The sequence below is a fragment of the Novosphingobium album (ex Liu et al. 2023) genome, assembly GCF_029076845.1.
In the GTDB taxonomy this organism is placed as follows: domain Bacteria; phylum Pseudomonadota; class Alphaproteobacteria; order Sphingomonadales; family Sphingomonadaceae; genus Novosphingobium.
This window is the reverse complement of the sequence record NZ_JARESE010000020.1, coordinates 55,133-112,803: the sequence shown is the minus strand read 5'-3', so window position 1 is coordinate 112,803 and position 57,671 is coordinate 55,133. Positions and strand designations below refer to the sequence as shown.

The 57,671-nt window shown below is 68.8% G+C and carries 38 protein-coding genes (2 of these 38 running past the window's edge); 23 read left to right on the top strand and 15 right to left on the bottom strand.

All coding sequences use genetic code 11. From position 1 onward, the window contains the following. Together PYV00_RS08160 and PYV00_RS08155 are read right to left on the bottom strand one after the other, a co-directional pair. Positions 1 to 1,297 carry the 5' portion of a DUF5935 domain-containing protein gene (locus tag PYV00_RS08160; RefSeq protein ID WP_275227789.1) on the bottom strand. It extends 74 nt beyond the left edge of the window, so 1,297 of the gene's 1,371 nt are visible here — the first part of the coding sequence; its start codon is at positions 1,295 to 1,297; the stop codon falls past the left edge of the window. Beyond that, positions 1,290 to 1,490 (bottom strand): hypothetical protein, encoded by a 201-nt coding sequence (locus PYV00_RS08155; RefSeq protein WP_275227788.1) that lies wholly within the window; start codon positions 1,488 to 1,490, stop codon positions 1,290 to 1,292. The genes PYV00_RS08160 and PYV00_RS08155 overlap by 8 nt, the downstream gene beginning before the upstream one ends. A gap of 53 nt (positions 1,491 to 1,543) precedes the next feature. Between PYV00_RS08155 and PYV00_RS08150 the strand changes: the two genes are divergently transcribed. From PYV00_RS08150 to PYV00_RS08125, 6 genes are all read left to right on the top strand, one after another. Beyond that, positions 1,544 to 2,785: a TIGR04063 family PEP-CTERM/XrtA system glycosyltransferase gene (locus PYV00_RS08150; RefSeq protein ID WP_275227787.1), complete on the top strand. Its 1,242-nt coding sequence runs from the start codon at positions 1,544 to 1,546 to the stop codon at positions 2,783 to 2,785. A 42-nt stretch (positions 2,786 to 2,827) separates the two neighbouring features. Next, positions 2,828 to 4,708 carry a hypothetical protein gene (locus PYV00_RS08145; RefSeq protein ID WP_275227786.1) on the top strand — a complete coding sequence of 627 codons (1,881 nt, stop codon included), beginning with the start codon at positions 2,828 to 2,830 and terminating at the stop codon, positions 4,706 to 4,708. A 289-nt stretch (positions 4,709 to 4,997) separates the two neighbouring features. Next, positions 4,998 to 9,635, top strand: coding sequence for a glutamate synthase large subunit (gene gltB / locus PYV00_RS08140; protein ID WP_275227785.1), 4,638 nt, complete (start codon positions 4,998 to 5,000; stop codon positions 9,633 to 9,635). Between the two features lie 12 nt (positions 9,636 to 9,647). Next, a complete protein-coding gene (locus tag PYV00_RS08135; protein ID WP_275227784.1) occupies positions 9,648 to 11,078 on the top strand; it encodes a glutamate synthase subunit beta in 1,431 nt (476 codons plus the stop codon). A gap of 203 nt (positions 11,079 to 11,281) precedes the next feature. Continuing rightward, on the top strand, positions 11,282 to 13,078 hold the full coding sequence (locus PYV00_RS08130) for a methyl-accepting chemotaxis protein (protein ID WP_275227783.1): 1,797 nt from the start codon (positions 11,282 to 11,284) through the stop codon (positions 13,076 to 13,078). A gap of 120 nt (positions 13,079 to 13,198) precedes the next feature. Continuing rightward, positions 13,199 to 13,507 (top strand): putative quinol monooxygenase, encoded by a 309-nt coding sequence (locus PYV00_RS08125; RefSeq protein WP_275227782.1) that lies wholly within the window; start codon positions 13,199 to 13,201, stop codon positions 13,505 to 13,507. A gap of 72 nt (positions 13,508 to 13,579) precedes the next feature. Here the strand turns inward: PYV00_RS08125 and ung are convergent, their stop codons facing one another. Continuing rightward, positions 13,580 to 14,275 carry a uracil-DNA glycosylase gene (gene ung, locus PYV00_RS08120; RefSeq protein ID WP_275227781.1) on the bottom strand — a complete coding sequence of 232 codons (696 nt, stop codon included), beginning with the start codon at positions 14,273 to 14,275 and terminating at the stop codon, positions 13,580 to 13,582. A gap of 52 nt (positions 14,276 to 14,327) precedes the next feature. Here ung and PYV00_RS08115 point away from each other — a divergent pair, with 52 nt between their 5' ends. Genes PYV00_RS08115 through lptA form a run of 3 tightly spaced genes read left to right on the top strand, consistent with a single transcriptional unit; the run spans position 14,328 to position 16,103 of the window. Continuing rightward, positions 14,328 to 14,951, top strand: a complete 624-nt coding sequence (locus PYV00_RS08115) for a ribonuclease D (protein WP_275227780.1) — start codon at positions 14,328 to 14,330, stop codon at positions 14,949 to 14,951. A 7-nt stretch (positions 14,952 to 14,958) separates the two neighbouring features. Continuing rightward, the gene (gene lptC, locus PYV00_RS08110) at positions 14,959 to 15,606 is read left to right on the top strand and encodes an LPS export ABC transporter periplasmic protein LptC (RefSeq protein WP_275227779.1); all 648 of its coding nucleotides are present in this window, start codon (positions 14,959 to 14,961) and stop codon (positions 15,604 to 15,606) included. Further along, entirely contained in the window at positions 15,603 to 16,103 is a 501-nt protein-coding gene (gene lptA / locus PYV00_RS08105; protein ID WP_275227778.1) for a lipopolysaccharide transport periplasmic protein LptA, read from the top strand. The genes lptC and lptA overlap by 4 nt, the downstream gene beginning before the upstream one ends. A 44-nt stretch (positions 16,104 to 16,147) precedes the next feature. Here lptA and PYV00_RS08100 read toward each other — a convergent pair whose 3' ends face one another. From PYV00_RS08100 to PYV00_RS08080, 5 genes are all read right to left on the bottom strand, one after another. Further along, positions 16,148 to 17,548, bottom strand: a complete 1,401-nt coding sequence (locus PYV00_RS08100; RefSeq protein WP_275227777.1) for a sugar transferase — start codon at positions 17,546 to 17,548, stop codon at positions 16,148 to 16,150. Positions 17,549 to 17,725: 177 nt separating this feature from the next. Beyond that, positions 17,726 to 18,781, bottom strand: a complete 1,056-nt coding sequence (gene holA, locus PYV00_RS08095; protein WP_275227776.1) for a DNA polymerase III subunit delta — start codon at positions 18,779 to 18,781, stop codon at positions 17,726 to 17,728. Continuing rightward, positions 18,778 to 19,281: an LPS assembly lipoprotein LptE gene (lptE, locus tag PYV00_RS08090; RefSeq protein ID WP_275227775.1), complete on the bottom strand. Its 504-nt coding sequence runs from the start codon at positions 19,279 to 19,281 to the stop codon at positions 18,778 to 18,780. The genes holA and lptE overlap by 4 nt, the downstream gene beginning before the upstream one ends. Further along, positions 19,278 to 21,800 (bottom strand): leucine--tRNA ligase, encoded by a 2,523-nt coding sequence (leuS, locus tag PYV00_RS08085; RefSeq protein ID WP_275227774.1) that lies wholly within the window; start codon positions 21,798 to 21,800, stop codon positions 19,278 to 19,280. Before leuS ends, lptE begins: the two co-directional genes overlap by 4 nt. A 26-nt stretch (positions 21,801 to 21,826) precedes the next feature. After that, positions 21,827 to 22,291 carry a DUF3576 domain-containing protein gene (locus PYV00_RS08080; protein WP_275227773.1) on the bottom strand — a complete coding sequence of 155 codons (465 nt, stop codon included), beginning with the start codon at positions 22,289 to 22,291 and terminating at the stop codon, positions 21,827 to 21,829. 318 nt (positions 22,292 to 22,609) lie between these two features. Between PYV00_RS08080 and PYV00_RS08075 the strand changes: the two genes are divergently transcribed. Next, positions 22,610 to 23,359: a hypothetical protein gene (locus tag PYV00_RS08075; protein WP_275227923.1), complete on the top strand. Its 750-nt coding sequence runs from the start codon at positions 22,610 to 22,612 to the stop codon at positions 23,357 to 23,359. A 202-nt stretch (positions 23,360 to 23,561) separates the two neighbouring features. Beyond that, positions 23,562 to 24,284: an acetoacetyl-CoA reductase gene (gene phbB, locus PYV00_RS08070; RefSeq protein WP_275227772.1), complete on the top strand. Its 723-nt coding sequence runs from the start codon at positions 23,562 to 23,564 to the stop codon at positions 24,282 to 24,284. Positions 24,285 to 24,333: 49 nt separating this feature from the next. Here phbB and PYV00_RS08065 read toward each other — a convergent pair whose 3' ends face one another. Then, positions 24,334 to 24,888: a DNA-3-methyladenine glycosylase I gene (locus tag PYV00_RS08065; protein ID WP_275227922.1), complete on the bottom strand. Its 555-nt coding sequence runs from the start codon at positions 24,886 to 24,888 to the stop codon at positions 24,334 to 24,336. 59 nt (positions 24,889 to 24,947) lie between these two features. Between PYV00_RS08065 and PYV00_RS08060 the strand changes: the two genes are divergently transcribed. Then, complete coding sequence (locus PYV00_RS08060; protein ID WP_275227771.1) at positions 24,948 to 25,172, top strand: ribbon-helix-helix domain-containing protein; 225 nt, start codon at positions 24,948 to 24,950, stop codon at positions 25,170 to 25,172. Positions 25,173 to 25,240: 68 nt separating this feature from the next. Here the strand turns inward: PYV00_RS08060 and PYV00_RS08055 are convergent, their stop codons facing one another. Both PYV00_RS08055 and murA read right to left on the bottom strand, forming a co-directional pair. Continuing rightward, complete coding sequence (locus tag PYV00_RS08055; RefSeq protein WP_275227770.1) at positions 25,241 to 25,468, bottom strand: hypothetical protein; 228 nt, start codon at positions 25,466 to 25,468, stop codon at positions 25,241 to 25,243. 81 nt (positions 25,469 to 25,549) lie between these two features. Then, positions 25,550 to 26,830 (bottom strand): UDP-N-acetylglucosamine 1-carboxyvinyltransferase, encoded by a 1,281-nt coding sequence (murA, locus tag PYV00_RS08050; protein WP_275227769.1) that lies wholly within the window; start codon positions 26,828 to 26,830, stop codon positions 25,550 to 25,552. A gap of 128 nt (positions 26,831 to 26,958) precedes the next feature. Between murA and PYV00_RS08045 the strand changes: the two genes are divergently transcribed. The 11 genes from PYV00_RS08045 (at position 26,959) to PYV00_RS07995 (ending at position 53,025) form a co-directional block, all read left to right on the top strand. Next, complete coding sequence (locus tag PYV00_RS08045; RefSeq protein ID WP_275227768.1) at positions 26,959 to 27,864, top strand: UTP--glucose-1-phosphate uridylyltransferase; 906 nt, start codon at positions 26,959 to 26,961, stop codon at positions 27,862 to 27,864. 327 nt (positions 27,865 to 28,191) lie between these two features. Beyond that, a complete protein-coding gene (locus tag PYV00_RS08040; RefSeq protein ID WP_275227767.1) occupies positions 28,192 to 30,420 on the top strand; it encodes a CHASE2 domain-containing protein in 2,229 nt (742 codons plus the stop codon). 144 nt (positions 30,421 to 30,564) lie between these two features. Further along, on the top strand, positions 30,565 to 33,687 hold the full coding sequence (locus PYV00_RS08035; RefSeq protein WP_275227766.1) for a CHAT domain-containing protein: 3,123 nt from the start codon (positions 30,565 to 30,567) through the stop codon (positions 33,685 to 33,687). 7 nt (positions 33,688 to 33,694) lie between these two features. After that, positions 33,695 to 35,734, top strand: a complete 2,040-nt coding sequence (locus PYV00_RS08030) for an adenylate/guanylate cyclase domain-containing protein (protein ID WP_275227765.1) — start codon at positions 33,695 to 33,697, stop codon at positions 35,732 to 35,734. Further along, on the top strand, positions 35,709 to 36,464 hold the full coding sequence (locus PYV00_RS08025; RefSeq protein ID WP_275227764.1) for a hypothetical protein: 756 nt from the start codon (positions 35,709 to 35,711) through the stop codon (positions 36,462 to 36,464). Before PYV00_RS08030 ends, PYV00_RS08025 begins: the two co-directional genes overlap by 26 nt. Before the next feature lie 228 nt (positions 36,465 to 36,692). Continuing rightward, the gene (locus tag PYV00_RS08020; RefSeq protein ID WP_275227763.1) at positions 36,693 to 38,420 is read left to right on the top strand and encodes a ShlB/FhaC/HecB family hemolysin secretion/activation protein; all 1,728 of its coding nucleotides are present in this window, start codon (positions 36,693 to 36,695) and stop codon (positions 38,418 to 38,420) included. An 8-nt stretch (positions 38,421 to 38,428) separates the two neighbouring features. After that, entirely contained in the window at positions 38,429 to 43,621 is a 5,193-nt protein-coding gene (locus PYV00_RS08015) for a beta strand repeat-containing protein (RefSeq protein ID WP_275227762.1), read from the top strand. Between the two features lie 44 nt (positions 43,622 to 43,665). Beyond that, on the top strand, positions 43,666 to 44,994 hold the full coding sequence (locus PYV00_RS08010) for a multiheme c-type cytochrome (RefSeq protein WP_428981620.1): 1,329 nt from the start codon (positions 43,666 to 43,668) through the stop codon (positions 44,992 to 44,994). Next, complete coding sequence (locus tag PYV00_RS08005; RefSeq protein ID WP_275227761.1) at positions 44,994 to 46,982, top strand: heme-binding protein; 1,989 nt, start codon at positions 44,994 to 44,996, stop codon at positions 46,980 to 46,982. The genes PYV00_RS08010 and PYV00_RS08005 overlap by 1 nt, the downstream gene beginning before the upstream one ends. Next, positions 46,982 to 48,910: a hypothetical protein gene (locus tag PYV00_RS08000; RefSeq protein WP_275227760.1), complete on the top strand. Its 1,929-nt coding sequence runs from the start codon at positions 46,982 to 46,984 to the stop codon at positions 48,908 to 48,910. Before PYV00_RS08005 ends, PYV00_RS08000 begins: the two co-directional genes overlap by 1 nt. Continuing rightward, complete coding sequence (locus PYV00_RS07995) at positions 48,910 to 53,025, top strand: LVIVD repeat-containing protein (protein WP_275227759.1); 4,116 nt, start codon at positions 48,910 to 48,912, stop codon at positions 53,023 to 53,025. Before PYV00_RS08000 ends, PYV00_RS07995 begins: the two co-directional genes overlap by 1 nt. Positions 53,026 to 53,049: 24 nt before the next feature. Here PYV00_RS07995 and PYV00_RS07990 read toward each other — a convergent pair whose 3' ends face one another. The 4 genes in view from PYV00_RS07990 to PYV00_RS07975 are tightly spaced (at most 9 nt apart) and all read right to left on the bottom strand, a layout consistent with a single transcriptional unit that may run on beyond the window. Further along, positions 53,050 to 53,997, bottom strand: coding sequence for a metallophosphoesterase (locus tag PYV00_RS07990; protein WP_342803801.1), 948 nt, complete (start codon positions 53,995 to 53,997; stop codon positions 53,050 to 53,052). Continuing rightward, on the bottom strand, positions 53,939 to 55,654 hold the full coding sequence (locus PYV00_RS07985; RefSeq protein ID WP_275227758.1) for a cytochrome c3 family protein: 1,716 nt from the start codon (positions 55,652 to 55,654) through the stop codon (positions 53,939 to 53,941). Before PYV00_RS07985 ends, PYV00_RS07990 begins: the two co-directional genes overlap by 59 nt. Before the next feature lie 9 nt (positions 55,655 to 55,663). Next, positions 55,664 to 56,533, bottom strand: a complete 870-nt coding sequence (locus PYV00_RS07980; protein ID WP_275227757.1) for a hypothetical protein — start codon at positions 56,531 to 56,533, stop codon at positions 55,664 to 55,666. Then, positions 56,533 to 57,671, bottom strand: the 3' portion of a protein-coding gene (locus PYV00_RS07975) for a cyclic nucleotide-binding domain-containing protein (protein WP_275227756.1). Its footprint extends 1,306 nt past the window's final position; the window shows 1,139 of its 2,445 coding nt (coding positions 1,307-2,445); its start codon lies beyond the right edge, outside the window — the gene reads right to left on this strand; the stop codon is at positions 56,533 to 56,535. The genes PYV00_RS07980 and PYV00_RS07975 overlap by 1 nt, the downstream gene beginning before the upstream one ends.

The following is a 57,671-nucleotide window of genomic DNA, read 5'->3' as shown; positions in this document are numbered from 1 at the left end:
TGCGTTTCAGATAGCTCCACAGGCCGCATTGCAGGCCGATCAGCATGAGGATGAACGGCTGGAAGGCGATGCCGACGAACAGCGAGCCGGCCAGATAGACCAGGTGCGCCTGCTGCAAGGCGATGGCGAGCGGCCCTTGCCATTGCTCGTCGGGCCCGGTGCGCGCTTTGTAGCGCCGCCGGATCAGCTCCATCTGCCACAGCCCGGAAACCTGCAGCAGCACCCACATCGCGAAGCCGGGAATACCCTGTTCGCCCAGCATTTCGAAATAGCTGGAATGGAACGCGCGGCCGGCATCCTCCACCACCTTGGTTTCGACCAGCGTGGTGCTGCCGGCGGTCTGGCTGTCCACCGTCTCGAAGCGCAGCTTGTTGCCCAGATAGATCTCGAAGCCGCCGCCGAACGGATGATCCTTCACATAGCCCAGTGTCCATTTCCACACGGCAAGGCGGGTGCCGGCGGATTCGTCGCCCTGGTGGTTCTCGATCGTGCTCATCCGCGCGGTGAAGCTTTGCGGCAGGAACGGCATGGCCAGCGCGAGGGCGGCCGCCATGCCGATCAGGATCAGGACGCGGTGCTTGGCCGTGCGCAGATAGAGCGCGCAGACAAGCCCCAGGCAGATCAGCCCGGTGCGCGCCTGCGTTCCCACCGGGATCAGCGCGCAGGCGAAGATGAGCGCGGCGGAAAAGGTCCACACCCGCCAGTCCGGCGGATAGATCGTGCCGTGCTTGCAGAACCACAGGATGATCGGGATGATCGCGATGGCGATGCACGAAATGATCGAGCCTTCGTAAAGCCCGGTGTTGTTCTCGACGAAGAAGCGCAGCGTGCCATAGCCGCTGCCGCCCAGCGCGGTCTTGATGCCGCCGTCGATGATCAGCGCGCTGGCCGTCAGCACCATGACCAGCGCGACCGCCTCGATCCTGAGGCGGGTGCGCAGGGTCAGCGGCAGGAAGATCGCGAAGACCATCGCTTTCCAAACCCAGGCCCATTTCTCCGCCGCCTCGGCCGCGAAAGTGGCGGTCAGCGTGGTATAGGCGCAATAGGCGAGCAAGGCCGCCATCAGCCCCTGCCGCCAGGTGAAGCGCGTGCCTTCCTTGCGATCGAACAGCAGCCAGCCGCCGAACGCGGCGAGGAAGGCGATCTGCGAGACCGGCAGCGCGGCCAGGATGCGATAGGAAATGATCTGCGGCGACAGGATATCGACGTAGAGGTAGCACAGAATCCAGATGAACGGCCGCTTCAGGCCCATCGCCAGCAGCAGGGCGAAGAAGCCGGCCAGCGCGAGATCAAGCATCGCCGCCGGGCTCCTGCCGCAAGCCCGGCCGCTGGCCCGCCGCCGGCTGCCGATCGCGCCCCGCTTCCTGCTCGCGCTGCTCGCGCCCCGGTTCCTGATCCAGATCGTCGCGCCACAGCAGGCGCCAGCAGGCGAGCGCCAGCAGGCCATGCGACAGGGCAAGGGCGAAATAGTCGAGCACGGGCCTTGTCATAGGCGCCGCGAGTTGACGGCGCGTTAAGCCTTGCCGGGCTAAGGAATCCGCCCATGACGCGCATACTCCACATCCTTGATCACTCGCTGCCGATGCACAGCGGCTACACCTTCCGCACGCGCGCGATCATGAAAGCGCAGACCGCGCTGGGCCTTGAAGTGCGCGGGCTTACCGGGCCGCGCCACACCCAGGATGGGCCGCCGGTGGAGGAAGCCGACGGCTTGCTGTTCCATCGCACCACCGGCCGGGCCACGGGCGTGGCGGGGCTGCGCGAATGGCGCGAGATCGGCCGGATGGCGCAGGCGATCGACGATCTGGTTGCCGATTGGCGCCCCGATATCCTGCACGCCCATTCGCCGGCGCTGTGCGGCCAGGCGGCGCTGCGCGTGGCGCGGCGGCGCGGGCTGCCCATGGTCTATGAGATCCGCGCCTTCTGGGAAGACGCCGCCGTCGGCAACGGCACCAGCCGCGACAGCTCGCTCAAATACCGGCTGACGCGGCAGCTCGAAAGCCACGTCGTCGCCCAGGCCGACGCGGTGGTGACGATCTGCGAGGGGCTGCGCGCCGATCTGATCGCGCGCGGCAACGCTCCGGCGCGGATCACCGTGATGCCCAACGGGGTGGATCTGGCACTGTTCGGCCAGCCGCTGCCGCGCGACGGCGCGCTCGCGCGCGAGCTGGGCTTCGAGGCGGATGGCGCGGCTTGCCCGGTGATCGGCTTCATCGGCAGCTTCTATGACTATGAAGGCATCGACATCCTGATCGCGGCGATGGAACTGCTGGTGCGCTATCACCCGAACGCGCGGCTGCTGCTGGTGGGCGGCGGGCCTTGCGAGGCGGCGTTGCGCGAACAGGCCGCCCGCTCGCCGGCGGCTTCCGCGATCCGCTTCATCGGGCGGGTGCCGCACCATGAGGTCGATCGCTATTACGCGCTGGCCGATATCATGGCCTATCCGCGCAAGAAAAGCCGGCTGACCGATCTGGTCACGCCGCTCAAGCCGCTGGAAGCCATGGCGCAAGGCAAGCTGGTCGCCGCTTCCGATGTCGGCGGGCACCGCGAGCTCATGACCGACGGCGTGACCGGCAAGCTGTTCGCGCCGGACAGTGCCGAGGCTTGCGCCGGCGCGCTCGCCTCGCTGCTGGCGCATCGCGAGCATTGGGCGGACTGGCGCGCAGCCGGGCGCCACCATGTCGAGACAAGCCATGACTGGGCGGTCAACGCGCGGCGTTATCTCGGCGTTTACCAAAGCCTGTTAGTGCCCGGGGCTCGCATTGAGGTGGGAGCCGCCGCGTAAGCTGACCGGCCGACCCGCCATCCGCAGACGGGGTGAAAGATCTTGGCCGAGCAAAACCGCAGGAAATCGGCAGCGAAGCAACCGATCAGCCGGCATCCGCTGTTCCCGGTCATCGTCGCGCTGTGGTTCGGCGCGCTGTTCGGGCTGGGCAGCATGATGATCCGCCCCGTGGCGATCGAACGCATCGTCCTGACGCTCGGCATCGATCGGGTGATCCCGATGGCCGCGCCGCCGCTGGGCGGCACGTTCCGCATCCTGATGGCAGTGGCCATGGCCGGCCTTGGCGCGCTGATCGGCGCCGTGCTCGCACGCCGGATCGCCCGCCCCGCCGCGCAGCCGCATGAGCGCCGCCGGAGTGCCGCCCCCGCGCGCGAGGTGCCGGACGATCTCTCCTCGCGCCTCGCGCCCGCCCCGGAGGCGGAACCCGCCGTCCACGGCCGCCGGCGCGCGCTGGCGATCGACGACAAGGCGGGCTTGCTCGACGATCTTGACGATCGCGCGCCTTTGCCCGGTTCCCCGCAGATTCTCCACGTGGCCGAATTCGATCTCGATGGATTCGAGCAAGCCCCCACGCCTGCGGTGGTCGCGGATGACGCCGCCGCCGTCGCGGCCGATCCGTTCGATACCGGCAATCCCTTCGCCGAGCCGCCGGAGTCGGTGGAAGTCGATGATGCAAGCGGGGAAGCCGTCTGGGCGGAGCCGGGCGAGCCTGTGCCGTTCGGCGTGGCGCGGCGTTTCGAGCCGAGGCCCGAGGATGCCCAGGTCTTCCTGCCGCTGGACGACGACGAGTTGCGCGATGAAGCGACCGATGGCGCGCTCTCGCCGCCGTTCGCCTCGCCGCGCGCGGCTGGCCCCGTGACGGGCGAGGGTGATGCCGCGCCCGCCGCCGCCATCGCCGACGACACCGGGGAAAGCACCGCTCCGCTCAACAACCGGCTGTTCGCCGCCTATTCGCGCGAGATCGCCGCGCGGTCCAGCGCGCCCGCGCCCGGCTTCACCCTGCTGCCGCGCCTGGGCGAGAGCGGGTGGGAAGAGGACGAGGATGACGCCAGCGGCCTCGCCGTCGCCGGCCCGGCCGCGCCGCTGTTCCCGGCGACCGCCGCCACCCATGAGGCGCGCCCGGCCGCCGTCGGCGAGGGCCGCGAGACGCCGCCGCGCGAGCGCACCGCCGCCGAGCGTATCGCCGGTGTCGATCTGAGCGAACTGTCGCATGTCGAACTGCTCGAACGCCTCGCGCTGTCGCTCGAACGCCGCCGCGCGCGGATGTGCGAACTGGCCGAAGCGCGCGCCGCGCAGGCCGCCGCCGTGGAAGCGGTGACGGTCGATGCGCTGGTGGATGGGCCCGTGGCCGTCGGCGACGCAGCGGACGGGATCGGCGAGCCCGATGCCATCGTCGCCGAACCCGTCGCTGCCCAAGCGCCCGCGCCCGAGGATATCGCGCCCGAGGATCACGACGACATCGTGGCATCGCCCGTGCCGGCCGCGCTGCGCCCGGTCGCGCTCGATCCGATCGATGACGAGGCCGATGCGCTGCCCGGCTTCGTGCCGCCGCGCCATATCGCCTTGCCTTCGGCGTTGGCGAACGGGCTGGACGAGGACAGTCTGGAAGACGAAAACCGCGTGCTGGAGGAAGGCTATTCCTCGCTGCTCGATCTCTCGCGCGGCTCCGCGAGCCGCCAGCAGTTCGTGCCCGGCGCCGATCCCGCCGGGGAGGATGACGCCCAGCCGGCGGCCAGTTCCGCCGAGGACGCGGCCCATCCCGCGCCTTTCGCGCGCCCCGATGCCGCGCCGCAGGCCAATGATCGCCCGGTCGATGCGCCCGAAACCGCCGGCCAGCCGGTTTCGCCGGGCGACGCGCGCGAGACCGAACGCGCCCTGCGCGCCGCGCTCGCCACCTTGCAGCGGATGAGCGGCGCCGCCTGACCGCGCGCCGCGCGTCCCCGGTTCGGGCCGATCGCGGCCCCCGGCCAGGACCGCCCGCGCGTTTCGTCCCGGAATGCCTGAGCGGGCTTGCGGGCAATAATACTTCCCATTACCGAAACTTTCCGAGCGCATTCGTACACCGGGCAATCCTTCGCGGTTGCAAAAACGGTGTCCAATCGTCATGGAAAACGTTCGGGCAGTTTCACCGCATATCGCGGCAGTGCGAGTCGTGTTCGCGGGCACGATCGCCGGGGCGGGGTCCGGCAAATAACAGGATGGGTTTTTATCGATGGGATTTCCTAAGCCCCAAGGCCTTTACGATGCGCGCAACGAACACGATTCCTGCGGCGTGGGCTTTGTTGCCCACATCAAGGGACAGAAAAGCCACGCAATCGTCGCCCAGGCGCTGGAGATCCTGAAAAACCTGGACCATCGCGGCGCGGTGGGCGCCGATCCGCTGATGGGCGACGGCGCCGGCATCCTGATCCAGATGCCCGACGCATTGTTTCGCAAGTGGGCGGCCGAAACCGGGCATGACTTGCCCCAGCCGGGCGATTACGCCGTGGCCATGTGCTTCCTGCCGCAGGACGAGGCGAGCCGGAACCTGGTCATCGAAACCTTCGAGAAGTTCATCCTCAAGGAAGGCCAGACGCTGATCGGCTGGCGCGACGTTCCGGTCTCGCTCGACGGGCTGGGCAAGGCGGTGATCGAATCCATGCCGGTGATCCGCCAGTGCTTCGTCGCGCGCGGGCCGGGCTGCGCGGATCAGGACGCGTTCGAGCGCAAGCTGCTGGCGATCCGCAAGCAGACGCAGAACCCGCTGGCGCAGATGGCCGAAAAGCACGGGCTGCCCGGACTGAACGAGCTTTACATGCCCAGCTTCTCCAGCCGCACCATGGTCTACAAGGGCCTGCTGCTGGCGACGCAGGTGGGCAGCTTCTATCAGGATCTGCGCGATCCCGAATGCGTGTCCGCGCTCGGCCTGGTGCACCAGCGCTTTTCCACCAACACTTTCCCGAGCTGGAAGCTGGCGCACCCTTATCGCTACATGGCGCACAATGGCGAGATCAACACGGTTCGCGGCAACGTGAACTGGATGAACGCCCGCCGCCGCACCATGGAATCGGAGCTGCTGGGCTCCGATCTCGACAAGATGTGGCCGCTGATCCCGCACGGCCAGTCCGACACCGCCTGCCTCGACAATGCGTTCGAGCTGCTGGTCGCGGGCGGCTACACGCTGGCCCACGCGATGATGATGCTGATCCCCGAGGCCTGGGCGGGCAACCCGCTGATGAGCCCGGAGCGCCGCGCGTTCTACGAATACCACGCCGCGCTGATGGAGCCGTGGGACGGCCCGGCCGCCGTCGCCTTCACCGATGGCCGCCAGATCGGCGCGACGCTGGACCGCAACGGCCTGCGCCCGGCGCGCTTCCTCGTCACCGATGACGACTTGTGCGTCATGGCTTCCGAAAGCGGCGTGCTGCCGATCAAGGAAGACAACATCGTGCGCAAGTGGCGCCTCCAGCCGGGCCGGATGCTGCTGATCGATTTCGAGCAGGGCCGGATCATCGAGGACGAGGAGCTGAAGACCCAGCTCGCCGGCGCGGAGCCTTATCAGGAGTGGCTCCACAAGGCGCAGTACATGCTCAAGGATCTCGACGTGATCGAGCCCGAACTGGCGCAGCTGCCCGTGGCCACCACCACGCTGCTCGATCGCCAGCAGGCCTTCGGCTATACGCAGGAAGACATCTCGCGCTTCCTGGAGCCGATGGCGCTGAACGCCGACGATCCGATCGGGTCGATGGGCACCGACACGCCGATCCCGGTGCTGTCGAGGAAGTCGCGCCTGCTCTACGACTATTTCAAGCAGAACTTCGCGCAAGTCACCAACCCGCCGATCGACCCGATCCGCGAGGAGCTGGTGATGAGCCTGGTCTCGATGATCGGCCCGCGCCCCAACCTGCTGGGGCATGACGCGGGCGCGCACAAGCGCCTGGAAGTCAGCCAGCCGATCCTCACCGACGAGGATATCGCCAAGATCCGCTCGGTCGAGGCGGCGCTGGATGGCGCGTTCCGCACCGAGACGATCGACATCACCTGGGATGCCGAAACCGGCGCCGCCGGGCTGGGCATGGCGATCAAGGAAATGTGCTGGGCCGCGACCGAGGCGGTGCTGGCCGACAAGAACATCCTGATCCTGTCCGATCGCGCGCAAGGGCCCGAACGCATTCCGATGCCGGCGCTGCTGGCCACTTCGGCTGTGCACCACCACCTGGTCCGCCAGGGCCTGCGGATGCAGACCGGGCTGGTCGTCGAAACCGGCGAAGCGCGTGAGGTGCAGCATTTCTGCGCGCTGGCCGGCTATGGCGCGGAAGCGATCAATCCCTACGTCGCCTTCGAGACGATCGAGGATATCCGCACCCGCAAGAACCTGCCAGTTTCGGCCAGGGACGCGGAAAAGAACTATATCTACGCCATCGGCAAGGGCATCCGCAAGGTCATGTCCAAGATGGGCATCTCCACCTATCAGTCCTATTGCGGCGCGCAGATCTTCGATGCGGTGGGCCTGTCCACCCGCTTCGTCGAAACCTATTTCAGCGGCACCGCGACGACGATCGAAGGCGCCGGCCTGGCCGAGATCGCCGAGGAGACGGTGCGCCGCCACGCCGCGGCCTATGGCGACAACCCGATCTATGCGCACATGCTCGATGTCGGCGGCATGTATGGTCTGCGCCTGCGCGGCGAGGAGCACGCCTGGACTTCGCAGAACATCGGCGCGCTGCAGCACGCGGTGCGCGGCAACCTGCCCGAGAAGTACCGCGAGTTCGCCCGGTCGATCAACGACCAGTCGGAACGCCTGCTGACGATCCGGGGCCTCATGGAATTCGTTCCGGGCAAGCCGGTGCCGCTCGACGAGGTCGAGCCGGCGAGCGAGATCGTCAAGCGTTTCGCCACCGGCGCGATGAGCTTCGGCTCGATCAGCCGCGAGGCGCATACCACGCTGGCCATGGCGATGAACCGCATCGGCGGCAAGTCGAACACCGGCGAGGGCGGCGAGGAAGTCGATCGCTTCACCCCGCTGCCCAATGGCGATTCGATGCGCTCGGCGATCAAGCAAGTGGCCAGCGGCCGGTTCGGCGTCACCACCGAATACCTGGTCAACGCCGATGACATCCAGATCAAGATGGCGCAGGGCGCGAAGCCTGGCGAAGGCGGCCAGCTTCCGGGCGACAAGGTGGACAAGACCATCGGCAAGGTGCGCCATTCGACGCCGGGCGTCGGCCTGATCAGCCCGCCGCCGCACCACGACATCTATTCGATCGAGGATCTGGCGCAGCTCATCCACGATCTCAAGAACGTGAACCCGGTGGCGCGCATCTCGGTCAAGCTGGTGTCCGAAGTCGGCGTCGGCACGGTCGCGGCCGGCGTTTCCAAGGCGCGGGCCGATCATGTGACGATCTCCGGCTACGAAGGCGGCACGGGTGCCTCGCCGCTGACCAGCCTGACGCACGCGGGTTCGCCCTGGGAGATCGGCCTGGCCGAGACCCAGCAGACGCTGCTGCTCAACAACTTGCGCAGCCGCATCGCGGTGCAGGCCGACGGCGGCATCCGCACCGGGCGCGACGTGGCCATCGCGCTGCTGCTCGGCGCCGACGAGATCGGCTTCGCCACCGCGCCGCTGATCGCGGCGGGCTGCATCATGATGCGCAAGTGCCACCTCAACACCTGCCCGGTCGGCGTCGCGACGCAGGACCCGGTGCTGCGCGCGCGCTTCACCGGCCAGCCCGAGCACGTGGTCAACTACTTCTTCTTCGTCGCCGAGGAACTGCGCGCGATCATGGCCGAGCTGGGCTTCCGCACTGTGGCCGAGATGGTCGGCCGGGTCGACCGGCTCGACATGAAGAAGGCGATCACCCACTGGAAGGCCAGGGGGATCGACCTCAGCCGCATCCTGCACCAGGTCGACAAGGGCGGCAGCCCGACGCTCAACTGGTCGGAAACGCAGGACCACGGCCTCGAAAACGCGCTCGACAACGAGCTGATCGCCGCTTCGGCCGAGGCGCTGGAAAGCCGCCAGCCGGTGCGCATCGAACGCAGCGTGATCAACGTCAACCGCACGGTCGGCGCGATGCTTTCGGGCGAAGTCGCCAAGCGTTACGGCCACACCGGCCTGCCCGACAACACGATCAACGTGAAGCTGACGGGCGTTGCCGGCCAGAGCTTCGGCGCGTGGCTGGCCCACGGCGTCACGCTGGACCTGACGGGCGACGGCAACGACTATGTCGGCAAGGGTCTTTCGGGCGGCCGGGTGATCGTGCGCCAGCCCACCCATGTCGATCGCGATCCGCTCAGCAACATCATCGTCGGCAACACCGTGCTCTATGGCGCGATCGCGGGCGAGGCGTTCTTCAACGGCGTTGCCGGCGAGCGCTTCGCGGTGCGCAATTCGGGCGCGGTCGCGGTGGTCGAGGGCTGCGGCGATCATGGCTGCGAATACATGACCGGCGGCGTCGTCGCGGTGCTCGGCAAGACCGGGCGCAACTTCGCGGCGGGCATGTCGGGCGGCGTCGCCTATGTCTATGACGAGGACGGCGTGTTCGAGAAGCTGTGCAACCTCTCGATGGTCGATCTGGTCGCGATCGCGGCCGGGCCCGACGAGGAGGACGGCGCCGGCCGGCCGCAGCAGCGGACCAACGGAGTCAACGATACCGGCATGGGCGACATGCTGCGCCACGATGCCGAGCGCCTGCGCGTTCTGCTCGAACGCCACCACCTGCACACCGGCAGCAAGCGCGCCCGCGACCTGCTCGACAACTGGGAGACTGCACTGGGCAAGTTCGTCAAGGTGATGCCGCGCGACTATGCGAAGGCGCTCAGGCAACTCGAGGCCGAGCGGCGGGAAGCCGCTTCGGTGGCCGCGGAATAAGGGGGCGCGACGATGGGCAAGGAAACCGGCTTTCTCGAGATCGACCGCCACGATCGCACATACGCGGACCCGAAGGAGCGCCTGCACCACTACAAGGAGTTCACCGTCCCGCTGTCGGCGGATGAACTGCGCGCGCAGGCTTCGCGCTGCATGAACTGCGGCGTGCCGCATTGCCACACGGGCTGCCCGGTCAACAACATCATCCCGGACTGGAACCACCTAGTCTACGAGGATGACTTCCGCAACGCGCTGGAAGTGCTGCATTCGACCAACAATTTCCCCGAATTCACCGGCCGGGTCTGCCCTGCGCCGTGCGAGGCGGCCTGCACGCTCAACATCATCGACCAGCCGGTGACGATCAAGTCGATCGAATGCGCCATTGTCGATCGCGGCTGGCAGCGCGGCTGGATCACGCCGCAAGTGCCCGCGCAGCGCAGCGGCAAGTCGGTCGCGGTGGTCGGCTCGGGGCCCGCCGGCATGGCCTGCGCGCAGCAGCTCGCGCGTGCCGGCCATCTCGTCACCGTGTTCGAGAAGAACGATCGGGTCGGTGGCCTGCTGCGCTACGGCATTCCCGACTTCAAGATGGAAAAGCACCTGATCAACCGCCGCGCGGTGCAGATGGAGGCCGAAGGCGTCGAATTCCGCACCTCGGTCGAGGTGGGCGTGTCGATCTCGGTGAACTCGCTCAAGGAGAATTTCGACGCGATCGTCTTCGCCGGCGGTGCCGAGGAAGCGCGGCGGCTGGAAATTCCGGGTGCCGAGCTGCCCAGCGTGCGGCTGGCGATGGAATTCCTGATGCAGCAGAACAAGCGCAATGCCGGCGATGACGAACTGCGCGCCGCGCCGCGCGGTTCGATCACCGCCACGGGCAAGCATGTCATCGTCATCGGCGGCGGCGATACCGGGTCTGACTGCGTCGGCACGTCGAACCGCCAGGGCGCGGCTTCGGTCACGCAGCTTGAGATCATGCCCAGGCCGCCGGAAAAGGAAAACAAGGCGCTGTCCTGGCCGAACTGGCCGCTCAAGCTGCGCACCTCGACCAGCCATGAGGAAGGCGTGACGCGCGACTGGGCGGTACTGACCAAGCGCGTGGTCGGCGAGAACGACGTCAAGGGTCTGGAATGCGTCCGCGTCGAATGGCAGGACGGCAAGATGCAGGAAGTGCCGGGCAGCGAATTCACGCTCAAGGCCGATCTCATCCTGCTGGCCATGGGCTTCGTCAGCCCGCGCAAGGGCCTGCTCGAACAGGCCGGCGTCGAGCTGGACCCGCGCGGCAACGTCAAGGCGGACACCGACAAGTACCAGTCGAGCGACGAGCAGATCTTCGCGTGCGGCGATATGCGCCGGGGGCAGAGCCTGGTCGTCTGGGCGATCCGCGAAGGTCGCCAGTGCGCCCGCGCGGTGGACGAAGCGCTGATGGGCGTCAGCGAACTGCCGCGCTGAGCCTTCGGACCACATAGGGATGAACCAGGGGGCGTTGCCGCAAGGCGCGCCCCTTTCCCGTTGGGCGCGGCGCGATCGGTTCCACGGGGGTGAATGCCCGGCTACTGGAACCCCCGTGGCTCCATCCTGCGCCGATCTTCATCAATCGGCGGCTAAAGCGGCATTCCTTCGGAACTCGCCCCGCGAAAGGATGCCGTGCCGCGATGATCAAGGACCAGACCCGAACCGGCGGCCGCGTGCTGGGCGCGCTTGTCATCATGGCGGTCGTGCTGACGGGCTTCGTCATTTCCCAGATCCGCTTCGGCGGCCCGATCCAGCGCAAGCACGCGCTGCAGGACGAGATGCTGGCCGATATCCTGCCGCCGCCCGCTTTCGTGGTCGAACCCTACCTGCACGCGACGCTGATCGCCGATGATCCCGCCTCCGCGGGCGAGGAGCTGCGCGCGCTGGATGCCTTGCATCAGGAATTTCGCGATCGGCAGGCCTATTGGCGGCAAACGCCGATGCCGCCGCAAGTGCAGGCCCGGCTCGATCGGGTGCTGGGCAAGGCGGACGCATTCTGGCGCGCGGTCGACACCCGCTTCACGCCCGCGGTCCGCGCGGGCGATGGCGCGGCGATCCGCGACATTCATCGTCGCATCCTGACGCCGCTTTACCACCAGCAGCATGATGAAGTGGTCAAGCTGGTGGAGATGTCGCGTGCCTATAGCGAGGCCGAACTGGCCAGCGACCGGCGCGTGGTGTTCCTGTGCCTGGCCGCCAGCGGGGCGATCGCGCTGCTGCTGGTCGCGGCCCTGCAACTGGCCGCCTGGCTGATCCAGCGCCGGATCGTGGCGCCGCTGGGGGTGGCATCGGATGCCATCGGCAGCCTGGCCAGCGGCGATTACGCGATCGCCATCGCGGGCCTCGATCGCGAGGACGAACTGGGCAGGATGGCGCGATCGATGGACGTGTTCCGCCGGGCCGGCCTGGCCCAGCGCGATTTCGAACAGGCGCAGCGCGAGGTGGTCGAGGCGCTGTCGGTGGGGCTGGGCAAGCTTGCCGCCAAGGATCTCGAATTCCGGCTCGATCAGCCCTTTCCCGAAAGCTATGAGGCGGTACGGGCGAATTTCAATCAGGCGCTCGACGCGCTGATGCAGGCGCTGGGCACGGTGCGTGTCGGCGCGGCCGGCGTGATGGCCAGCGTGGTCGAGATCCGCGCCGCGTCCGATGATCTGGCGATCCGCAACGAGCAGCAGGCCGCCAACCTTGAGGAGACGGCCGCCGCCATGGAAATGGTGACGGGGCGCGTCGATGCCGCATCGGGCAGCGCGGACGAGGCGCAGGAGGCGATCGCGCAGGCCCACCGCCAGGCGACCGAGGGCGGCGAAGTGGTGCACCGCGCGATCGAGGCGATGGCCGCGATCGAACAATCCGCGCAGGAAATCTCAAAGATCATCAACGTGATCGACGGCATCGCGTTCCAGACCAACCTGCTGGCGCTGAACGCCGGGGTGGAAGCGGCGCGCGCGGGCGATGCCGGCAAGGGCTTTGCCGTCGTCGCCAATGAAGTGCGCGCGCTGGCCCAGCGCTCGGCCGACGCGGCGCAGGACATCAAGGCGCTGATCCTCAACAGCTCCACCCAGGTCGGGGCCGGTGTCGAACTGGTCGGCCAGACGGGCGAGAAGCTGACCGCGATCGTCGCGCAAGTGGGCGCGGTGCACGCGCTCGTCGCCAGCATGGCCGCTTCGACCGACGATCAGGCGCAGAACCTCAACCAGGTCAATTCCGCCGTCCGCGAAATGGACCTTACCACCCAGCGCAACGCGGCCATGGTCGAGCAGACCACGGCGGCCACGCGCCGGCTGGAGCAAGAGGCGATGGGCCTGTCGCAACTGGTTTCCACCTTCCGCACGCGCGAGCGCGATACCCGGCCCGACGGGCCGAACGCGCGCGCCTTGCGCCGGCAGACCGCCGTGGGCGCCGAGCCCGCCCCGGCCTCGTTCAGCGCGGCTGCCTGAACCGGCCCACCGCGGGAGCGATTACCCGGCATCGCGCCGCCCGGCCGGGCGTGCCGCCGCTTGACGCAGGCGGGCCCAGCCGCGAGACAGGCACGGTTCCGCGATCAGGGAGAGCGTGCGATGCTGCTGGAAATTGCCGAGATCGAAGTGCGCCCCGGCGCGGAAGAGGAATTCGCCAGGGCCATGCGCGAAACCGGCCTTGCCCATCTGGCCACTTGCGAAGGCGTGGTTTCGGTCAGCTTCGGGCGCGGCGTGGAGAACCCCGGCAAGTTCACGTTCAACGTGGTGTGGACATCGATGGACGCGCACATGGCCGCCCGCGCGCTGGACGCTTTCGGCCAGTTCCGCGCCGCGTTCGGCGATCTCACCGTGGGTGGCGGGATGAGCCATTACGAGATGGATGCGCCGATCGCCGGGCCTTCGGCCTAGAGCGACCCGCCGTTTCGCATCGCGGCGCATCAACCCAAGACGATCACGCTCCAAGCGGCGCGCTGGCCGGCTTCACGGCTGCCAGTCGATCGGCTGGCGCCCGTGGGCTTCGAGGAAGCGGTTGGCCTGGCTGAAATGCCGGCAGCCGAAGAAGCCCGAATGGGCCGAAAGCGGGCTGGGGTGCGGCGCGGTGAGGACGAGGTGGTGTTCGGCATGGAGGCCGGGCACGCGCTCCGCCTTGCGGCGCGCATGGCTGCCCCACAGCATGAACACGCAGGCTTGCGGCCCGGCCGCGACAGCGGCGACGGCGGCATCGGTGATCGCTTCCCAGCCCAGGTTCTGGTGCGATCCGGCTTGCCCGGCCTCCACTGTCAGCGCGTTGTTGAGCAGCAGCACGCCTTGCCGGGCCCAATGTTCCAGATTGCCGTGCGTCGGGCGGGTGATGCCGCAATCGCTTTCCAGCTCCTTGTAGATGTTGAGCAGCGAGGGCGGGATTTTCACGCCGTCCGGCACGGAAAACGCCAGGCCATGCGCCTGTCCGGGCCCGTGATAGGGGTCTTGCCCGAGGATCACGACCTTCACCGTGTCGAGCGGGGTCAGCTCCAGCGCGCGCAGGCGGGCGCCGCGCGGGGGATAGATCTGCTTGCCGGCCGCTTCCTGCGCCTTGAGAAAGCCGCCCAGCTTGCGTGCCTCGCGCCCGTCGAGCACCGGGTGCAGTGCCGGCTGCCAGCTTGGCGGTACCGGGCTTGCGTTCGCAGTTTCGTTCATCGCCTGCCGCCCATTGCGAAATCCTGGCCCAGTCCCTAAGCATTTCGGCAGCATGGCTGTCTATCTCCACGAAGAAGATCTCCCCGAAGGCGTGCTTGCGCCGGGGCCCGTCGCGGTTGATACCGAGACGATGGGGCTTATCACCCCGCGTGACCGGCTCTGCCTGGTGCAGATCTCCGACGGAAAGGGCGATGAGCATCTCGTCCGCTTCGCGCCGGGCAGCGCGTTCGCCGCGCCGAATCTCAAGGCGGTGCTGGCCGATCCCGCGCGGATCAAGCTCTATCACTTCGCCCGATTCGATCTGGCGGCGATCGAACATTACCTGGGCGTCACCGCCGCGCCGGTGTTCTGCACCAAGATCGCCAGCAAGCTGGTGCGCACTTACACCGATCGGCATGGCCTGAAGGACCTGGTGCGCGAGCTGCTGGGCAAGGAAATCTCCAAGCAGCAGCAATCGAGCGACTGGGGCGCGGCCGAGCTTTCCGAGCCGCAGCGTGAATATGCCGCGTCCGACGTGCGCTATCTCCACGCGATGCACGCGATCCTGGTGGAGCGGCTGGCGCGCGAAGGACGCACCGAACTGGCGCAGGCCTGCTTCGATTTCCTGCCCGCGCGGGCGCGGCTGGATCTGGCCGGCTGGCCCGAGCACGATATCTTCAGCCACGAATCCGCCTGAGCCGGCGATGTCGCTCGAAGCCACGCAGATCCGCAACCGGCGCCGGCACTTTGCCGCGCCTGGCGGATCGCACGATCGGCTGGTGGGCTTTCTCGCCCGGGCGCTGCCCGCCGGCATCGGGCTGATCGCGGCGGTGATGATCCTTTCACCGCTCAGCCCGCGTGGCGAGATCAGCTTCCTGCTCGATCGCAACAAGGTGGCCGTGACCAATGAACGGATCAAGGTGGATAGCGCGGCCTATCGCGGGCAGGACGCCAAGGGGCGCCCATTCGTCGTCACCGCCGGCAGCGCGGTGCAGCAGACGGCCAGCGTGCCGGTCGTGACGATGAACGATCTTGTCGCGCAGATGAAGCTGAACGACGGGCCGGGCGAGATTCGCGCGCCGCAAGGCGCCTACAACATCGATACAGACAGGCTGGCGGTATCCGGCCCGGTCAATTTCACCGCGCCCGATGGCTACCGCATGGTGACGCAAAACGTGGATATCGATCTCAAGAACCGTTCGGCGGTGGGCTCGGGCGGGGTTTCGGGCACGGTGCAGACCGGCACTTTCCGCGCCGACCGGATCGCCGTCGATCTGGAAACGCGCACCATCAGCCTTGAAGGCAACGCCCGGCTGCGCATGACGCCGGGCAAGCTGAGGATACCGCAATGACCCCTCGCCGCCTGCGGCTCGCGCTTGTCGCGCCCTTCGTCGCCGCCGCCGCATTCGCGGGATGGCAGCAGCTGGGCGCGCAGACTTTCTCAGGCCATGACAGCGACGCCCCGGTCGACTTCGGAGCCGATCGCATCGAATTGCAGGACCGGCAGGATCGCGTTGTCCTGTCGGGCAATGTCGATATCCGGCAGGGCGAGCTGCGGCTGCGCGCGCAGCGCACGATCGTCGCGCTGTCGAGCGCCGGCTCGCAGGATATCGAGCGCGTCACCGCGACGGGCGGCGTGGTCGTCACGCGCAACGACCAGCGGGCGACGGGCGATGTCGCGATCTACGATTTCAACAAGCGGATCATCACCATGGTCGGCAACGCGACGCTGACGCGCGGGGGCGACACGCTGCGCGGCAATCGCTTCGTGATCGATCTCAACAGCGGGGTCTCCGCCGCCGAAGGCCGCGTTTCGGGCACGTTCAACGTTCCCAAGAAGAAGAACTGAGCGCTTCCGTCGGGGGGGGGCTTTCGCCAGCCGGCGACGGCCGGTCAGAACGCGCGGTGATGCACCAGCACGCGCATCGTCAGCAGCACGATCTTGATATCGCGCAGGATCGTCCAGCCTTCCAGGTATTCCAGATCGGATTGCAGCCGGCTGATCAGATCCGATTCGCTGTCGGTCGCGCCGCGAAAGCCGCGGATCTGGGCCAGCCCGCTCAGCCCCGGTTTCAGGCAATGGCGCTGCCAGTAGCGCAAGTCCACTTCCCAGAAGAGCTTGGAGCCGGCCTGCGAGCCGATCGCGTGCGGGCGCGGGCCCACCAGGCTCATGTCGCCGATCAGCACGTTGAACAGCTGCGGCAGCTCGTCGATGCTGGTCGAACGGATGAACCGGCCGACCCGCGTGACGCGCTGATCGCCCTTCGAGGCGGAGACATTGCCGTCGCTGTCCGCCTGGGCGACCGTCATGCTGCGAAACTTGTACATGTCGAAAAAGCGGTTGCCCCGGCCCATGCGGCGCTGGACGAAGAACACCGGGCCGCCATCGCCAAGCTTCACCGCCAGCGCGGTCAGCAGCAGCAGCGGCGAAAGCGCCACGATCGCGCAGCCGGCGAACGTCACGTCGAACAGGCGCTTGATCGCGCGGTCGCGCAGGCCAAGCGGGCCGGCGGAGATCAGCAGCAGGCCGTGGCCACCGGCGACGCGCGCGCCCTGCGCGCCCAGCCGCGCCACTTCATCGTCCAGCACTTCGCCATCGACGTTCGCGCCCTTGAGCATCAGTGCCCAGTCGGCGCGGCGATCGTGCGGGCAACTGACGATCACCCGGTCGATATTGCGCAGCACCAGCCCCAGCCGGTCGAGCGCGTGGGGATCGTTGACATTGGGCTTGAGGCCCATGGCCGCGGCGGACACGCGGATCACGCCCTTGATCTCGATCCTGGGGCCGCCATCGTCGATCACCAGTTCGTTGGTCACGTTCTCGCCGCAGCGCCAGCGCACCACCGCGCGCATCTGCAGCCGCGCCCAGAGCAGCAGGAAGCTGGTGGCGATCGCGCCGCTGGCGAAGCTGGCGCGCGAGAACTCGTCGGCCGACTTGGTGAAGAAGGCGACGAAGATCACCGCCGCGAACGAGAGCACCAGGGCAAGCTGCACGCGCATGATGCCGATCCAGCTCTCGCGCAGCGCCGCGGTGGAGTAGGAACCGTTGTAGAGCGCGACGGTGAGGAAGATCGGCAGCAGCACCTGGCCGCGCGTCAGCGCATCGAACCAGCCTTCGTAGCCGCGATAGAGATAGCCGGCGGTGCCGAAGCCGCACAGCATGGCGACCATGTCGCCCAGCATCAGCGCCAGATAGCATTGCAGGCGCCTGCGCTCCAGCGACGGCGCCACCAGCAATTCATCCGAAACGGCCCTGATCCGTAAGGAGGATCGGACCGCGAAGGGCGCATTCACCTCATTCGTGCTCCCTGCCACCGTGACGATGCCGCCAGCATCCACCCCAAAGCTGTTCTCGACACAGCCACGCAATGTGGCCCCGTTCGCACGCAAAATTTAATCCAAATCGGATGTTGCAATGCGATAGGGGCTATTCCCTAACGCAAATTGCCGCCGGACCAAAGGCAAAATCCGTCAAGCGGTGGCGCTCGTGCGGCGTTTGGCGGGCTGCTGCTGGATCCGTGCGATCTCCGCCAGCCCTTGCGCCAGCAGCAACTCCGCGTCCTGGCTGTTCGCCAGCAGGATCTGGTGGAGTTCCACCAGCCGCTCGGCCAGCCGCTCCAGCCGGCGGCCGCGCCATTTGCGCAACTGCGCCGAAAGCGCTGCCTGATCGCGCCAGAAGATGCGCCGCGCGCCCGCCTCGGCCTTGAGGAACCCGTCGATATCGCCGCCAGGCCCCAGCCGCGCGGCCAGCGCCGCGAGTTGCGCCGCGCGCCGCTCGAACGCGAGCAGCAGGCCGACCGGGTTGAGCCCGAGATCGCGCATCCGCTTGAACTCGGGCGCGATCGATTCGCGCGGGCCGCCCAGCACCGCATCGACCAGCGAGGCGAAATCGTCATCCTCGGCCTGCGCCCCGATCGCATCGAGATCGCGCGCGGTGACCGGGCGCGGGCTTTCCGGGCCGGCATCGAGATAGAGCGCCAGCTTCTCGATCTCCGATCGCGCGATCCGCGTGTCCAGCGCCGATGCGGCGGCGATGCGCTCGGCGATCTCGCTGCCCATGCGCAGCCCGGCCTGCCCGGCCATGGTGCGCACGGCGGCGGTCACGGCGCTGAGGTCGGGCGGCCAGAACATGGCGACGAGCGAATCGGGCCGCGTGGCCAGCAGCTTGGCGGTGCGTGACTTGTCGGTCGCCCCGGTGGCGAGGATCAGCACCGGGCAGGGCTCCACGTCGCTGTCGATCAGGTTGGCCACGGCATCGTGCGCCTCGTCGCCTTGCGCGCGCACCCAGATGTGCCGCGTGCCGCCGAACAGCGAATTCGATCGCGCCTCGTCGCCCAGCCGCACGGGATCCTTGCGCAAGTCCGCGCCGGCCAGCTCGATCCGCTCACCGGGATCGGCAAGCAGCGCGGCGAGCTTCGTCGCCGCGTCCTGGATGCCGGCATCGTCCGGGCCGCAGAAGAAGAAGATGCGCGCGTCGCGGGCGGCACGCGGCGCCAGCCCCGCGAAATCCTTCTGCGTGGCCTTCACCGGCTCCCGCTCTCGCCCGCCCGCAATTGCAGCGAGACGCTGGTGACGATGCGGTCGGCGACGTCGCGCGACAGGTTTTCCAGCGCGGTCTGTTCGGCCGCGATCGTGGCGTAGTCGGACGAGACGACGTCGATGCCCGCGTCCGATCCGGCCGTGGCATCGAGCACGATCGCGCCGCTGGCGACGTCGACCAGCTGGTAGCGTGCGCGCAAGGTCCGGCGTTCCCGCCCGATCGTGTCGTCGGAGAGCAGCGCGAACCCTTCGAGATTGTCATCCAGCCGCACGTCCAGGCGATAGCGCGGCGCCTCGTTCCCGCCGCCCGCCTGCAGGCGATCGACCAGCGCGTTGCGCACCAGCCAGCCGGCGCGGCCCTCGATCGCGGAAACCTGGATCGTCGCAAGCCCGCGCGCCACCGCGCCGTTGCCGCCACCCGCGTACATCGGCTGGAGGCCGCAGGCCCCCAGCATCAGCGCGCCGGCCAAGGCGGCGAGCCGTTTCACGCGACGAGATTGACCAGACGGTCGGGCACGACGATCACTTTCCTCACTTCCGCCCCGTCCAGCGCACGCTGCACCTTGTCGCTGGCGAGCGCAAGCGCCTCCAGTTCCTCGCGCGCGGTGCCCTTGGCGACAGTCAGCGTGTCGCGCAGCTTGCCCTTGACCTGCACGGCGATGGTCACTTCGTCATCGACCAGCAGCGCCGGATCGACCGGGGGCCAGGCCGCCTCGGCGATCAGGCCCTCGCCGATCCGCGCCCAGGCCTCTTCGGCCAGGTGCGGCATCATCGGCGCGACGAGCAGCAGGATCGCGCGGATCGCGGCCGAGCGGCTGGCGGAAGGCCCGGCCTTGTCGATGGCGGAAGCCAGTTCGTAGATCCGCGCCACCGCCTTGTTGAACGACAGTGCCTCGATGTCCTCGGCCACGGCGGCGACGGTCTGGTCGCGCTTGCGGTCAAGCGGCTTGTCCTCGCCCGTGGCGGCCGCGTCGTACTGGCCGAACAGGCGCCAGAGGCGCTGGACGAAGCGGGCGCAGCCTTCGATCCCGGCTTCGGACCATGGCAAGTCACGCTCGGGCGGGCTGTCGGACAGCATGAACCAGCGGATCGCGTCGGCGCCGTACGTCGCGACGATCTCGTCGGGATCGACGACGTTCTTCTTCGACTTCGACATCTTGATGACCCGGCCGATCTCGACCGGCGCGCCATCGGCTTTCAGCACCGCGCTTTCGGCCCCGCGCTCGATCTCGCCGGGGCTGAAATAGACCGGCTGGCCATGGGCATCGTCGATGCGGAAATAGGTCTCATGCGTCACCATGCCTTGCGTGAACAGGCTGGCGAACGGCTCGGCGACGTCGATCAACCCGATGCGTTTCAGGGCGCGGGTCCAGAAGCGGGCGTAGAGCAAGTGCAGGATCGCATGCTCGATACCGCCGATATACTGTTCGACCGGCAGCCACCGGGCGATCTGCTCGGGATCGAACGGGCGATCGGCCGGCTGGCTGGCGAAGCGCAGGAAATACCATGAGGAATCGACGAAAGTATCGAGCGTGTCGGTCTCGCGCAGCGCTGGCTTGCCGCAGGACGGGCAAGCGACGTGCTTCCAGGTGGCGTGGCGTGCCAGCGGATTGCCCGGCGTCTGGAAATCGACGTCCTCGGGCAGCGTGACCGGCAGCTGGTCCTTGGGCACCGGCACCACGCCGCAGGCATCGCAGTGGATGAACGGGATCGGCGTGCCCCAATAGCGCTGGCGCGAAACACCCCAGTCGCGCAGGCGCCACACCGTCCTGCCCTCGCCCCAGCCCTCACCTTGCGCGCGGGCGATGACGGCGGCCTTGGCATCGGCCACGCCCATGCCGTCGATGAAGCCGGAATTGACCAGGATGCCGTCGCCCGCCTCGGCCTCGCCGGCGAAGGGCCGGTCCACGTCCACGGCGCTGGTCGCGACCACGCGCACGATCGGCAAGCCGTACTTGGTGGCGAAATCGAAGTCGCGCTGGTCGTGGCCGGGCACCGCCATGATCGCGCCGGTGCCATAGTCCATCAGCACGAAATTGGCGATCCACACCGGCAGCTCGGCGCCGGTGAAGGGGTGGAACACCTTGAGCCCGGTATCGAAGCCCAGCTTCTCGGCGGTTTCCAGCTCGGCCGCGGTGGTGCCGCCCGCGCGGCACAGTTCGATGAACGCCTGCGCCTCGGACGAGGTTGCGGCGACGGCGTGGGCCACCGGGTGATCGGCGGCGACGGCCACGAAGCTCGCGCCGAAGATCGTATCGGGCCGGGTGGTGTAGACCTCGATCGTCTCGTCGAAATTGGCCGACTGGAAGCGGAACTGCAGGCCCTGCGACTTGCCGATCCAGTTCTCCTGCATCAGCCGGACCTTGTCGGGCCAGTTCTCCAGCGTGCCCAGCCCGTCGAGCAGTTCCTCGGCGAAGTCGGTGATCTTGAGGAACCACTGGGAAAGCTTGCGCTTTTCCACCAGCGCGCCCGATCGCCAGCCGCGCCCGTCGATCACCTGCTCGTTGGCCAGCACGGTCTGGTCCACCGGATCCCAGTTGACTGCCGATTCCTTGCGATAGACCAGGCCCGCCGCATAGAGATCGAGGAACAGCGCCTGTTCGTGCCCGTAATAGTCCGGCTCGCACGTCGCCAGCTCGCGGCTCCAGTCAAGCGCGAAGCCCAGGCGCTTCAATTGCGCCTTCATGTTGGCGATGTTCTCGCGCGTCCAGCCGCCGGGATGCACGCCCTTTTCCATCGCCGCGTTCTCGGCCGGCATCCCGAAGGCGTCCCAGCCCATCGGGTGGAGCACTTCGTGCCCGGTCATCCGCTTGTAGCGCGCCAGCACGTCGCCCATGGTGTAGTTGCGGACATGGCCGATATGGATGCGCCCCGAAGGATAGGGAAACATCTCGAGCACATAGCTGCGCGGCTTGGGGCTCGCCTCATCGACGCGAAAGCACGCGTGCGCGTCCCAGACCCGCTGCCAATGCGTGTCTGCCCGGCCCGGATCGAACCGCTCGTTCATCACTTCCAGATTCTCCTGCAGGCGGCCTAGCCGCCGAGCGAATTACGCCGAAGGTCGCGCGCGCGGGTAAGAATGATGTCTTCCAGCTTCTGCACGGTCGCGGCCTGGACCGGCGCGGGCGCCCAGCCGCCGCCGGCGGCCACTTCGCGGCTGGCGGCGACGCGCAGCGCGTCGGCGCGCAGGTCCTGGTCGAGGATCGTCACCGTCACCTTGACGCGCTCGCCCGGGTTGGCGGGATTGACGTACCAGTCGCTGACGATCACGCCGCCCGCGCTGTCGGTCTGCAGCAGCGGCATGAACGAAAGCGCATCGAGGCTGGCGCGCCACAGATAGCTGTTCACGCCGATCGTCGTGACTTGCGAGGGCGCCACTTGCGAACGCAGTTCCTTCTTCCCGCCGCAGCCTGCGAGCGCGACGGCAAGCGCGGCGCAAAGGCCCACGCGCGCCAGCAGGCGCCCGGTGGAATGGCCAGTATCGGTGGTCCCTGTCATCGTCGTTCCAGTTCCTGTCGCAGTTGGCGAAAAGGTGCGTCGGAAGCGCTCGCCATCAAACGCCTCTATAGCTGTCGTTGTCCCGGCGGCAAGTACGCCATCGCGTATCGGCCGCAAGCCGCGCCCGCCGGCCGCGTTGGCGCCGGCGGCCTAAACCCGCGCTGAACGGACCCGCGCGGCAAGGCACGGCAGGGTCTGGGAGCGGCGATCATCCTGTGTTAAGCTCCGCGCAGTGATTCAGTAGTGATTCAGAGGCCTGCGCGCGCAAGGCGAGTCCGCGCGCGGGGCAACGGCAAAAAAGTGGAGCGAGTGAAAGTCATGGCCTTCAGCGGCAAGCGCGGCCCCCGGTCCGGCACGACGGCCGGATTGCTGCTCGCCAGCGCCGTCGGCCTGCTGGCGCTGCCCAGCGCGGTGCTTGCCTTCACGGCCAATTTCGGCCCCACGGACGAGCAGACGCCAAAGATCGACCCGATCGGCCCGGCTTCCCCGCCGGCCAGCCTGGCCCGCCCGCTGGCGCTGCGTTCGTTCGCCAAGGGCCAGCTCTTTCCCTTCACGCCCGCCGGTATGCCCAACCGGCCGGATCGTTCGATCACCGTGGCGGTGCGAGTCGATCCCGGCGCGGCGCAAACCATCACGGTGCGCGGCCCGGTGAAGCTGGCGCAAGTCGATAGCGACAGCGCGCATCTGCGAATCGCGCCCACCGCCTTCAACCTGGGCGTTTCGCGCGGATACCGCAGCTTCTCGCAGGATCTCGTCCAGCCTTCGGGGCGCGGCGTGGCCGATCTGCCCGATCTCAGGAAATACACCCTCTCGCCCGGCGCCAAGCCTGACAGTTCGCGCTTCAGTCCGCGCATCAGCATCGATGAGAAGCAGGCCGCCGGACGCGCCCCGCGCACTTTCGCGGGCGAAGCGGGTGAAGTCGATGTCGGCGGGGCTTACCGCGTGACCGACAATCTCGATGTCACCGCCGGCGTGCGCTATTCGCAGGATCGTGAGCGGCTGGTGCCGCTGACCGACGGCAAGCAGGACAACCAGGCCGTCTACGTCGGTACCCAGTTCCGCTTCTGAGCCTTTGCCGGGGCGTTAGGCGGCACCGTCGGGCCTCCGCCCGCCCGGCCGGGACGATGCCTGCCGGGCAATCCCGTTTCAGTTGCAGTTTGCGCAATTTCGGATGCGTTTATTCGCGTCTTGGCGCGTGCTGCGCCCTTGCCCTGCTTCCCGGCATTTTCTAGCAATGACTCAAGAGGATTGCTTAAAGAAAGGCATATCTATGGCGCGTGTTGCTATCGTTACGGGTGGTTCCAGAGGCATTGGCGAAGCCATCTCGCTCGCGCTCAAGGATCGCGGGCACACCGTGATCGCGAACTATGCCGGCAATGACGTGAAGGCGAAGGCCTTTACCGAAGCCACCGGCATTCCCGCCTACAAGTGGGACGTGGGCGATCACGAAGCCTGCCTTGCAGGCTGCAAGCAGGTGGCCGAAACCTATGGGCCGATCGATATCCTGGTGAACAACGCGGGCATCACGCGTGACAGCACGCTGCACAAGATGTCGTTCGAGGACTGGAACGAGGTGATGCGGATCAACCTGGGCGGTTGTTTCAACATGGCCAAGGCCACGTTCCCCGGAATGCGCGATCGCGGCTGGGGCCGGATCATCAACATCGGCTCGATCAACGGGCAGGCCGGGCAGTACGGCCAGGTCAACTATGCCGCCGCCAAGTCGGGCATCCACGGCTTCACCAAGGCGCTGGCGCAGGAAGGCGCCAAGTTCGGCGTGACGGTGAACGCGATCGCGCCGGGCTATATCGATACCGACATGGTCGCCGCCGTGCCCGAGGCGGTGTTGGAAAAGATCGTCGCCAAGATCCCGGTGGGCCGCCTGGGCCATGCCTATGAGATCGCGCGCGGCGTGGCATTCCTCGCCAGCGAGAACGCCTCGTTCATGACCGGATCGACCATGAGCATCAACGGCGGCCAGCACATGTACTGATGCGGGCGGGAGCCTCCCCGCTCGCTCTGGGGCTGAATGGCGATCAGCCCTAGACGGCGCAGGCATCCCGGCGCGGGCAATCCAGGGCATGGTCGTTGACCATGCCCACGGCCTGCATGAAGGCATAGACCGTGACCGCGCCGACGAACTTGAAGCCCTTGGCTTTCAGGGCCTTTGACATCGCCAGCGAGGCCGGCGTGCTGGCCGGCACGGTGCGGCCATCGCCCATGCGCGGCGCGCCGCCGGCCAGATCCCACAGGAAGCCGGAAAAATCCTCGCCCGCCTCGGCCATGCGCAGCCAGGCCCGGGCATTGCCGATGGTCGCCTCGATCTTGGCGCGGGCGCGGATGATGCCTTCGTCCTGCATCAGCGCGTCCACCTTGTCGGGGCCGTAGCCGGCGACCACGGCCGGGGCGAAACCGTCGAAGGCGCGGCGAAACCCCTCGCGCCGGTGCAGGATGGTGCGCCATGACAGGCCGGCCTGGAACCCTTCCAGCACCAGCATTTCCCAAAGCAGCCGGGGATCGCGCACCGGCACGCCCCATTCGCTGTCATGATAGGCGGCCATCAGGGGATCGCCCTGGGCCCAGGTGCATCCGGTCATCGCGTCACGTTCCTGCCCTGCTGCTTCCACGTCGATGGATTAGCCTCTAGACCATGCCGATGGCGATCCCTTTCCACCCGCCGGTCAAGCGTTCGGTCGAGATCGCCGGGCACAAGACCTCGATCAGCCTGGAGCCGGTGTTCTGGGACATGCTGAAAGCCCGCGCCGCGCGCGAGGGGGTGCCGATCAACGCGCTTGTCGCCCGCGTCGATGCCGCGCGGCTGGAAGCCGATACGCCGCCAGGGCTGGCCAGCGCGATCCGCGTCTGGCTGGTTTCGCCCTGAGCGGGGGCGCCACCAAAAAGGGGCAGCCCCTCTCGGAGCCGCCCCTTGGGACCATCCGACTGCGCGGATCAGTAAGTCGAAGGCGGATCGCTGGCGGGGAAGCTCTCGTCGCTCGCTTCGTCCACCTTGCTCCAGCTCCGGGGCGTGGTCGTCATCGCCTCGGGTCCGGCATCGCGCACTTCGGGAAAGTGCCCGTCGCCGCCGCCATAGGCCAGCCGGGGTTCCTTCGCGCGCGTCGCGTATTTGTAAAGCGCATAACCGGCGGCACCGGCCACGGCCAATCTGATCAAGCCCATTGCCTTGCTCCTCTGGAACTTCGAGAGGGACAACGCGCGCGGGGCACGCGGGTTCCGGCGCGGGTGCGCCTCGAGCCGCGATCAGTCGCCGACGCGCTCCACATCGGCGCCGACCAGCGAGAGCTTCTCCTCCAGCCGCTCATAGCCGCGATCGAGGTGATAGAGCCGGTGCACTTGCGTCTCGCCCTCGGCGGCAAGGCCGGCGATGACCAGGCTCATCGAGGCGCGCAGGTCGGTCGCCATCACTTCCGCCCCGGTCAGCTTCGGCACGCCGTGGACGATGGCGGTGCGGCCCTTGGTCTCGATATGCGCGCCCATGCGATTGAGTTCGGGCACATGCATGTAGCGGTTCTCGAAGATCGTCTCGGTCAGCACGCTCGATCCTTCGGCGCGGCATAGCAGCGCCATGAGCTGGGCCTGCATGTCGGTGGCAAAGCCGGGATAAGGCGCGGTTGAGATCGTCACGGGCCGCAGCTTGCCGTTGGCCGCGACATGAAGGCCGTCCTTCACCACCTCGACATGCACGCCGGCATCGCGCAGCGCCTGCAGTGTCGCGGCCATGTCCTCGGCGCGCGCGCCGGCCAGCGTCACTTCGCCGCCGGTGATCGCCGCCGCGCAGGCATAGCTGCCCGCCTCGATCCGGTCGGGCATGACGCGATAAGTCGCCCCGTGCAGGCGCGGCACGCCGTGGATCACCAGATCGCCGGTGCCGATCCCCTCGATCTCCGCGCCCATCGCCACCAGCAGGTTGCACAAGTCGACGATCTCGGGCTCACGCGCGGCGTTGTGCAGGCTCGACGTGCCGCGCGCCAGCACGGCGGCCATCAGCGCGTTCTCGGTCGCGCCGACCGAGACCACCGGGAAGCTGTAGCTGCCGCCCGGAATGCCGCCGTCGGGCGCGATCGCGCGGACATAGCCGGCCGCCAGCTCGATCGTCGCGCCGAAGGCTTCCAGCGCCTTCAGATGCAGGTCGATCGGCCGGTTGCCGATGGCGCAGCCGCCGGGCAGCGAAACGGTCGCCTCGCCCATTCGCGCCAGCATCGGCCCCAGCACCAGGATCGAGGCGCGCATCTTGCGGACAAGATCGTATGGCGCGACGTTGCTGGTGATTCGCGTCGCTTCCAGCGTCATCACCCGGCCGAAATCCTCCGGGCGCGATCCGGCGATCGTGGTCGATACGCCGAACTGGTTCATCAGGTGCTGGAAACCGTCGATATCGGCCAGGCGCGGCAGGTTGCGCAACGTCATCGGCTCATCGGTCAGCAGCGCGCAAGGCAGCAGCGTGAGCGCGGCGTTCTTGGCGCCGGAAACGGGGATGGTGCCGGAAAGCTTCTTGCCGCCGTGGATGATGATCTTGTCCATCCCAGCGCTTTAACGCGAATTGCGAAGGCGGCAAGCGGGTGCGGAACATGCTTACCGTTGCGTGGTTGCAACGCTTTGACGAAGTGGCTTTAATCGCACTGCAACATCATGGAGCGACGACAGGGTTTATGTCCGAATCGGTTCAATCTGCGCCTGGGCGCAAACCCGTGCGCAAGGCCGTTTTTCCCGTCGCCGGGCTGGGCACGCGCTTTCTTCCCGCCACCAAGGCGATTCCCAAGGAACTGCTGCCGATCGTCGATCGCCCGCTGATCCAGTATGCGGTGGACGAAGCGCGCGAGGCGGGGATCGAGGAATTCATCTTCGTGACCGGCCGCGGCAAGACCGCGATCGTCGAGCATTTCGATACCGCCTACGAGCTTGAGGCGACGATGAACGAGCGCGGCAAGTCGCTGGCGCCGCTCGATCCCACGCGCATCCAGCCGGGCAATCTCGTCACCGTGCGCCAGCAGGTGCCGCTGGGGCTGGGCCACGCGATCTGGTGCGCGCGCGCGGTGGTGGGGGATGAGCCTTTCGCCATCTTCCTGCCGGACGAGCTGATGCACGGATCGCCCGGCTGCATGGCGCAGATGGTGGAAGCCTACAACGCGGTGGGGGGCAACCTGATCTCGGTGCTGGAAGTGCCCCGGCACGAAGTATCGAGCTATGGCGTGATCGCGCCGGGCGAAACGCCCGATATCCTGGGCGGCACGCTGACCGAGGTGAAAGGGCTGGTCGAAAAGCCCAAAGTGGAGGATGCGCCGTCGAACCTCATCATCTCGGGCCGCTACATCCTCCAGCCCGAAGTCATGCGCACGCTGGAAAATCAGGAAAAGGGCGCGGGTGGCGAGATCCAGCTCACCGATGCGATGGCCCGGATGATCGGCGCCCAGCCGTTCCACGCGGTGACCTTCGCTGGCCGCCGGTTCGATTGCGGCTCCAAGCTGGGCTTCGTCGAGGCCACGCTGGCACTGGCGCTGGAGCGTGAAGACATGGGCGAGCAAGTGCGCGCGATAATGGCGCGGCTGCTGGGCTGACGCCGGAATTCCTTGGGATCGTTCGCAGCCCCGGCCATGCCGGCTGGCAAATCCTCCCCCGGCCGGGGGAGGGGTATCACCGCCAGCGGGACACCGTTTCGTCAGCCCTGCGGGCAGCCACCTCCCCTATGCGTGGAGAACCAGGTCGCAGCCATCCCATCGCCCTCGTCTTGGCAAGCGATGCGATCAGGTCTTTTTGATCCGATCCAGCGCGGCTGAATCAGGGCGGTGCCAGCCCGCTCCCCACCGGGCCCCTTCCGTCCCGCGCGGATATCGGCCACAATCACTCCGCTTGGGGGGATCGGGCCAATGCCGTTGCCACGGTGGATGCGAAGCGAATGGCTGGCGACGATGGCCCCCGGCGCGGTCGCGCTGCTGGCCGTGCTGGCGCTCCAGTTCGCCGGGTTCGCGCCGCTGGAGCGCGCCGGCCAGCTCCTGTTCGATACCTATCAGCGCGCCGCGCCGCGCGGCTATGAGGATGCGCCGGTGCGCGTCGTCGATATCGACGAGGAATCGATCCGCCGCTTTGGCCAGTGGCCCTGGCCGCGCACCGAAGTGGCCCGCCTGATCCAGCGGCTGACCGATGCGGGCGCCGCCGTGGTCGCGCTCGATATCGTCTTTTCCGAGCCGGACCGGACCTCGCCCGCGCGGATCGCCGAGCAGTTGCGTCAGCTCGATCCCGAGGCGCCGGGCCTGGCCGAGCTGTCGCGCCTGCCCGACAACGATGACCTGCTGGCGCGCACGATGGCCGGCCGGCCGGTGGTGACGGGCTTTTTCCTGACCAACGATGCCCGCCGCGCGCAAGCCGTGCCCAAGGCGGGCTTCGCGATTTCCGGCACCGCGCCGGGCTCGGCCGTGCCGGCCTACCGCAACGCCGTGCTGCCGCTGCCGGGGCTGGAAGCGGCGGCGGCGGGCAATGGCTCGCTCACGCTTTCGGGCGATGCCGACAGCATCATCCGTTCCACCCCGCTGATCGCGCGGCAAGGCGATCAGCTTCTGCCCGCGCTCTCGATCGAGGCGCTGCGCGTGGCGCAAGGCGCGGGCGCGACCCTGGTCAAGACCAGCGACGGTTCGGGCAGCCTGGGCGGCGGCCGGGCGGAAAGCGACGTGGTCTCGCTCAAGGTCGGGCAGTTCGAAGTGCCGACCACGGCCGAGGGGCGGCTGTGGATGTATTACACCGAGCCGCGCCCCGAACGCGTCGTGCCGGCGTGGAAAGTGCAGTCGGGCGCGCTTTCGCCCGAAGCGCTGCAGGACGCTTTCGCCGGCCGGATCGTCTTCATCGGCACAGGCGCGATCGGCCTGCGCGATCTGGTCTCCACGCCGGTCAGCAGCCGCGAGATGGGCGTGATGGTGCACGCGCAGGCGGCCGAGCAGATGATTCTCGGCCGCTTCCTGGTGCGGCCGGACTGGGCGCCGGGGCTGGAGCGGGCGCTGGTCCTCGCGCTCGGGCTCGTCCTGCTGCTTGCGCTGCCGTGGCTGGGCGCGGCCAGGGGCGCGCTGCTCGGCGCGGTGCTGGCCGCCGCGACGCTGGCGGGAAGCTGGCTGGCCTTTCGCCGCGAGCTGTTCCTGCTCGATCCGACTTACCCGATGCTCACGGTGCTGGCGGTCTACGTGACGATGACGGTGCTGACCTATTACCGCGAGGAACGCCGCCGCAGCTATATCCACGCCGCATTCGATCGCTATCTCTCGCCCGAGATGGTCCGGCGCATCGCCGCCGATCCCGGCCAGCTCGAACTGGGCGGCGAAGAGCGCGAGATGACCGTGCTGTTCTGCGACGTGCGCAGTTTCTCGCGCATGTCCGAGGATATGGCGCCCAGCGAGATCATCCGCTTCCTGATCGGCTTCCTCACGCCGATGTGCGACATCCTGCTGGCCCGCAAGGCGACGATCGACAAGTTCATCGGCGATGCCATCCTCGCCTTCTGGAACGCGCCGCTGGAGGATCCCGAGCAGTATGAGAACGCCGCGCGCGCCGCGCTCGCCATGGTGGCGCGGCTGGACGCGCTCAATGCCGAGATGCCGGGCCGGGCGGACCAGCCCTGGCCGGGGCAAGTGCGGATCGGCATCGGCCTCAACGCCGGGCCGTGCTGCGTGGGCAACATGGGTTCGGCCCAGCGCCTGTCCTATTCGCTGATCGGCGACACGGTGAACCTCGCCTCGCGGATCGAGGGGCTGACCAAGCTTTACGGCGTGCCCATCGCCATGGGCGGCGCGCTGGCCGCGCGGCTGCCCGGCTTCGCCAGCCTGCCGGTCGATCTCGTCCGCGTGGTCGGGCGCGACCGGCCCGAGGACGTGCACGCGCTGCTGGGCGACGAGCGGCTGGCGAACGATCCCGCGTTCCGCGCGCTGGCCGCGGCGCATGGGCACATGCTGGCCGCGTTCCGCGCGCGCGACTGGACGGTGGCGGCACGGCTGGCCGATCGCCTGGCCGCGCAAGCCGCGCCATTCGGGCTGGAACAGCTCTACCACCTCTATCGCGATCGCATTGCCCGGCTCGCGGCGGACCCGCCGTCCGAGGACTGGGACATGGTCTACGCCGCGACCGAGAAATAGGTGCGCCTGGCGCCGCGCGGGCCCGCGCATTTCCGGGCCGGCGCCCAGATCGCGGCAAGACCGTACTTGTCGCGCGGCGGCGGAGGTGATTAGGTGCCACAGGGGAAGTGCGCTGCCGTGGCAAGCCCGCCTGTCCGTCCACCGATGGACGAGGGCGCGTTCTGGGCGCAGCGCAAGCGGGGGGTTTTGGACGACGTGGCAAGGCTTGGCCTAACCTCGCTCGGGCTCGTGGCCGGCGCGATCCTGCTGGGATCGTCGGTCGCGGCGATGGCGGCCGGCGCGCGCACCCGCCCCTCGGTCGCCGAAAGCTTCCCGGTCGGCACGTCCGGCCCGGCCTGCGAGGCGCAGGGCGTGAGCATGGGCGATGCGCGCCGGACCCTGTTCGAACGCAAATGGATGATCCTGTGCAGCGATGTCTCGCTGCCCGTCGGCAGCGCCTATGCGCTGCGCGGCGATGCCGGCGCGCGCATGGCCGCGCAGCGCGAGGAAGCGCTGGAATGCGGCGCGGCCAGCCCGGCGGCGGGCGGCGGTGAGGTTCGCGATTGCCGGGGCGCACGCTCGGGGCTGGCCTGGCGATCCTATGCGCGGCGGGTGGGGGACAAGACCTTCGTGGTCGAAGGGCTGGCCGGATACGACAGCGCGCTGCGCCTGACGCTCGCCAATCTCGTCGCCGACCGGATCGTGCCGGGCGAAGTCGCGGTGGCCGATGTCGGCGTGGGCGGCGCGCTGGCGATGATGCGCGCGCGCGCGGCCGTGACCGACGCCAGCGTCATGGTTGGCGAAGGCTATCGCGGCAACAGCGCGGGCGCCTATGCCGAGGCGGCCGAAGCGTTCGCGGCGGCGCCCGCCCTGCTGCTGCAGGACGCCGAAGGCATCGAATCGCGCGCGGCGCAGCTTCACGAAGCGAAGATCAACCGCGCGCTGCAGCTTTCCAACCTGGGCGCGTTCGACCAGGCGGACCGGCTGTTCGCCGAGGCGCGGACCGCGGACTTGCCCGATCCGGTGCAATCGCGGCTGGGCCGCAATTACGAGGCGATCCACGCGCTCAACCGCCGCCGGCTGGATCAGGCGCTGGCCGTGCTGGACCGGCCGGTGCCGGCCGTGGCCGGCGTGCCGCTGGCCGGGGACGGCGCGCTGGCGATCGATCCTTATCTCGCCGCCGGGCTCAATGCCGCGAACGGCGCCGGCCCGGCCGCGCTGCTGGGGCAGGCGACGCGCCTTTCGCCGCAGGAGCGGGCCAGCATCATCGACGCGCAGGCCCGGCAACTGCGCGGCACCGTGCGCCGGCTGGAAGGCCGCAATGCCGAGGCGCGGGCCGATCTGGCCGAAGCCTATGCGGCGGCGTTGCGGGTGCGCGACGGGCGCGTGATCTCGATCACCCGGCTGCGGGCGCAGATCCTGTCCGAATCGGCGCTGAGCTATGAGGCCGATGGCCGCCATGCCGAGGCCGAGGCGCTGCTGCGCCGCGCGCTCGCGCTGGTCGAACTGCAATACCCGGACAGCGCCTCGGTCAATGTCGCGCGCGCGCGGCTTGCCGGCTTCCTTGCGCGGCGCGGCCAGCGGGCGGAGGCGATGGCGCTGTTCGGCGGCATCGTCGATAGCGTGACGCAGAGCCGCAACCAGCTTGTCGGTATGGAAAACCTGATCCGCCCCTATTTCGATCTCCTGACGGGCGAGGGGCAGGCCGCGCCCGCCATGGTCGAGCCGCTGTTCCGCGCCGGCCAGCTCGTCGCGCGGCCGGGCGCGGCCGACACGCTGGCGCAGCTATCGCGCAAGCTCGAATCGGGCGATGACGACGCGGCGACGATGTTCCGCCGCTCGCTCGACATCGCGCGCGATCTGGAACGCACCCGCGTCACGCTGGCGCGGCTTGATGCCTCGGCCGAGGCGGGCGGCGCGGCGCCGGGGCTGGAGGCGACGCGCGACCGGCTCGACCGGCTGCTGGCCGCGCAGCTTGGCGTGCTCAATGCGCTGTCGGGCTATCCCGCCTATCGCGCCGTCGCCACCCGCGCGATCACGCTGGCCGAGCTGCAGGGCGCGCTGCGGCCGGGCGAGGCCTATTTCAAGCTGATCCAGATCGGCGGCGGCGATTATGCCCTGTTCGTCACGCCGACCGGGGCGAAAGGCTGGCGGCTGCCGCTCGATGCGCGGCGGCTTGACGAATATGTCTCGGTGCTGCGGCAAAGCATCTCGGTCACGCTGAACGGCGTGCAGACCACCTATCCGTTCGAGATCGAGGCTTCGGTCGAACTGTTCGATGCGCTGCTTTCGCCGGTGGCGAGCGAGCTGGGCGCGGTGAAGCACCTGATCTTCGAGCCGGACGGTGCCATGCTGGAACTGCCGCTGAACCTCATCACCGCCGATCGCGCCGGGGCGAAGGCCTATCGCGACCGGGTCAATGCCGGCGGCGACGAATACGATTTCACCGGGATCGACTGGCTGGGCCGCGATCGCCCGATCAGCACCGCGCTTTCGGCGGCCAGCTTCCGCGACGCGCGCAATGCCCCGCCATCGCGGGCCGCGAGCACCTATCTGGGGCTGGGCCAGAACATCCCGCTGGGCCCGGTGACGCAGACCCCCGGCGTGCGCGGCGCGATCGAGAGCGAGACCGACATCGGCTGCGAATGGCCCGTCGCGGCGTGGAACCAGCCGATCCCGGATGACGAACTGCGCACCGCCTCGGCGATCTTCGGCGGCGCACGTTCGCACCTCGTCACCGGCAAGGCGTTCACCGACGAGGCGATCCTCGCGCGCGATGATCTGGACCGCTATCGCATCCTTCACTTCGCGACGCACGGGCTGGTCACGGCGCCCAGGGCCGGCTGCCCGGTCCGGCCCGCGCTGCTCACCTCGTTCGGCGATGCGCGATCGGACGGGCTGCTGTCGTTCAAGGAGATCTTCGATCTTCGCCTCGATGCCGATCTGGTGGTGCTTTCGGCCTGCGACACGGCCGGCGGCGCGAGCCTGGAAGCGACGCGGGATGCCGGCGTCGTCTCGGGCGGGGGCCAGTCGCTTGACGGGCTGGTGCGCGCCTTCATCGCGGCGGGCGGCCGGCAAGTCATCGCCAGCCACTGGCCGGCGCCCGATTCGTACGATGCGACGCGGCGGCTGTTCAACACCTTCTATGGCGATACCGGCGCGACCGTGGGCGAGGCGCTGCGCGATGCCCAGCGCAAGCTGATGGACGATCCGCTCACCTCGCATCCCTTCTACTGGGCCGGGTTCGCGATCATCGGGGATGCCGCCAAGCCGCTGAGCGGCCAGTAGCGCGGCGATGGACCATGCCTTCCGCGAAGCCGAGGCGACGGGGCGCGAACTGCTCCAGAAAGGCTGGCGCAGCGTGCGCGCCGCCAGCCGCCAGCGCTTCGCGGTGATGGTGCTGCTGCTGATCCTTGCGCTTGCCATCGCGCGGTTCAGCTGGAGCCTGCCGGTGATCGGCGATGCCGAACGCTCGCTCTATGACTTGCGCACTTACGTCAATGCGCCGCAAGTCGATCAGGATCAGCGCATCCAGATCATCGCCTATGACGACCAGACGCTGATCGCCGCGCGCAAGCGATCGCCGCTCGATCGCGGCCTGCTGGCCCGGGCGCTGCGCAATATCGACGGCATGGGCGCCAGGGCGATCGGCATCGATATCCTGTTCGACCAGCCGCAGGACGAGGACGCCGATCTCATCGCCGCGCTGCGCGCGATGAAGACGCCCACGTTCGTCGCTTATGCCGAGCAGGAGACCAACGCGACCAGCATCGAGTTCGAGCAGCAGACTTTCCTCAAGAGCTTCGTCGCGCGGCTGGCCGGCAGCAACGCGCATCCCGCCAGCGTCCGCTTCGACAACGAGGACGGGGTGACGCGAAGCTGGCCCGAGATCGTGCCCGGCCTGCCCCCGCTGCTGGGCCGGGCCATGGTCGCGGCGGCGGGTACGGGCGAGGACAGGGCTTTTGCCGGTTATGTCGGGCCCGTGCGCTATCGCCTGCCGAAATTCGCCGATCGGCCGGTCTATTCGACCTTGCGGATCGACCTGTTCGCCGATCCGGCGATGGCCCCCGCGCTCGCCAGCCAGGTTGCCGGGCGCTATGTGCTGATCGGCGGCGACATCGTCGATATCGACCGGCTGAACACCGCGCTCACCTCGGTCGATGCCGAGACGCCGCCGGGCATCGTCGGTCATGCCGAAATGATCGCGCAGATGCTGGACGGGGCGCGCTATACCAGCGTGTTCGGCTGGCAGCGCTGGGTGATGGCGCTGGCGATCGTGCTGAGCGCCGCGCTCACCAGCCTGCTCGAAGCGCGGGTCTGGCGCGCGGTGCCGTTCCTGCTGGCGCAGCTCACGCTGATCGGCGGCCTGCCTTTCGCGTTGCAGAAATGGGGGATCAACACCATCGGCACGCCCGCGGTGGGCTGGGCCATCGGCTGGGTGCTGGCGTTCCTGGCGGTGTCCTCCACGGTGCGCGCGTCCACCGCGGTGGAGCGCCAGTTCGCCCAGACCGCGCTGGGCAAATACCTGCCCGCCGACATCGCGCAGGAAATCATCGACAATCCCGAACGGCTCAGCCTGACCGGCGCCAAGCGCGAGCTTTATATCCTGTTCAGCGACCTGGAAGGCTTCACCAAGCTTTCGCACCAGCTTGAGCCGGAAACCGTGGCGCGGCTGCTCAACGACTATCTCGACCGGCTGAGCGCGGTGGTGCTCGAACATGGCGGGCTGATCGACAAGTATGTCGGCGATGCCGTGGTCGCCTTCTGGGGCGCGCCGATCGCCCGGCCTGATGATGCCCGCAAGGCGGCGCTGGCCGGCTATGCGATGTGGCGGGCGGGCGAGGAGTTCCGCAAGGGCGTCGATCCCGCGCTGCCGCCGATCGGCAAGACGCGCGTGGGAATGCATTTCGGCGAGGCGGTGGTGGGCAATTTCGGCGGTGAACGGCGCATCCAGTACACCGCGCTGGGCGATGCGATGAACACCGCCGCGCGGCTGGAGGCGGCGAACAAGCTGCTCGGCTCGGCGATGATGGCCAGCCGCGAGCTGGCCGAGCGATCGGGGCTGGACTGGTGGCGGCCGATGGGCCGGGTGATCCTGCGCGGCCGCTCCCGGCCGATCGAGCTGTTCGAGCCGGCGCCCCACTTCCCGCGCGAAGACCGCGATCGGCTGGCCGAGGCGATGCGCCTGATCGACACCGGCGCCGCGCCCGATCGCCTGCGCGCGATCGCCATCGTGCGAAAGCTCACGGACACGCACGCCGGTGACGTGGCACTGGCAAACCTGCTAAGGCGCATCGAGGAGTTGGGGGATGCTCATGCCTATGTTCTGGGATAGGAAACCGGCCCGTCTCGCGGCCATGCTGGCCGTGGCCGGCGCGCTGGCCGCGCCCGTCGCCGCGCTGGCGGGGATCGTCGTGGCCTCCAGCGGTCCTTCGGCGGGCGAATACCCTGTCGGGCGCAAGCTGGAGGATGCCGCGCGGATCAGCCTGAAGGCCGGCGATGCGGTGACGATCCTCGACAGTCGCGGCACGCGCGTGCTGCGCGGGCCGGCCACGCTGACCGTGGGCAGCACCGGCGGGCCTTCGCGCATATCGGTGTTCAACACGCTGACCCGGCGCGCCAGCGCGTCGCGCGTCAGGACCGGCGCGGTGCGCGGCGCGGAGAGCGAGATCGGCAAGGTCATCAATCCCTCGCTGTGGAACCTCGATGCCAGCCGCGCCGGCACGATGTGCCTGCTCGACCGGACGCAAGTGCAAGTGTGGCGCCCCGAATGGAAAAGCGCGGCGGTTTACCGCATCGCCTCCGGCGATGGCGCGGCCCAGGCGACAGTGACGTTCAAGGCCCGGGAAACGGTCGGCAACTGGGATGTCACCATGCTGCCGATCAGCGATGGCGCCGCGTTCACCATCGCCGGGCCGGGCGACGCGCCGGCGCGCCGGGTGACGTTCGCGCTGCTCGACCAGGCGCCGGGATCGCCCGAGGATCTGGCCGCAGCGCTGATCGCGAAGGGCTGCACCGCGCAGCTCGACCTGTTGTCGGAAACGCTGGCCAGCCCGAAGAACTAGGCGGGCGGGTGGGTTGGGGCACCGGCCCACCCCGATGCCGCCGCCGCCAAGCTTGCCCGATCATCGCGAAGCTGGCACCATCGCGCGCGGCGGGCACCCGGGGGGCTGGGCGGCAGGTGCCGGCTTGGGGGGAAATCTGTGACGCTCTCACGTGGACAAGGTGGCGGGGCAGGTGCGCGCGGCGTTCGCGCGGGCTTGCTGCTTGCCGGTGCCGCCTTGCCGTGGGTCATGCCGCCGGCCGGCGCCCGGGCGCAGGAGGCGCCGGTGCCGCCCACGCGCGAGGAGCTGACCGCCGGCAAGGACGCCGCCAATCCCACGGTCGCGCGTCCGCGCCTGATCGTCCAGGACGACGGGATCGAGCGCGGCCCCTGCCCGCTGGCCGATCCCGCTTTCGCGCAAACCCGCGTGACCTTTTCCAGCGTGACCTTCGCGAACCTGCGCGCGGTGCCGCCGGCCGCGCTTGATGATACCTGGAGCGATCTGGCCGGGCGCGAGGTGCCTGTCGCGGCGCTGTGCGAAGTGCGCGATCGCGCCGCCACCGCGCTGCGGGCCATGGGCTATCTCGCCGCCGTGCAGATCCCGCCGCAGCGCATCGGCAAATCGGGCACGGTGCGCATGGACGTGCTGATCGCGCGGCTTACCGAAGTGCAAGTGCGCGGCAAGGCGGGGCCGAGCGAAAAGCTGATCGCCGCGCATCTGGCCCGGCTGACGCGCGAGGAGTGGTTCAACGTCAACCGGGCCGAGCGGCACTTGCTGCTGCTGGGCGATCTGCCCGGCTACAGCGTGCGGCTGGTGCTCAGGCCCGCGCGCGGCGCGCCCGGCGACGTGACCGGCGACGTGCTGGTGGAGCGGCGTCCGCTGGAACTGGCCGTCGGCGTGCAGAACCTGGGGCCCCGGGCGAACGGGCGCGAGGGCGGCTTTGCCCAGCTTATCCTCAACGGCGTGACCGGGCTGGGCGACCAGACGCTGTTCAGCCTGTTCAACACCGCCCAGTTCGACGAGCAGACCGTAGTGCAGGTGGGGCACGAATTCGCGCTCGGCCCGGACGGGCTGCGGCTGGGCGGCCGGCTGCTGTACGGCACCGGCAAGCCCGAACTGCCGGGCGGCGATTTCAAGACCGAGACGGTGCTGGGCAATCTGGAGCTGAGCTATCCGCTGGTGCGCCGCCAGTCGCGCTCGATCACGCTGGCGGGCGGGCTCGACGTGATCGACCAGTCGGTCGATCTCGGCGCGATCCGGGTTTCGCAAGACAAGCTGCGCGTGGTCTATGCGCGGCTGACGGCGGATGCGATCGATCGCCGCAGCCTGACCGGCTACCGCGGCTATACCCCCAACGAGCCGCGCTGGCGGGCCGGCATGGCGATCGAGCTGCGGCAAGGCATCGGCGCGCTGGGCGCGAGCGGCGATTGCGCGCCGATCGCCGCTTGCCTGGCGCCGCATGTGCCGATCAGCAATTTCTTCGGCGATCCCACCGCGTTCGTGATCCGGGGGGAGGGCTATCTGGAATATCGGCCGCACCCGGTGGTCACGCTCGCGGTGTCGCCGCGCATCCAGTATTCCGACGCTTCGCTGCTGAATTTCGAGCAGTACAGCCTGGGCAACTACACCGTCGGGCGCGGCTATGATCCGGGCGCGGTGCTGGGCGACAGCGGGGCAGGCGCCGGGTTCGAGCTGCGCTATGGCCGGGGCACGCCGCATTCGCCTGACGCGGTGGCGTTGCAGCCGTTCGTCTTCCTCGATGCCGCGCGGGCCTGGAGCCACGATCGCGCGCCGGGCGAGGACAGCTTCAGCCTCTATTCGGCGGGTGGCGGCCTGCGCGCGCGCTGGGGCGATCATCTCGACGCGAACCTGATGCTCGCGGTTCCCCTGAAACGCGCGCCGCTGCGCGCCACGCGCGGGGACGTGCGCATCCTGTTCAACGTCAGGGCGCGGCTGGTTCCGTGGAGGCCGGAATGAATCCCCGAATGCAACAGGGCGCGACGCCGGCTTTCCGCGAGCGCCAGCTTGGCGGCGCCAGCGTTCTGGCGATCGTGCTGGGGCTGGCGCTGGCCCAGCCGCCGGCGCGGGCGCAGTCGTTCCAGGGCAATGGCCAGGTCGTCGTCGGCGCGGCCGATGTCAATGGCGGCGGCACCAGCACGCTGGTGGTGGTCAACAGCCCGGAAGTCCAGATCAACTGGACGCCGGGCGACAAGGCCGCCACCGGCACGATCGATTTCCAGCCTTCGGGCACGACCGCGACGTTCACCAGTGGCGACAGTCTGGCGGGAGGCGATTTCACCGTGCTCAACCGGATCATCCCGGTCGATATCGCGGACAATCCCACCAACCGGCCGATCGCGTTCAACGGCACCGTCGAAAGCCTGCTGAACGGGACGCCGCGCGGCAATATCTGGTTCTATTCGCCCGGCGGCATCCTGGTGGGGGGCACGGCGGCCTTCCATGTCGGCAGCCTGGTGCTGACCACCAACGAGATCGACACTGGCGGCGGGCTCTATGGGCCGGGCAATACGATCCGCTTCAGCGGCGTGCCCGATGTCGCGTCGGCCGTCAGCATCGCGCCGGGCGCGCAGCTCAACGCGCTGTCGGCCGATTCGGCCTATGTCGCCATCGTCGCCCCGCGCATCGTCCAGGGCGGCGCGATCCAGGCGAACGGGCCGGTCGCGCTGGTCGCGGCCGAAGCGGCCGATATCAGGATCAACGGCGGCCTGTTCGACATCGTCGTCTCGCAAGGCACGACCGACGCGAACGGTGTGGAGCACACCGGATCGACCGGCGGCCCGGCGACCGACGGCGCCGCCGATCCGCAGCAGATCGCCATCGTCGCGGTGCCCAAGAACGATGCGCTGACCATGCTGCTGAGCGGCACGATCGGCTATGCGCCGGCCATGTCGGCGGCGGACGAGGCTGGCACCATCGTGCTTTCCGCGAGCCAGGGGCCGGGCTTTGGCGGGTCAGGCGATCCGGGCAGCGCCATCACCATCACCGACGCGCATTTCACCTCCGCGCTCACCGCCAGCGCATCGGGCACGATCGCCGTCACGCCGGGCACGGGCGAAGTGGCCGAATTCGATGCCGCCGCCTTTCTCCAGGCCGGGCAGGCGGCCAACTTCATCGCCGTGCCGGGCGCGCGGATCGTCAGCCATGCCGCCGGCTTCGATGCCCTCACCGTCAAGGCCACTGGCGTCGCGCAAGGCGGCGCGATCACGGTGCGGGCGGATGCCGCCGATTCGCTCAGTCCGGCCGGCACGATCGACGTCACCGGCACGCTCTCGCTCGATACCTCGGCCTTCGCCGCTCCGCCGGCTACCGGCGCGAGCGGCGGCAGCGTGTCGATCCTGGCCGATGGCGGGCGGATCGCGGCCGGCACAATCCTGGCCGATGCCTCGGCCTATGGCGCGCCGAACGGCGAAGGGGCCGGCGGCGATGCGACCGGCGGCCTGGTGGAGATCGCCGCCGCGAACAACGGGGTGATTTCCGCCAACATGTTCCAGGCGGTCGCTTCCGGGTACGGCGGCACCGGCACGACAACCTCGGGCAGCGGCTCGGGCGGCACGGTGACGCTGACGGACAACGCCGGCACGTTCGAACTCGCCAGCCTGGGCCTGATCGCCAGCGGCCATGGCGGCTCGGGCGGGGAGCAGGCGGGCGACGCGACCAGCGGCACCGTCTCGGTGCTCATCCAGAGCCATTCGCAGACCTGGGGCAATGCCAGCTTTTCGGCGCAGGCCTATGGCGGCGAAGGCTATGGCTCGGCGACGGTCGCCGGCAGCGCCGGGCCGCAGGCGGCGCCTTCGGTCTCGCTGCACGTCACCGGCGGCCAGACGCTGCGCGTGCAGGACGGGCTGGACCTGATCGCCGACAGCTTCGCCGGGCAGAAAGGGGCGGGCAATTCGGCCGTGGCCGGCACCGCGCGGCTCATGGTGGACAATGGTGCGACACTGTCCGCCGATACGCTCCACGTGTCCGCCGCGGCCGGGATGCAGATGGAAAGCTTGAGCGCCACGGCCGTGACCAGCCCGGACCTGACCGGCGGTTTCGCCACGGTCACGGCCGATGGCGGCGCGATCGCAGCCGGCCGGATGACCGTGACCGCGCGGGCCTCGGGCGTCGGCTCGCTGACGGCGAGCGGCGAAGTGCTGGGCGGCAGCGCGAGCGTGACCAGCAGCAACGGCGGCAGCATCACCGTGTCGCCCGTTTCGGCGCAGCCGGTCGACCTGCTGGTGGAGGCCAATGCCTATGGCGGCACTGGCAGCCCGGCGCACGCCACGGGCGGCCTCGCCACGCTGGAAGCGCTGGGCGGCACGATCAAGGTCGATGGCACGGCGCAGGTTTCGGCCGACGCCGGGGAATGGGCGCTTGGCGATATCGTCGCGGGCGGGGGCTTCGATGCGACGGGCGGGCAAGCCACGGTGCGTACCGCGCCGGGCGCATCGGGCACGTCAAGCATCGACATCGCCACTTTGCGGATCTCGGCCGATGGCCATGCCGACCTGACCGCCCCCGTCACTTTCGCGGGCGACGGCACGGGCGGCGGCGCGCTGCTCCAGGCCGGCGACGGCACCGTCGGCCTGGGGAGCGCCACGGTTTCCGCGCAAGGCCTTGGCGGCACCAGCGATGACGGCGGCGCGGGCGGCAGGGGCCAGGGCAACACCGCGCTGGTCGGCGCCGACGGCGGCACCTTCACGATCGCGAACGATCTTGCGGTCGATGCCGGCGGCCTTGGCGGCGCCACCACTGGAGGCGGGGCGGGCGGCCTGGGCCAAGGCGGCACGGCCGGTTTCGCGCTGGCCAATGGCGCGGCGCAGGTTCTCGGCAGCGTCACGCTCGCGGCTTCGGGCACAGGCGGGACCGGATCAGGCGGCGAGACGGGGGCGAGCACCACCGGCTTCATCGCCATCAACGATGCGTTGGCCGCGCCCATGGGCGCGCTGGCGATCGGCGGATCGTTCACCGCCACCGCGCTGGGCGACGCGGCCCGCGCCGACGGGCGCGGCATCGGCATGGCGATCGATACCGGCACGCTCACGGTCGATGGCGCCAGCACGCTCGGCGCCACCGGCGCGATCGGCATGGCGCTGACCGGGGGGGCGAGCTTTGCCACCACGCTGGCCCTCGCGATCGAGAGCGCGGACAGCGTCACCGCCACGGGGGCGATCTCGTCGGGACAGGACGCCTCGGTGATCGCGCCGAACGGCATTTCGCTGAGCGACCTCGATTCGGGCGGCACCACCTTGCTGACGGCAAGCGGCGGGACGGTGGAGGTGACCGGCAGCCTGCTATCGGCCGGGCTCGTCACCGTGAGCGGGACCGATGTCGATATCAGCTCGCTGGGCGCGCTGTCCTTCGCCGATGCCGACGCGACCGATGGCGACTTGCGCATCGGCACTGCCGGCGATCTGCACCTGGCCACGGCGGATGCGACCCGGATCGTCTTCCTGTCGAGCGGCGGCGAGATCGCCAACAGCGGCGCGGTGCACGGGCAGGCGATCAACCTGTTCGCCGGCACCAGCGTGACGGCCAGCGCGGACCTGATCGCGCAGGACGTCGTGATGATCTCGGCCCCGGCGCTGGCCACGCTCGACGCGCTGGTCTCGGCGGCGGAAATCAGCATTGGCTCGGGCGATATCGCCATCGGCGCGGCCGGCGCGATCGGCGAGCGCGGCCGGACGCAGACGATCGCGCTCAGCAATACCGACCTTGCGCGCGTCAGCTATCTGGGCGGGGCGGCCAATCCGTCAGGCTACAGCCTGGACCAGACCGAGATCGGCCGGCTCAGCGCCGATCAGGCGATCGGCTTTACCGCGATGTCCGATATTCCCTCGGACATCATCGTGCGCGACATGGGGCTGGTCTATGGCGTCACCGGCAATCTGGGCACGGGCGGCAGGCTTTCGATCACCACGCCGGGGCTGATCGGCGTCTACGGCGAAGTCGCGCTGGAGACGAGCGGCGCGTTCGACGCGTTCGATCTTTCGGCCACGCGCATCGAGATCGCTTCCGATATCGGGCGGGTGGCCATGGCGGCGTCGGGCGGCTTGCGCCAGGGCCAGCTCACGCTCACCGCCGACCGGATCTTCGTCGCGCCCACGGACATGATCCCGCTGATCGACGCGGCCAGCACCACGCCGCAGATCACCGCCATCCTCGACCAGCCGACGCCCACGCCCGACGGTGCGCCCGCGATCCTGGCCGGCACGGTGATCGCCAATCCCACCGACGGCCTGTTCATCCAGAACACCGGCGCGACCACGCAATATGCCGACCGCCGCGGGTTCGAGGCATCGCGGCTGGAGATCAACACCGCGTCCGGCGACACCATCATCGCGATCAACGGTGTGACGATCGATGCGCTGGGCGATCCGGTGACGGGGCTCGAGACGATCCCGACCGTGATCATCAACGGCACCCCCGCGGCGGCTGGCGGCCTGTTCGACCCGCTCTCGACGATCAATGGCTGCGTGATCGGCCAGCCTTGTGGCACGCCGACCCCGACGCCGACCCCGACGCCGACGCCAACTCCGCCGGGGCATACGCCCACTCCTTCGTCGCCGAGCCCTCCACCGACGCCAACGCCGACACCGACACCGACGCCAACGCCAACGCCGACACCCACGCCTACGCCTACGCCGACACCCACGCCGACGCCCACACCGACACCGACGCCAACACCCACGCCGACGCCCACACCCACGCCGACACCGACACCCACTCCGACGCCGACGCCCACTCCGACGCCGACGCCGACACCGACACCGACACCGACGCCTACGCCGACACCGACGCCCACACCGACACCGACACCAACGCCGACGCCGACGCCCACACCCACGCCGACACCGACACCGACGCCTACGCCGACACCCACACCCACGCCGACACCGACACCGACGCCTACGCCGACACCCACACCCACGCCGACACCACTGCCACCCATCAACGAAGTCGTTCTGCGCGGCCCGGAAATTGTTCAGAAAGTCGAACCGCCCAAACCGTCAGTGCATTTCTTCCTGGCGATTGAAGCCGATGAGAATCAGCCTGATACGCTGCTTCCGCTTGTTGATGAGCCTGTGACCGGAGTAGGTAACGACGACTTGTGGGATGACGCCTGCGGCAAGGACGATTCGGCGGGCTGCACAAGTGGGGGACAAGATCGGTGACGCATGTGGGGGCACAGCGTACGAGTTTCCGGCCGCTTGCCCGGCTGTTGCTGGCGCTTGGCCTCGCGCTGCTCGTGGGCCTGGGCGCCGCCACGATCGCCGAGGCGGGCGGCTTCGAAGGCGTCGCCAGTTGCGCGGGCTCCACTTGCCACGGCCGCAACGAGGGGGACGGCAAGGCGGTGCGTCAGGATGAGCTGCGCATCTGGCAGGAGCCTTCCAGCAAGACCGGGGCACACAGCCGCGCCGCCGCCGTGCTCGATACCGCGCGCGGCCAGCGCATCGCCACCGCGCTGGGGCTGGGCCGCGCGGGCTCGGCCCCGGCCTGCCTGGGCTGCCATTCCACCAATGCGCCTGGCGAAGCGCGCGGCGGGCGCTATCTCGCCGCCGACGGCGTGGGCTGCGAATCCTGCCACGGCGCGGCCTCGGGCTGGCTTTCCAGTCATTATGCCGTGCCCGCGAGCCACGCCTCGAACGTGGCGGCCGGCATGATCGCGCTTGACCGGCCGCAAGTGCGCGCCGCTGTCTGCCTCGATTGCCATTTCGGCAGCGACAAGCCCGGCCAGTTCGTCACCCACGCGATGATGGCGGCGGGGCACCCGCGCGTCTCGTTCGAGCTGGACCTGTTCTCCTCGCTGCAGCAGCACTACGACGTCGATGACGACTACGTGAAGCGCAAGGGCCGGCCCGACAGCGTCCAGACCTGGGCGATCGGACAGGCCGAAGCGGTCAAGCGCTCGACCCGGCTTTTCGCCAATCCCCGGTTCGGCAGCGAAGGGCTGTTTCCGCAATTCTATTTCTACGATTGCCATAGCTGCCACCGCCGGATCAGCGACAACCCGGCCGCCCGGCGCACGTTCGAGGTCAATCCGGCGCGGCCCATCCCCTTCGGCAATCCGCCCTACAATGACGAGAACATCATCATGCTCTCGGCCGTGGCCAGCGTGCTCGCGCCCGGTCCGGGCGCCCGCTTCGATGCCGCCGCGCGCCAGTTCCACGCCGCCATGGCCGAAGGGCGTCCGCAGGCCGTCGCCGCCGCGCAGCAGCTGGGCGCCGCCGCCGATGCCTTGTCCGATGCGATCGCGGCGCGCGGCTATGGCGGCGATGCCGCGTTCCAGGTGGTCGCGGCGATTGCCGGCAAGGCGATCGCGCCGCGCTTCACCGATTATGCCGGCTCGGCCCAGGCGGTCATGGCGGTCGATACCCTGCTCAACGCCATGGTGCGCGAGGACCGCGTCACGCTGGGCGCGGCGGCCGGCATCCGCGCCAGCATCAATCGCGCCTATGCCGCCGTGGGCAGCCCGGAGCGCTATGATCCCGCCACGTTCCGCGCCGCGCTGGGCAATGCCGCGCGCGGCATCGCGGCGTTGCGCTGATGGGCAGACCCGTCCGTTCGCTGGGGACGGCCGCGCTCCTGCTGGTCGCGGCGTGTGGCGGCGGCGATGGCGGCACGGGCGGAGGTGGCGGTTCGACGCCCGGCCCGACGCCGGCACCGGGCCCCGCCGGTGTTCCCGGCACCGCGATCGAGGAATACGCCGCGCCCACGCAGCTTGCGCTCTCGGCCACGGACACCGGCAGGATCGTCGCGCAGGCGGCCGCGCAGGCCCGGCAAGCGGGCCACCCGGCGACGATCGCGGTGGTCGATCGGGTGGGCAACGTGCTTGCCGTCTTCCGTATGACCGGCGCGCCCGGCACGGTGAAGATCCCCGATGCGCCCAACCGCCAGAACGTGGACGTGCAGGGCCTTGACGTACCGTCACAGGCCGCCGCGATCGCCAAGGCCATCACGGGCGCTTACCTGTCGAGCGCGGGCAATGCCTTCACCACGCGCACCGCCAGCCAGATCGTGCAGCCGCATTTCCCGCCGGCGCCCAGCACGGTCGGGCTGGAAAGCGGGCCGCTGTTCGGCGTGCAGTTCAGCCAGCTTCCCTGCTCGGACCTGGCCGCGCGCTTTCCGGGCACCGCCAGCCCCGACGCGCTGATCGGGCCCAAGCGCTCGCCCCTCGGCCTCTCGGCCGATCCGGGCGGCTTCCCGCTCTACAAGGACGGCGTGCTGGTGGGCGGCATCGGCGTGAGCGCCGATCCCGACTACGCCTTCGATCCCGATATCCTCGATACCGATGCCGATATCGACGAGCAGATCGCGCTCGCCGGCACGCTGGGCTTCGCAGCGCCTGAGGCTATCCGTGCCGACCGGATCTATGTCGATGGCACGCAATTGCGCTATTCGGATGCCGCTTACGCCAGCCTGTTCAACGTCACCGGCGCGACTTACGCGCAGACCGATCCGGCGCTGGGCGCGATGCTGGCGGTGCGCGGCTATTTCAGCGCGAACGCGCCGTTGGCGGGCACGGCTTACGGCACGGAAGCCTCGGGCGTGCGCCAGGCGACCACCGCCGAATTCGCCGATCGCGACGCTTTCATCCTCACCGACGGCAGCGGCGCCAACCGCTTCCCGATCCGCGCGGGCACCGACGGGGCGGACATCGCCCAGCCGATCACCGCCGCCGAGGCGCGCGCGCTGCTGGAGGAAGCCTTCCAGATCATGACGCGCGCGCGGGCGCAGATCCGCCAGCCGCTCGACAGCCGCGCGCAAGTGACGATCTCGCTGGTCGATACGCGCGGACAAGTGCTGGGCGTGGTGCGCGCGCCCGATGCGCCGATCTTCGGCACCGATGTCTCGCTGCAGAAGGCGCGCACCGCCGCGTTCTTTTCGGGCGCCCATGCCGGGCCGGACCTGCTGGCCGATCCCAGTGCCGACGTGCGTGGCTTCGTCGGCAAGCTGCGCACGTTCCTCAACGATCCGGCCGCGCTGACCGGCGCGTTCGCTTTCGCGGATCGTTCGGGCGGCAACCTGTCGCGGCCCTATTTCCCCGATGGCGAGGTCGGCAATCCGCCCGGCCCGCTCTCGCGCCCGATCGAGCAGTTCAACCCGTTCTCCACCGGGCTGCAATCGGCGCTGGTCTTCGCCAACCTTGGCCAGCACCTGGCTTATGTGCTCGGCCAGTCGAACGCCGATACGCCGCGGCGCTGCACCGCCTTGCCCGAAGTCGCGCCCGGCCAGAGTCGGCTGCAGAACGGCATCCAGATCTTCCCCGGCTCGGTCCCGATCTATCGCGGCGGCACGCTGATCGGTGGGCTCGGCGTTTCGGGCGACGGCATCGACCAGGATGACATGATCAGCTTCCTGGGCGCACACAATGCCGGGGCCAGGCTCGGCACGCTGGGCAATGCCCCGGCCGAAATCCGCGCCGACACGATCGTGGTCAACGTGGGCGGCAAGCCGGTGCGGCTGCGCTATGTCAGTTGCCCCTTCGCGCCGTTCCTCGACAGCGCGGCGCAGAACGTCTGCCAGGGGCTGTGATGGCGATCCCCGCGCTCACGCTTCCCCTGCTGCTGGCCCAGCCGATAGCCGATGTCGCGCCGCCGCCCGCCGTGGCCTCGCCCGAGTCGCCGCCACCGGACGAACCGGCCGAGGACTTCCCGCCGCCCGAAGAGGATGCCGCCGACGCCGGGGAGCAGCCGATCATGGACCCGCCCGGCGTCGATCCCGCGCCCGACGATGTCGATCCCACGATCATCCAGGGCCGCCGCCGCCCCGGCTACGACCCGCGCCTGCCCGGCCGGATCACGCAGGACAATCCCGGCGCGGTGCGCGCGCCGCCGCCCGAGGCCTTTCCCACCGATCAGGTGCCGATCCCCGACCGCTGGCGGCTGATCGAGACGCTGGGCGTGGTCAAGGAACGCTGGTTCGATCCCTATCACCAGAACACCTACAAGGGCGACCGGCCGATCGATCGGGCCAGGGTGCCTTGGCTGCCGATCCAGGGTGACGACTGGTTCTTCGTCGCCAGCGCGATTTCCGACACGGTGCTGGAGCCGCGTACCTTCCCGATTCCGGTCGGCGTGCAGACCACCGAGCGGCCCGGCAGCCTGGACGTGTTCGGCAAGGACGCGAGCTTCGTCTTCTCGCAAAGTTTCATCGCCGGGGTGGCGCTGATCAAGGGCAACACGGCGTTCAAGCCGCCCGAGATCGAGTACCGCCTGACGCTGGCGTTCAATTACAGCTACGTCAACGTGCCCGAACGGCGCGTGCTGCATGTCGAGCCGTCCAGGGCCTCGCACCGCGCCGACCATTTCCTGGGGGTGCAGGAAGCCTTCGTCGATTATCATATCCGCAACGTCTCCGACCGCTATGATTTCGATTCGATCCGCGTCGGCGTGCAGCCGTTCCAGGCGGACTTTCGCGGCTTCCTGTTCAACGACAGCCAGCTTGGCGTGCGCCTGTTCGGCAATCGCGACAACAACCGCTTCCAGTACAATCTCGCCGCGTTCTGGCGGCTGGAGAAGGACACCAACAGCGGGCTCAATTCAGTGGTGCAGCGTCCGCGCGACGATTTCCTGTTCATCGTCAATGTCTATCGCCAGGACTTCCTGATCCCGGCGCTGACCAGCCAGATCACGATCGCCTACAACCGCAACCGCGAGGGCGACGAGATCGAGGTCGACGACAACGGCTTCCCGGTGCGCCCGGCGCTGCTCGGAACGCTGCGGGGCCGCGATTACGACGTGGTGTACCTGGGCTACAACGCCGATGGCCGGATCGGCCGGCTCAACCTCACCGCCTCGGCCTATGCCGCGCTGGGGCAGGACCGCAACAGCTTCTTCACCGACGAGAAGGCCGATATCCGCGCCTTCTTCGGCGCCGCCGAACTCAGCTATGACCGCGCCTGGACACGCTTCCGGCTCTCAGCGCTCTATGCCACCGGCGATCATGATCCCTACGACGACAAGGAAACCGGGTTCGACGCGGTGTTCGAGAACCCGGTCTTCGCCGGGGCGGACACCAGCTACTGGATCCGCCAGACCATCCCGTTCGCCGGCGGCGGCCGCGTGATCGGCATCAACGGCCGCAACGGCATCCTCAATTCGCTGCGCTCGTCGAAGGAACAGGGCCAGTCGAACTTCAACAATCCGGGCACGATGCTGCTCGGCGCAGGCGCGGACTTCGACCTCACTCCCGAGTTCCGCCTGTCGGTCAACTCCAACCACTTGTGGTTCGAGAACACCGTGACGCTGGAGACGCTGCGCAACGAAGGCTCGATCCCGAGGGACATCGGCTGGGATTTGTCGGCCTCGGCGATCTGGCGGCCTAAGGCGACGCAGAACATCGTCGCCCGGCTCTCCGCCGCCGCCCTGCTGCCGGGCAGCGGCTTTCGCGACCTGTTCGACAACGCCAACGACAACCGGAACTACTATTCCGTGCTGGCCAACGTGATCGTGACGTACTGATGCGGCGCCTGGGCCACCTCTTCCTGTTGCTCGCCATCGCTCTGGCCACCCTGGCGATCCCGGCCGGCCGCCTGCTGGCGAGCGACGAGGAAAAGCCGGTCGCGCGCGATTATGCACGCGTCACCGCGCTGCCCGCGCCCGCGCGCCAGAGCGCGGACGACGTGCGGACGAAATCGGCCGGCTGCATGAGCTGCCACACCGCGTCCGATTCGGTGAGTATGCACGCCACGCCGGCGGTGAAGCTGGGCTGCACCGATTGCCACGGCGGCAATGCCCGGATCGTGGGCCGCCCCGAGCTGGGCTTCGACCATCCCGACTACATCGCCGCGCGCGAGCAGGCGCATGTCCTGCCCAAATACCCGAAATCCTGGCACTATCCCGCTTCGGCCAATCCCGAGCGGAGCTATACTCTGCTCAATCGCGAGGCGCCCGAATTCGTCCGTTTCGTCAATCCCGGCGATTACCGCGTGGCGCGCGAGGCGTGCGGGGCCTGCCATCTGCCGGTGATCGAGGCGGCGGAACGCTCGCTGATGGCATCGGGCGCGATGCTGTGGGGCGGCGCGGCCTATAACAACGGCATCGTCCCCTTCAAGAACTACATCTTCGGCGAAAGCTATACGCGTGAAGGGGAGCCGGCGAAGATCGTCTCGCCGGGCGATCCGCCGGGCACGCTGACGCCCGAACAGCAGGCGCGCGGCGCGCTGGCCGCGCTCTATCCGCTGCCGCGCTGGAACGTCATCCCGCCGGGCGACGTGTTCCGCGTGTTCGAGCGTGGCGGGCGCAACATCGGCACCCAGTTCGCCGAGATCGGCCTGCCCAATCCCACCGGCAGCATCCAGCGGCTGGAGGAGCCGGGCCGGCCCGACCTGAAGCAATCCAGCCGGGGGCCGGGCACGGGGCTGCGGGTGGCGATCCCCGCGCTCAATATCCACAAGACGCGCCTCAACGATCCCTACACCTGGTTCATGGGCACCAACGACCAGCCGGGCGACTATCGCAGTTCGGGGTGCAGCGCCTGCCACGTGATCTATGCCAACGATCGCGAGCCGCGCCACAGCCTGATCTACGCTCCGCTGGGCCGCGACGGCCAGTCGATCACGCGCGATCCGGCCATCGCCGCGCTGAAACAGCGCGCGGCCGATGATGGCCACGGCGGCGGTCACGGCGCGCTGAAAGGCGCGGAGGGGCATGGCGACGGCGGCGACGGCCTGGCCGATGCGCCCGACGACCGCGAGAAGGGCCACCCGCTGCAGCATGTGTTCACCCGCGCGATCCCCACCGCGCAGTGCATGAACTGCCACATGCACCAGCCGAACATCTTCCTGAACAGCTACCTTGGCTACACCATGTGGGAGTATGAGTCCGACGCGCCGCACATGTGGCCGGAACAACAGAAGTACCCGACGGCGGCCGAAATCCACCAGGTGCTGGAGCGCAATCCCGAGGCCGCCTCGCCCAAGGGCAAGTGGGCCGATCTCGATTTCCTGCGCAACGTCTATGACCTCAACCCCGGGCTGAAGGACACCCAGTTCGCCGATTATCATGGCCACGGCTGGAACTTCCGGGGCATCTTCAAGCGCGATCGCGACGGCAATCTGCTCGACGCCGATGGCAACATGGCGACTTACGGCACCGACAAGGCACACATCGTCGATCCCGACGATCCCGAGAAATGGCGCAAGGCGGGCGAAGGCAAGTTCGCGGCGGTCGGCACCAATCCCGGCAAGACCGTGCACATGATGGACATCCACGCCGAAAAGGGCCTGCAATGCGCCGATTGCCACTTCGCGCAGGACGCGCACGGCAGCGGCTTCATCTATGGCGAAGTGGCCAACGCGGTGGAGATCGGCTGCAAGGATTGCCACGGCACCGCCGATGCCTATCCCACGCTGATCACGTCGGGCCCGGCCGCGCCGCCCAAGGGCAACAACCTGACGTTGCTGCGCAACCCCGATGGCAAGCGCCGCTTCGAATGGCGCAGTGACGGCTTTGGCCGCAAGCACCTGATCCAGCGCTCGATCGTCGATCCGCGCCTCCAGTGGGAGGTCAGCCTGGTCAAGAACGCGGTCGATCCCGCCTCGCCCGAGTTCAATGCGAAGTCGGCGCGCGCCAAGCTGATGAGCAAGTCCGGCGCCGAGGACGGCAGCTTCGGCTTCGGCCCCGGCGTGCCGCTGGCAGACCGGGCGCACAAGGACGGCGAGATGGCGTGCTTCACTTGCCACCTTTCCTGGACCACGAGCTGCGGCGGCTGCCACTTGCCGATCGAGGCGAACTGGAAGACCAGGATGCACCACTACGAGGGCGAGGAGACGCGCAATTTCGCGACCTACAACCCGCAAGTGGCGCGCGACGAGATGTTCCAGCTCGGCAAGCACATGACGACCAAGGGCAACGAGGTCGCGCCGATCCGCTCGACCTCGGCGCTGGTGCTGTCGTCCACCAACCTCAACCGTGAGCGCATCTATATCCAGCAGCCGCCGATCAGCGCGGCGGGCTTTTCCAGCCAGGCCTTCGCGCCGCATTTCCCGCACACCGTGCGGCTGACCGAGACCAAGACCTGCAGCGATTGCCACTTGTCCGCCCAGGACGACAACAACGCGATCATGGCGCAGACGCTGCTGCTGGGCACCAATTTCGTCAACTTCGTCGGGATGAACGCCTGGGTGGGCCTGGCCGGCGGGTTCGAGGCGGTGCGCGTCACCGAATGGGACGAGCCGCAGGCGGTGATCGGATCGTACCTCCAGAAATACGCCTATCCCGATTATTACCGGATGCACGTGGAGGACAATCACCGCGAACTGAAGGACTGGACGCGCGGCAAGACCTTCGACGCGAAGCTTTCGGGCGAGACCCATCCGATCGAGCCGTTCCGCAACGTGGTGCAGGGCACCAGTGGCGCGGTCGGCTGCCTGCAGATGCGCGGCGAATACATGTTCGTGGCCGAAGGCAAGGGCGGCTTCCGCGTCTATGACATCGCCTCGGTCGCCAACAAGGGCTTCTCCGACGCGGTGATCAGCGCGCCGTTCTCGCCGCTGGGGCAGGACACGCGGGTCAGGACGACGAACGCCACCTGCATGGCGCTGCCGACCAACCAGGCGATCGCGCCGACCCGCAACCGCATGATGGCCGAAACCGGCATCAAGGATGCGGCGGGCCATCCGATGATGAAGGCCGATGGCAGCCCATTGACGCTGCGCGATGCCAACCAGGAACAGCCGTTCCTGCCGATCTACAGCTATGCCGCCGTCACCGACAGCGTCGAGGGCCTGATCATGGTCAACGTCGAATCGCTGGCCGACGGCGAGTTCCGCAACAACAGGCTGGAACGCGCCGTCACCTGGAACCCGGACAACGTGCTCAAGGGCGCGCGGCACATCGTGCTGGCGGGCGAGGTGGCCTATGTCACCGCCGATGCCGGTCTGGTGGTGGTGGACCTGAAAGACCCGCTGCATCCCCGGCTCGCCGCCGTGCGTCCGCTCGGCGATGCGCGGGCCAGCGCGGTGCAGTTCCGCTATCTCTGGGTGACGGACCGTGAGGGCCTCAAGCTGTTCGACGTGACCGACTTGCGCAATCCGGTGGCGGTGCCTGCGGGCACGGTGCCGCTGGCCGATGCGCGGCGGATCTACCTTGCCCGCACTTACGCTTATGTCGCGGCCGGGCCGGAAGGGCTGGTGATCATTGACGTGACGCGGCCGATGGCGCCGGTGGTCTACCGCAAGGTGACGTTCGACGGGCAGCTCAACGATGCCCGGGACGTGATCGTGGGCACCACCAATGCCTCGCTGTTCGCCTATGTCGCCGATGGGCGCAACGGGCTCAAGGTGATCCAGCTCACCTCGCCCGCCAGCCAGCCGAATTTCTATGGCTTCTCGCCCGCCCCCATGCCCGAGCTGATCGCCTGGGCGCGCACCCCCATGCCCGCGCTGGCGCTGTCCAAGGGGCTCGATCGCGATCGCGGCGTGGACGAGACCGGGGGCCAGATGGCGGTGTTCGGCCGCGTCGGCTCGCGCCCCTTCACCCGGCCCGAGATGGAGCGCCTGTTCATGACCGGGCGCGGCGTGCCGTTCAAGGTTTCCGATGACGTCGACATGGCGGCCTGGCGGCCGGCGCGGTAGGGTCGGTCAGGATCTGCTGACCGCTCAGCCTTCGCCGCGTTCCTTTTCGATCAGTTGCACCACGCGCAGGAAGTTCGCGTCATAGCGGGCCAGCACGGCCGCGTCGGTGACGGCTTCGCTGTGCGAGACCACGCGCCTGCCGTCCCAGCGGTGCAGCGCGAAGACCGGCGGCTCGTCGGTGATCATCGCCCGGCCGTCAGGCACGCGCAAGTCGATCGGCGTCAGGTCGAGCGCGGCGGCGGGCGCGGTCGATCCGACGACGGTATAGGCCACGCTGTCCAGCACGGTGTGGATGGTGCGGTGCAAGTGGCCCGAGATCACCCCGCCCACTTGCGCGTGGCCGGCGATCGCCTCGCGGAAGCGGCCGATCCAGCTTTCGTCCTCGTCGCTGTCCAGCCAGACCAGCCCGGATGCGAACGGCGGGTGATGCATCACCAGCAGCGTCGGCGTATCGGGATGGGCGGACAGCTCGGCATCCAGCCAGCGCGCGCGGGTTTCGCAGAAAGCACCGCCGTGCCGGCCTTCCTCCAGCGTATCGAGCACGATCAGGCGCAGGCCCTGCGCTTCCAGCGCATACTGGACGAAGCCGTCCGCCGCCGGAACCTGCGGATAGGCGGCCAGCAGCGCCGCGCGCACGTCATGGTTGCCCACCGCCGGCCAGATCGGGAACGGGCAGACCGAAAGCGCCTCGTTCAGCAGGGCATAGCTTTGCGCATCGCCATATTCGGTGAGATCGCCCGTCAGCAGCAGCAGGTCGGGCTCGTCCGGGCCTTCGATCAGGCGCTGCACCACGGCTTTCAGCCGGCGCATGTTGTATTCGTCCGGGTTGCCCCGGTCGAAGCCGATATGAATGTCGGTAAGCTGGGCGATCAGCACGCCCGGCCCCGATCCCGCCTTGCGATCCGTGCGACCATCAGCTTCGCGTCCTTCGGCCTTCCTCCACCGCGCCTTGCGCCGTGGTGTGATAGCCATGGCACATCGCGCAGCCCGATGGCACCTTGGCGCTGCGCGCATCCTCACCCAGATGGCAGGTGCGGCAATCCTTGATGCCGGGCAGCAGCAGGTCGCTCGCGCTGGTGGAAGCCCTGGCGGCGTGGCAGCTGGCGCAAGGTTCCTGCTTGTGCGCCGCGTGATCGAACCAGCCGTGCGCCATATAGCGCGATGGCAGCGTCACCGGCAGCACGCCGGGCTTGCCGCCCGCGAAGGTCGGCCGGTGGCATTCGCCGCAGATGCCGTCCCGCGAAAGCGCGGTGCGCACTTGCAGCCCCTGCCACACCGGCGCGGAGAAGTTGAAGCTGTACGTGCCGCCATCGGCATATTCGCCGGGGCGGCGGCGCGGGTTGGGCAGCGGGCGGGTGATGTCGGCGGCGGTAAGGTCGGCGATCACCTGATCGACATCGCCATGCTTCAGCCGGCGGAACACGCCGCCCACCTTGTCATAGGCCAGGCTGTGGCAGCCTTCGCAATCGCGCTCCATGTCGATCGGCTTGAAACGGATGCCGTCCTCGGTCTTGTGGTGGCAATCCTGGCATTGCAGCCCGTTCCGGCCGTACCCGCGCTCGGCGCCGATGTTGCCCGCCATGCGCGCCGCGCCGCCCAGCGGATCGAGGTGCAGCTTGTGCGGGAAGAACAGCCCGTTGTCCTCGCGCGGGTGGCGGTCGAGCGAGACGGCGGCGGTGCGGCGCGTCGCCGGATCGACCACGATCGCCGGAGTGAACTGCGGGTGCAGCTTGCCGAAATCGCCGGCATCGCCCAGCCGCGTATCGGCGAGGCTGGTCTTGAGTTGGCCGTGGCAATCGGCGCAGAACTGCTGCGAAGGGGCCGTCAGCTTGACCGGCCCCTGATGCTCGGCATGACAATCCTGGCAGGCTCCGGGCCCTTCCTTGCCGAACGCATGGGCGACGGCCTGGAGGAAGCGCGGCCCCAGCGGCTGGTTGCCGCGCGCGGCGGCGAGCCGGGCGGGATCGGCATGGTCGTGCACGTCCCGGTGGCAGGAGCGGCAGGTTTCATCGCGCACCGATTCGAACGCACGGACGTGGCAAGCCTCGCAGCGATCGGCAAGCTGGTGGTGGGCAAGGCTCAGCTCGCCGGGATTCCAGCCGGCATCGCCGATCACGGTCTGCCGGGCCGTGACGTCGCGCGTCAGGTGGCTGACGATCGGCACCGCCAGGAACGCCAGCAGGATGACGATGGCCAGCGCCCAGGAAACGCCGCGCTTGCCCGGCAGCACGCCGGCGAGCGAGAAGCCGCGCTTTTCCTCCAGATCGCCCGATCGCGTCGCCGCGGTATCGGTCTGCCGCACGGTCAGGAGCACGTCGGCCCCTTCGCGCGCGACGGTGATGCGATAGGTGCCGAAGCCCAGCTCGGCGCTGCCCCGGCTGTCGATCGAGGCTTGCCGGGTATCGACGCCGTCCAGCGTGAAGCCCAGCGAGCCCACGGTATCGACATCGACCCGCCCGTCCTCGCGCTCGGTCATGGTCGCATGTCGGGGTTCGACGGCGAGGTCGGGCAAGTGGACGTCGTTCTCGGCCGCGCGGCCGATGGTCAGGCTGGGGCCGGGAAGCGCGCGATCGCGCACGATCTCGCGGCCGGTCGCGGTCAGCTCGATCGTGCGGAGCGTGAAACTCATCGGTCCGCCCTACCAGTAGTAGAAGACGCTGATGATGTGCGCGAGCAGGGCCGCGAGCAGCGCGATCGTCGCGGGCACATGCACATAGAGCCAGACTTCGAGCAGGGCCTTCAGCCGCATGTGGCGGCGCAGGCGCTCAAGCTGGGCCATGCGGCGGACCAGCAGCTTTTCCACCCGGTCGATCGCCGCGTCGCCCGGCCCGGCGCGGGCCAGGCCCAGGATCGCCTTTCGCGTGGCGCAATGCGCATAATGGCCGGACAGCCGCTGCCACAGCCCGGCATCGAACGGGCTTTCGGCCAGCGCGGCCAGCACCAGATCCGCTTGCGCCCGCGCCAGCGGCTGGGCCGCGTCGTTGAGCTGGCGATCGAGCGCGCGGATCGAATCGACCATCTGGCCCTGCGTCATCTGCTCGCGATTGGTGCTGAGCGCCGAAGGCAGCGTGGCATAGACGTAGATGCCGAACAGGCCCGAAAGGATCACCAGCATCATCAGCGCATAGGCCAGCGTGTGCACGTTCCAGCCGAGCTGGAAGCCGGTGTGCAGCGTGGCCACGACGATCAGCGATAGGCCAAGGTAGACGTGCGCCGAAGTCCAGGCCTTGAGCGACCAGCGCCCGGCGGTTATCGCCCGCTTGCGGATGCCCAGCAGCGAGAGCCAGACGATCAGCAGCGCGCCGATCGTGCCCAGCACATAGCCCAGCCAGGTGCCGCCGCCGGGGCGCGGCTTCACGTCGGCGGCGAAGTAGGCGACCAGGCACACCAGACACAGCACGGTCGCGATCTTGAGCCAGCGGAAGCGCCGGTGGCGCAGGAAGCTTTCGTGGCTGGTCACGCGATCGCGGCTGGTCCCCGTCGCTTTCGTTTCGGGGACCGAGGCCATCAGGCGTCTTCCCCCAGCCTGGTCACGGTCAGGAAGCCTTCGGGCGAAACGCGGATCGCCGCCCCGGTCGGGCAGGCGCGCACGCACGAAGGGCCGCCCTCGATCCCGGCGCACATGTCGCACTTGATCGCCCGCTTGGGGCTCTCGACACCCTCGGCGTGCTTCTTGCGCCAGAGCTTGGGCGGCTCGCCCGGCCCCGGCCCCTTGCCGAGGAACAGCCACGAGAGCAGCGAGGGCTTCTTCGGCGGCACGCTGTCCATGCGGATCACGCCATAGGGACAATTGCGCTGGCAATTGCCGCAGCCGATGCAGGTATCGTCGATGAACACTTCGCCGTCGACGCCGCGCCGGATCGCGTTGGGCGGGCAATCGGCCATGCAGTGCGGGTGCTCGCAGTGGCGGCACGAAGTCGGCACGTGGAGGTGCGCGTAAGTCGTGCCCGCCTCGCGGTCGAGCCGCGAGAGGCCGTCATGGCTGTCGGCGCAGGCGCGCTCGCAATTGTCACAGCCGACGCAGAGCGTCTCGTCGATCAGCAGCACGTCGGTCGCCTCGCCGATGCCGTTGTCGACAAGGAACTGCGCGGTCTGCGAATACATGTCGACGACGCTGGAGAAGTTCTCCTTGCGCCCCTCGATGAAGTCGTTGACCTCGCGCCGCTTCTCCATCGCGCCCAGCGTCTTGCGCTTCAGCTCGGGCTTGCGGTCGAGCAGGCGGACGAAGGCGTCGCCGGGCAGCCGGATCACTTCGGAACGGATCGCCGCGCGCACCGTCGCCGAGCGGCGCGAGCCGTCGATCACCGCCATCTCGCCCACATAGGAGCCGGCGGGCAGGTAGCTGAGGAACACCTCCTTGCCGGCGATATTGCGCTCCACGATCATCGAACCGCGCCGGACGATGTAGATGTCGTTGCCTTCGTCGCCTTCCTTGAGGACCACCGCGCCCGCGCGCTTTTCCTCCACCGTCGCGCCGTCGACCAGCTCGGCGACGTCTTCCGTGGTGAGGCCCGAGCCGAAGATCTGGAGCAGCTGGCGCTCGATGGCGATGCGGTTGACCGCGCGCGCGGCGGGCGGCGCGGTGGCGATGAGCTTGAGCGCGGCGGTGCGCGACAGCTCGACGACGATCAGATCCTCGGCGGCGC

Coding starts and splice junctions, on each gene's coding strand:
- PYV00_RS08155 (WP_275227788.1), bottom strand. CDS start 1,490: ATGACAAGGCCCGTGCTCGACTATTTCGCCCTTGCCCTGTCGCATGGC.
- PYV00_RS08150 (WP_275227787.1), top strand. CDS start 1,544: ATGACGCGCATACTCCACATCCTTGATCACTCGCTGCCGATGCACAGC.
- gltB (WP_275227785.1), top strand. CDS start 4,998: ATGGGATTTCCTAAGCCCCAAGGCCTTTACGATGCGCGCAACGAACAC.
- PYV00_RS08135 (WP_275227784.1), top strand. CDS start 9,648: ATGGGCAAGGAAACCGGCTTTCTCGAGATCGACCGCCACGATCGCACA.
- PYV00_RS08130 (WP_275227783.1), top strand. CDS start 11,282: ATGATCAAGGACCAGACCCGAACCGGCGGCCGCGTGCTGGGCGCGCTT.
- PYV00_RS08125 (WP_275227782.1), top strand. CDS start 13,199: ATGCTGCTGGAAATTGCCGAGATCGAAGTGCGCCCCGGCGCGGAAGAG.
- ung (WP_275227781.1), bottom strand. CDS start 14,275: ATGAACGAAACTGCGAACGCAAGCCCGGTACCGCCAAGCTGGCAGCCG.
- PYV00_RS08115 (WP_275227780.1), top strand. CDS start 14,328: ATGGCTGTCTATCTCCACGAAGAAGATCTCCCCGAAGGCGTGCTTGCG.
- lptC (WP_275227779.1), top strand. CDS start 14,959: ATGTCGCTCGAAGCCACGCAGATCCGCAACCGGCGCCGGCACTTTGCC.
- lptA (WP_275227778.1), top strand. CDS start 15,603: ATGACCCCTCGCCGCCTGCGGCTCGCGCTTGTCGCGCCCTTCGTCGCC.
- leuS (WP_275227774.1), bottom strand. CDS start 21,800: ATGAACGAGCGGTTCGATCCGGGCCGGGCAGACACGCATTGGCAGCGG.
- PYV00_RS08080 (WP_275227773.1), bottom strand. CDS start 22,291: ATGACAGGGACCACCGATACTGGCCATTCCACCGGGCGCCTGCTGGCG.
- PYV00_RS08075 (WP_275227923.1), top strand. CDS start 22,610: ATGGCCTTCAGCGGCAAGCGCGGCCCCCGGTCCGGCACGACGGCCGGA.
- phbB (WP_275227772.1), top strand. CDS start 23,562: ATGGCGCGTGTTGCTATCGTTACGGGTGGTTCCAGAGGCATTGGCGAA.
- PYV00_RS08065 (WP_275227922.1), bottom strand. CDS start 24,888: ATGACCGGATGCACCTGGGCCCAGGGCGATCCCCTGATGGCCGCCTAT.
- PYV00_RS08060 (WP_275227771.1), top strand. CDS start 24,948: ATGGCGATCCCTTTCCACCCGCCGGTCAAGCGTTCGGTCGAGATCGCC.
- PYV00_RS08055 (WP_275227770.1), bottom strand. CDS start 25,468: ATGGGCTTGATCAGATTGGCCGTGGCCGGTGCCGCCGGTTATGCGCTT.
- murA (WP_275227769.1), bottom strand. CDS start 26,830: ATGGACAAGATCATCATCCACGGCGGCAAGAAGCTTTCCGGCACCATC.
- PYV00_RS08045 (WP_275227768.1), top strand. CDS start 26,959: ATGTCCGAATCGGTTCAATCTGCGCCTGGGCGCAAACCCGTGCGCAAG.
- PYV00_RS08040 (WP_275227767.1), top strand. CDS start 28,192: ATGCGAAGCGAATGGCTGGCGACGATGGCCCCCGGCGCGGTCGCGCTG.
- PYV00_RS08035 (WP_275227766.1), top strand. CDS start 30,565: ATGGACGAGGGCGCGTTCTGGGCGCAGCGCAAGCGGGGGGTTTTGGAC.
- PYV00_RS08030 (WP_275227765.1), top strand. CDS start 33,695: ATGGACCATGCCTTCCGCGAAGCCGAGGCGACGGGGCGCGAACTGCTC.
- PYV00_RS08025 (WP_275227764.1), top strand. CDS start 35,709: ATGCTCATGCCTATGTTCTGGGATAGGAAACCGGCCCGTCTCGCGGCC.
- PYV00_RS08020 (WP_275227763.1), top strand. CDS start 36,693: ATGCCGCCGGCCGGCGCCCGGGCGCAGGAGGCGCCGGTGCCGCCCACG.
- PYV00_RS08015 (WP_275227762.1), top strand. CDS start 38,429: ATGCAACAGGGCGCGACGCCGGCTTTCCGCGAGCGCCAGCTTGGCGGC.
- PYV00_RS08005 (WP_275227761.1), top strand. CDS start 44,994: ATGGGCAGACCCGTCCGTTCGCTGGGGACGGCCGCGCTCCTGCTGGTC.
- PYV00_RS08000 (WP_275227760.1), top strand. CDS start 46,982: ATGGCGATCCCCGCGCTCACGCTTCCCCTGCTGCTGGCCCAGCCGATA.
- PYV00_RS07995 (WP_275227759.1), top strand. CDS start 48,910: ATGCGGCGCCTGGGCCACCTCTTCCTGTTGCTCGCCATCGCTCTGGCC.
- PYV00_RS07990 (WP_342803801.1), bottom strand. CDS start 53,997: ATGGCTATCACACCACGGCGCAAGGCGCGGTGGAGGAAGGCCGAAGGA.
- PYV00_RS07985 (WP_275227758.1), bottom strand. CDS start 55,654: ATGAGTTTCACGCTCCGCACGATCGAGCTGACCGCGACCGGCCGCGAG.
- PYV00_RS07980 (WP_275227757.1), bottom strand. CDS start 56,533: ATGGCCTCGGTCCCCGAAACGAAAGCGACGGGGACCAGCCGCGATCGC.